The 57,671-nt window shown below is 46.3% G+C and carries 40 protein-coding genes and 1 pseudogene (1 of these 41 running past the window's edge); 21 read left to right on the plus strand and 20 right to left on the minus strand.

The window, feature by feature from the left end; genetic code table 11:
* Nucleotides 1-79 precede the first annotated feature (79 nt).
* Nucleotides 80-579 (minus strand): annotated as a pseudogene (locus QUA50_RS13955) (IS4 family transposase); the annotation flags it as partial.
* Nucleotides 580-663: 84 nt separating this feature from the next.
* On the opposite strand from QUA50_RS13955, the gene QUA50_RS13960 reads away from it, so the two are divergent.
* The gene (locus tag QUA50_RS13960; RefSeq protein ID WP_333298726.1) at nucleotides 664-795 is read left to right on the plus strand and encodes a hypothetical protein; all 132 of its coding nucleotides are present in this window, start codon (nucleotides 664-666) and stop codon (nucleotides 793-795) included.
* Nucleotides 796-872: 77 nt separating this feature from the next.
* Here the strand turns inward: QUA50_RS13960 and QUA50_RS13965 are convergent, their stop codons facing one another.
* From QUA50_RS13965 to QUA50_RS13985, 5 genes are all read right to left on the minus strand, one after another.
* Nucleotides 873-1,334, minus strand: coding sequence for a hypothetical protein (locus QUA50_RS13965; RefSeq protein WP_333265052.1), 462 nt, complete (start codon nucleotides 1,332-1,334; stop codon nucleotides 873-875).
* A 253-nt stretch (nucleotides 1,335-1,587) separates the two neighbouring features.
* Nucleotides 1,588-2,169, minus strand: a complete 582-nt coding sequence (locus QUA50_RS13970; RefSeq protein WP_333265051.1) for a serine acetyltransferase — start codon at nucleotides 2,167-2,169, stop codon at nucleotides 1,588-1,590.
* Nucleotides 2,170-2,364: 195 nt separating this feature from the next.
* Entirely contained in the window at nucleotides 2,365-3,375 is a 1,011-nt protein-coding gene (locus QUA50_RS13975; protein ID WP_333265050.1) for a glycosyltransferase family 2 protein, read from the minus strand.
* Between the two features lie 214 nt (nucleotides 3,376-3,589).
* Entirely contained in the window at nucleotides 3,590-4,870 is a 1,281-nt protein-coding gene (locus tag QUA50_RS13980; RefSeq protein WP_333265049.1) for a glycosyltransferase, read from the minus strand.
* A 319-nt stretch (nucleotides 4,871-5,189) separates the two neighbouring features.
* Entirely contained in the window at nucleotides 5,190-6,107 is a 918-nt protein-coding gene (locus QUA50_RS13985) for a histone deacetylase (protein WP_333265048.1), read from the minus strand.
* 77 nt (nucleotides 6,108-6,184) lie between these two features.
* On the opposite strand from QUA50_RS13985, the gene QUA50_RS13990 reads away from it, so the two are divergent.
* The 5 genes from QUA50_RS13990 to QUA50_RS14010 all read left to right on the plus strand — a co-directional run bounded on the left by QUA50_RS13990 (nucleotide 6,185) and on the right by QUA50_RS14010 (nucleotide 15,296).
* Nucleotides 6,185-6,712, plus strand: a complete 528-nt coding sequence (locus QUA50_RS13990; protein WP_333265047.1) for a hypothetical protein — start codon at nucleotides 6,185-6,187, stop codon at nucleotides 6,710-6,712.
* A 643-nt stretch (nucleotides 6,713-7,355) separates the two neighbouring features.
* Nucleotides 7,356-12,071, plus strand: coding sequence for a PAS domain S-box protein (locus tag QUA50_RS13995; RefSeq protein WP_333265046.1), 4,716 nt, complete (start codon nucleotides 7,356-7,358; stop codon nucleotides 12,069-12,071).
* The gene (locus tag QUA50_RS14000; protein ID WP_333265045.1) at nucleotides 12,037-14,064 is read left to right on the plus strand and encodes an adenylate/guanylate cyclase domain-containing protein; all 2,028 of its coding nucleotides are present in this window, start codon (nucleotides 12,037-12,039) and stop codon (nucleotides 14,062-14,064) included. The genes QUA50_RS13995 and QUA50_RS14000 overlap by 35 nt, the downstream gene beginning before the upstream one ends.
* 3 nt (nucleotides 14,065-14,067) lie before the next feature.
* A complete protein-coding gene (locus QUA50_RS14005) occupies nucleotides 14,068-14,199 on the plus strand; it encodes a hypothetical protein (RefSeq protein ID WP_333298728.1) in 132 nt (43 codons plus the stop codon).
* Nucleotides 14,200-14,405: 206 nt separating this feature from the next.
* Entirely contained in the window at nucleotides 14,406-15,296 is an 891-nt protein-coding gene (locus QUA50_RS14010; protein ID WP_333265044.1) for an alpha/beta fold hydrolase, read from the plus strand.
* A gap of 686 nt (nucleotides 15,297-15,982) precedes the next feature.
* Here QUA50_RS14010 and QUA50_RS14015 read toward each other — a convergent pair.
* Entirely contained in the window at nucleotides 15,983-16,861 is an 879-nt protein-coding gene (locus QUA50_RS14015; RefSeq protein WP_333265043.1) for a Cof-type HAD-IIB family hydrolase, read from the minus strand.
* A 483-nt stretch (nucleotides 16,862-17,344) separates the two neighbouring features.
* Between QUA50_RS14015 and QUA50_RS14020 the strand changes: the two genes are divergently transcribed.
* The 5 genes from QUA50_RS14020 (at nucleotide 17,345) to clpP (ending at nucleotide 27,182) form a co-directional block, all read left to right on the plus strand.
* Entirely contained in the window at nucleotides 17,345-22,873 is a 5,529-nt protein-coding gene (locus QUA50_RS14020; RefSeq protein ID WP_333265042.1) for an ATP-binding sensor histidine kinase, read from the plus strand.
* Between the two features lie 48 nt (nucleotides 22,874-22,921).
* Nucleotides 22,922-24,334, plus strand: coding sequence for an adenylate/guanylate cyclase domain-containing protein (locus tag QUA50_RS14025; protein WP_333265041.1), 1,413 nt, complete (start codon nucleotides 22,922-22,924; stop codon nucleotides 24,332-24,334).
* Between the two features lie 318 nt (nucleotides 24,335-24,652).
* Nucleotides 24,653-25,873, plus strand: a complete 1,221-nt coding sequence (locus QUA50_RS14030; RefSeq protein WP_333265040.1) for a heparan-alpha-glucosaminide N-acetyltransferase domain-containing protein — start codon at nucleotides 24,653-24,655, stop codon at nucleotides 25,871-25,873.
* 201 nt (nucleotides 25,874-26,074) lie between these two features.
* Complete coding sequence (locus QUA50_RS14035) at nucleotides 26,075-26,362, plus strand: DUF433 domain-containing protein (RefSeq protein WP_333265039.1); 288 nt, start codon at nucleotides 26,075-26,077, stop codon at nucleotides 26,360-26,362.
* A gap of 211 nt (nucleotides 26,363-26,573) precedes the next feature.
* Nucleotides 26,574-27,182, plus strand: a complete 609-nt coding sequence (gene clpP / locus QUA50_RS14040; protein WP_006635758.1) for an ATP-dependent Clp endopeptidase proteolytic subunit ClpP — start codon at nucleotides 26,574-26,576, stop codon at nucleotides 27,180-27,182.
* A gap of 296 nt (nucleotides 27,183-27,478) precedes the next feature.
* Here clpP and QUA50_RS14045 read toward each other — a convergent pair whose 3' ends face one another.
* Nucleotides 27,479-28,468 (minus strand): hypothetical protein, encoded by a 990-nt coding sequence (locus tag QUA50_RS14045; RefSeq protein WP_333265038.1) that lies wholly within the window; start codon nucleotides 28,466-28,468, stop codon nucleotides 27,479-27,481.
* Between the two features lie 876 nt (nucleotides 28,469-29,344).
* On the opposite strand from QUA50_RS14045, the gene QUA50_RS14050 reads away from it, so the two are divergent.
* The 4 genes from QUA50_RS14050 to QUA50_RS14065 all read left to right on the plus strand — a co-directional run bounded on the left by QUA50_RS14050 (nucleotide 29,345) and on the right by QUA50_RS14065 (nucleotide 34,270).
* Entirely contained in the window at nucleotides 29,345-31,711 is a 2,367-nt protein-coding gene (locus tag QUA50_RS14050) for a ribonuclease R family protein (RefSeq protein WP_333265037.1), read from the plus strand.
* Between the two features lie 403 nt (nucleotides 31,712-32,114).
* A complete protein-coding gene (locus QUA50_RS14055; protein WP_333265036.1) occupies nucleotides 32,115-32,732 on the plus strand; it encodes a flavin prenyltransferase UbiX in 618 nt (205 codons plus the stop codon).
* A 79-nt stretch (nucleotides 32,733-32,811) separates the two neighbouring features.
* Entirely contained in the window at nucleotides 32,812-33,696 is an 885-nt protein-coding gene (locus QUA50_RS14060) for a LapA family protein (RefSeq protein WP_333265035.1), read from the plus strand.
* Between the two features lie 22 nt (nucleotides 33,697-33,718).
* Nucleotides 33,719-34,270 carry a shikimate kinase gene (locus QUA50_RS14065; protein ID WP_333265034.1) on the plus strand — a complete coding sequence of 184 codons (552 nt, stop codon included), beginning with the start codon at nucleotides 33,719-33,721 and terminating at the stop codon, nucleotides 34,268-34,270.
* A gap of 943 nt (nucleotides 34,271-35,213) precedes the next feature.
* On the opposite strand, the gene QUA50_RS14070 is transcribed toward QUA50_RS14065, so the two are convergent.
* Together QUA50_RS14070 and QUA50_RS14075 are read right to left on the minus strand one after the other, a co-directional pair.
* The gene (locus QUA50_RS14070) at nucleotides 35,214-35,657 is read right to left on the minus strand and encodes a hypothetical protein (protein WP_333265033.1); all 444 of its coding nucleotides are present in this window, start codon (nucleotides 35,655-35,657) and stop codon (nucleotides 35,214-35,216) included.
* Nucleotides 35,658-35,722: 65 nt separating this feature from the next.
* The gene (locus QUA50_RS14075) at nucleotides 35,723-36,127 is read right to left on the minus strand and encodes an NIL domain-containing protein (RefSeq protein ID WP_015177966.1); all 405 of its coding nucleotides are present in this window, start codon (nucleotides 36,125-36,127) and stop codon (nucleotides 35,723-35,725) included.
* A gap of 178 nt (nucleotides 36,128-36,305) precedes the next feature.
* Between QUA50_RS14075 and QUA50_RS14080 the strand changes: the two genes are divergently transcribed.
* From QUA50_RS14080 to QUA50_RS14095, 4 genes are all read left to right on the plus strand, one after another.
* Nucleotides 36,306-36,908: a thioredoxin family protein gene (locus tag QUA50_RS14080; protein WP_333265032.1), complete on the plus strand. Its 603-nt coding sequence runs from the start codon at nucleotides 36,306-36,308 to the stop codon at nucleotides 36,906-36,908.
* Nucleotides 36,909-37,344: 436 nt separating this feature from the next.
* Nucleotides 37,345-40,572: an efflux RND transporter permease subunit gene (locus tag QUA50_RS14085; RefSeq protein WP_333265031.1), complete on the plus strand. Its 3,228-nt coding sequence runs from the start codon at nucleotides 37,345-37,347 to the stop codon at nucleotides 40,570-40,572.
* Between the two features lie 288 nt (nucleotides 40,573-40,860).
* Nucleotides 40,861-41,988, plus strand: coding sequence for a hypothetical protein (locus QUA50_RS14090; RefSeq protein ID WP_333265030.1), 1,128 nt, complete (start codon nucleotides 40,861-40,863; stop codon nucleotides 41,986-41,988).
* A gap of 416 nt (nucleotides 41,989-42,404) precedes the next feature.
* On the plus strand, nucleotides 42,405-43,586 hold the full coding sequence (locus tag QUA50_RS14095) for an RtcB family protein (RefSeq protein ID WP_333265029.1): 1,182 nt from the start codon (nucleotides 42,405-42,407) through the stop codon (nucleotides 43,584-43,586).
* Between the two features lie 101 nt (nucleotides 43,587-43,687).
* On the opposite strand, the gene QUA50_RS14100 is transcribed toward QUA50_RS14095, so the two are convergent.
* The 10 genes from QUA50_RS14100 to purC form a co-directional block, all read right to left on the minus strand.
* A complete protein-coding gene (locus QUA50_RS14100; RefSeq protein ID WP_333265028.1) occupies nucleotides 43,688-44,053 on the minus strand; it encodes a DUF4278 domain-containing protein in 366 nt (121 codons plus the stop codon).
* A 241-nt stretch (nucleotides 44,054-44,294) separates the two neighbouring features.
* A complete protein-coding gene (locus tag QUA50_RS14105) occupies nucleotides 44,295-44,639 on the minus strand; it encodes a BON domain-containing protein (RefSeq protein WP_333265027.1) in 345 nt (114 codons plus the stop codon).
* Between the two features lie 385 nt (nucleotides 44,640-45,024).
* On the minus strand, nucleotides 45,025-46,287 hold the full coding sequence (locus QUA50_RS14110) for a DNA cytosine methyltransferase (protein ID WP_333265026.1): 1,263 nt from the start codon (nucleotides 46,285-46,287) through the stop codon (nucleotides 45,025-45,027).
* Nucleotides 46,288-46,423: 136 nt separating this feature from the next.
* Nucleotides 46,424-47,596 carry a lipid-A-disaccharide synthase gene (gene lpxB / locus QUA50_RS14115; protein WP_333265025.1) on the minus strand — a complete coding sequence of 391 codons (1,173 nt, stop codon included), beginning with the start codon at nucleotides 47,594-47,596 and terminating at the stop codon, nucleotides 46,424-46,426.
* A gap of 34 nt (nucleotides 47,597-47,630) precedes the next feature.
* Nucleotides 47,631-47,789 carry a hypothetical protein gene (locus QUA50_RS14120; RefSeq protein WP_333265024.1) on the minus strand — a complete coding sequence of 53 codons (159 nt, stop codon included), beginning with the start codon at nucleotides 47,787-47,789 and terminating at the stop codon, nucleotides 47,631-47,633.
* On the minus strand, nucleotides 47,786-48,580 hold the full coding sequence (gene lpxA, locus QUA50_RS14125; RefSeq protein WP_333265023.1) for an acyl-ACP--UDP-N-acetylglucosamine O-acyltransferase: 795 nt from the start codon (nucleotides 48,578-48,580) through the stop codon (nucleotides 47,786-47,788). The genes QUA50_RS14120 and lpxA overlap by 4 nt, the downstream gene beginning before the upstream one ends.
* 260 nt (nucleotides 48,581-48,840) lie before the next feature.
* On the minus strand, nucleotides 48,841-49,362 hold the full coding sequence (gene fabZ, locus QUA50_RS14130; protein WP_333265022.1) for a 3-hydroxyacyl-ACP dehydratase FabZ: 522 nt from the start codon (nucleotides 49,360-49,362) through the stop codon (nucleotides 48,841-48,843).
* An 85-nt stretch (nucleotides 49,363-49,447) separates the two neighbouring features.
* Nucleotides 49,448-50,302 carry a UDP-3-O-acyl-N-acetylglucosamine deacetylase gene (gene lpxC, locus QUA50_RS14135; RefSeq protein WP_333265021.1) on the minus strand — a complete coding sequence of 285 codons (855 nt, stop codon included), beginning with the start codon at nucleotides 50,300-50,302 and terminating at the stop codon, nucleotides 49,448-49,450.
* Between the two features lie 275 nt (nucleotides 50,303-50,577).
* Nucleotides 50,578-52,959: a BamA/TamA family outer membrane protein gene (locus QUA50_RS14140; RefSeq protein ID WP_333265020.1), complete on the minus strand. Its 2,382-nt coding sequence runs from the start codon at nucleotides 52,957-52,959 to the stop codon at nucleotides 50,578-50,580.
* Between the two features lie 185 nt (nucleotides 52,960-53,144).
* Entirely contained in the window at nucleotides 53,145-53,873 is a 729-nt protein-coding gene (gene purC / locus QUA50_RS14145; RefSeq protein WP_333265019.1) for a phosphoribosylaminoimidazolesuccinocarboxamide synthase, read from the minus strand.
* A 394-nt stretch (nucleotides 53,874-54,267) separates the two neighbouring features.
* Here purC and QUA50_RS14150 point away from each other — a divergent pair, with 394 nt between their 5' ends.
* Both QUA50_RS14150 and QUA50_RS14155 read left to right on the plus strand, forming a co-directional pair.
* Nucleotides 54,268-54,699 carry a response regulator gene (locus QUA50_RS14150; RefSeq protein ID WP_333236379.1) on the plus strand — a complete coding sequence of 144 codons (432 nt, stop codon included), beginning with the start codon at nucleotides 54,268-54,270 and terminating at the stop codon, nucleotides 54,697-54,699.
* Nucleotides 54,700-54,819: 120 nt separating this feature from the next.
* Nucleotides 54,820-57,671 carry the 5' portion of a response regulator gene (locus tag QUA50_RS14155; protein ID WP_333265018.1) on the plus strand. 565 nt of this gene lie beyond the right edge of the window, so only the first 2,852 of its 3,417 coding nucleotides appear in the window; the start codon lies at nucleotides 54,820-54,822; its stop codon lies beyond the right edge, outside the window.

Here is a 57,671-nt window from a genome sequence, read left to right on the forward strand (position 1 = left end):
GTCACTTTTATCAACGTGGCCTCAGAGCTGCAACCTTGCTCCGGCAAGGTTCCTAGCTATATTTGTCACCCCCCCAGGTCATTAAATCTATGACTGTTGCCATTTTTCCTGCCAACTGCCCTTTGGGTATATCTTCCAGGCTTTTTAGCTTGCCAAACAATGCTTCGAGAGTTGAGCTATCTATTATCCAAATTTTAGAAAATTTAGTCAAGGTAAATTGAATGCTTTCTGGTAGAGGTCTTTGGTTTCTCTGATACCAAGTAGTTCTTAAACTTGGTTATAAATTTTTGAATACTCCCTCAAATAATGTGGCAGGAAAACTTAAAAATCTTTGAGACATTGCTTGTTGAGTGACTGTCGTGGGTTGGCACCACAAAAAACCTGATCTTGCCAACATTCTTGTGAGTTCTGTCACTCCAGCTACGTCTCGCCACAGCAAGGTTAATACTGCTGCTACTATCAACGGTAGGTTAAGAATTCTACCTCGTAAACCGAGTTGGCGGTAGTAATTTTCTTGTGAGGTGATGACTGTGTTAATAATGCCGATAGTTGCGAAGCAATTGCCTCATCTTCCACCATCGGTTTTGTTGTTCTTTTGGCGTGGTCACTGTTGGTTTTTTGACTTTTAGCGATATTTACTGACTTACACAATTGCTCAATTATTTGTCAATTATATCGTTTGATAATACCAATACGGTGCAACTACGATCGCTGGCCCCGACGCTGCCGTGCGCTGGCGGTGCAACTATAATCGATCGCCTGCCCGCAATGCCTGTTGAGCGAACAACTTATTAATAATGATAATCGCTGCCGGTGGGAGAGTCAGCCAACGGCTGACTCTTCCCCCTTACCCCTTGTTTGATTATAATTATTCAATTATATTTATACACAAAGAGGTATTGACAAAATCTACTCCTTTTTAACTTGTTACCAATGAGCTTGACTAGGGAGATTGCTGGAATTGCGCCGCAGTTGGAGTGGATGTGTTGCCGTAGAAGTGCGACACTCGTAACTTTACGCGATCGATCGGGTTCAATTTCGGGGTCGAAGCTGCCCTGGCGACTGTCAATCAAATCGGCCCAGGGCAGGCTTTGAGTTTCGGCTGGCAATTTTTTCACTAAGTCTTCGACGCGGCCGATCGGTCTGGCGGGGACGCCGGCCACTATATCGCCCTGGGCGACATCTTTGGCGACGACGGCACCGGCGGCGACGATCGCATTGGGGCCGATGGTGACGTTGCGAAGGACGATCGCATTGAAGCCGATAAATAGGTTGTCGCGGATATCTATCTTGCCTACGGCCTCTAGTTTAAGGTTGTAAGCCCGATCGAGCATGGCGATCGAGCCGTCGTGGCCGATCGCGGTACAAGAGGAGAAGTGAACATTGTTGCCGATGCGGACGTAGGCGGGATCTCCAAAGACCGTATTGAGCCCGATGCTGCAATTTTCGCCTAGCGCTTACAAGTTGCCGTGGCGGCGGAGAAATTCTGTGTATTCTTTGGAACCAGGGTTACAGAATTGGATGTAAAGGCCGCGGAACTTGCAGTAACGCATCGCAAGATGGCGGATAATTTTTTGCAATATTGATCTAAGCATTTTCCGGGTTTTTGGTAGATTGAAGAATCTTGGCAGGAATACCTACTGCTGTTTTGCCTGCGGGAATATCTGATAAAACTACAGCATTAGCACCGATATTTACGTCGTCTCCCAAGTTTACTTTTCCGAGGATTTTTGCACCAGCGCCGACGTTAACCCGATCGCCCAATTGAGGGGATTCCAGCGGTTTGTCCAAATAGCGGTTTCCCAACGTTACACCTTGGCGGATAATGCAGTCGTCGCCGATCGTACAATATCCGTGAATAATAATAGCGTTTTGATGTTCAATCACCACGCGACGACCGAGCTTCACAGTGTAAGGCAAGTCTATCCCGTAACTATTGCGGACTTTTCGGTAGAGTGCTCGATAAATAATGCTCAAAGGAGCTCGCAGTAATTTCGGTTCTACCTGCATTCTCCAGACGCCAAAACGCTGCACTGCTACGGCGCGAAATCCCGGTTTTGTCCAATCTCGACCATGAGCAATCCAGTCTTCTTTAATTTGCTGCCACAGTCCCAGGCCGGGGTCTTCTACTTGATTTTCACTGGTGATTAAGTTTTGCTCAGTTACCATAAGCTCTAATTCACATTATTTATTGTTTACTCTATTGCTAGATGCCGACGATATTAATGGGTCTATCAGGTTTGTGAGGAAGGAGCAATCCGGTTTTCTCGATCGAGAATACTAATTCCTCGGCTGCATCATAAAATATTTTGCTTGCCTAGGTTAACCTGGTTTAGTTGGCTTTGACCGATTTACCAACTCCCTTTAAAAGTTTTTAGATTTTTCAATCTTACCCCCCTTAAAAAATACACTATTTAATACAAAATCTCTCAGCAATTGTGGTGGATCGCCATCGGGTTTGCCTTGAAGTACGCGACGCACCCTCCAGGCTGCAAAACCCGAAGCCCAGGATACATCAGTTAATGCTGTGTAAACCAAGCCGTAGTTTTTGATAAAGTACCTGCGCCGGGAATCAAACCAATAGGTAGGCAGCCGCTTGGCGGGCTTTTTGGTGTCAGTGATGCCTGAGCTTTGGCCGACTAAGTGCACAACGCGACTTTCAGGTACGTACCAGCAACTCCAGCCAGCTTTGTTCGCTTGCAGACAAAAGTCCATTTCTTCGCAGTACATGAAATAAGCTTCATCCATCAAGCCAATCTTTTCAAATACTTCGCGACGGACGATCATGCTGGCTCCAGCTACCCAATCAGTTTGACAGGTTTCTTGGGAAATCGGAGGCGCTGCGGCCCAGTTGGCTAATAACTTGGATATAAAGCCTGTCCGCCAACCAAAATCGAGTTCTGTCAAGATGTTGTGAAACCGAAAAGCTGACTCCTGGGGGGTGCCGTCGGGGTCTTCCAAGCGGCTCCCGGCGATGCCGGCTTCGGGATGAGTGTCCATGAAATCGACGAGGGCTTTTAAGGCACCGGGGCGAACTATGGTGTCTGGGTTGAGCAGCAGGAAGTAAGGGGGAGGATTGGTGGATTGGAGGGCGGGACGGATCAGGGCGTTGTTGCCGAAGGCAAATCCGCCGTTGCGCTCTAGGGGAACGAAGGATGCCCATTCATTCCAGCCTTCTTTTGCGATCGCGCTGCTAATTTCTTCGACGGAGCGATCGCCTGAAGCATTGTCGCCAACTACAACTCGCATACCGGGCAGCGATTGAACTTCGCTAACTAGAGAGCGCAAGCAGTCAATTGTCAAACTAGAGGTTCGGTAGTTAACAATGACAACCAGCAGTGGATAGGGGTGATTGGACTCGCTGGCTTTCGACATAAGTACCGTTGTTTGTTTAACAACTTTTTAGCTCAAGTTGTACCCATCTGGCAAGCTGGAGCGATCGCCCGGAGTACAGGTATCGCCTAAGTAGATGAGTCGGAAAATACACAAGTAGTCAAAAGCGAGGGTCACTCAGTGAAACGAAGCAATCCCAAAGCTTCTGACAGCTTTACATTCCTTTACACAGCCGGGTTTATTTGCGCCTACCTACTTACTTTTTTGATTGCTCCAACATACTTGACAAAAGCTGCCACCGCTGCCGGTGCATTTCTTCGTGAGTCAGGCTGCGAGCCTGTTTCAGACCTGCCATGCCCATATTTTGAAGTAGGTTCAAGTTTTCTCCCGACTGTTTGAGCAAGTTTGCTAAATCAACTGGGTCATTGCAATTACCGATCGAGCCTGTGATGCCGTTTTCGATGCAGTCGCGGAGTCCGGCTGTGTTGTTTGCCAGTACAGGTACGGCCTGGGAATAAGCATCGTATACTATTCTGGGCTGTTCGTCTGAGGTGCTGGGAACCACAACAGCATGATATTGTTGCAGCCGGCTGAAGAATTCTCTCCCGTAAGGAATAGTTCCCAAAACTTCGATCTGTACCGATTTTTGCATTGCCTTGCTGGCTGCTTGGCAGTTGCTTAACAGTTCGCCTTCACCTAGTATGTCCAGCTTGACGGCAATGTTTTCCTCGTCCAAGATTTTCATTGCTTCTAGGAGAACTAACAGACCTTTCTGTGGATGCAATCTGCCGGCAAATAGAATTTTTAGTTGTTTGGGCGTGGCTGACAGTTTTTCCTGCCATATTTTAGTCGCCTCTGCTTCCGAAATAATATTTTCTTCATCTATCCACGAAGCGTGAATTATGTGACTTTTTTTGTGTCGTTTTTTTAATAAACTTTGCTGATATTCTCCTTGTGTAAAGATTGTCAAATCGGCGCTGTTGATGCACCAGCGATTCAATGTTTCGTATATGTAAGCTTGAATTTTGGCTTTAATGCTGGCAGGGGTTCCCGGCAGCAGCCGCCACGGTGCGGATTCGACTATGAGCAGGTATGGTTTCCGCTGTATCACGACTATTGGCGTCACTAACCATGCCATCGGAATCGGCCAGCCTGCTACGCCGCTGTGTACGATATCGGAAGATGCGATCGCGCCCCAAAGCTGGGCAACCGTTGCCGGCAGCATAAATATTCCTTTGGCCAAGCTATTTGGGGAGGGAAGGTCAATAAATTTAGCATCAGCAAATGATGTTTCCGAATCCACCTCTATGGTATTTTCGGGGGGGGTTTCTTGCACGCACGGAGATGCTAGCGTGAATTTTTTCAAATACTTAAAATGTTGGGTTAGGTCTTTAGCCCACATTAAATCGAGATACCTGCTGCCTTTGGAGTCGCGGAAGGATGCGATGTTGAGGACTAGCAGGTAGCGCTTGTCTATGGGCATCAAAGTCGGTTCTTTGGCCCCATCTTCTGTGATATTTAACGAGTTGGAGTCCATAAAATACACTAGGATTGAATGCGATATATCTATTTTAATGCCACTTTAGCCAGTTTTTAGTATTAATTGACACCCTAAACACGCAATCATATCCCCAAAGAATACTGAAGTCCATATTAAATCTCCCCAATCTGGGTCAATACTCCGCACAGTTTTTGGAACTATACTACAAGCCTTACAGGGCAAGCAGCATAAAACAGTCGAATTAAATGCCGCGTCAGGGGTAGAGATGACATTGATTTAATTATTTACGCTAGCCTCAAAGTCAAGTGAGAATAAGCCATTGGGCAATAGAAAAAGTGTCCGGACTCTTGCTGGATCAAAGTCGATACTGCCTGTAGGCTTGACTGGCAGCTCGGTGCAGCAGCGAATGTCGGTAAACTAACCCCTTAGCGTCATCAGAATAGCCCCCGCCAATCACGCAGGCAACGGGATAGCCGCCAGCCAAACACGCCATCAAAACTTGCATTTCTCGGCGAAATAAGCCCGTATCAGTTAAAGCTAATTTTCCCAGTTTGTCACCGTGATGAGGGTCTACTCCAGCATCGTATAAAACTAAGTCTGGCTTGACATATGAAAGCAAATCTGGTAAGAATTTATCCAATGTTTGTAAATATTGGTCGTCCTCCATACCCACAGGCAAAGGTACATCTAAATCGCTTTTTTGTTTAGTGCCGGGAAAATTGACTTCGCAGTGCATCGAGAAAGTAAAAACACTGCTGTCATCTTGAAATATTACGGCGGTTCCGTCTCCTTGGTGGACATCTAAATCGACAATTAAAACTTTGCGAACTAAACCATTTTTTTGCAAGACGCGAGAGGCGATCGCCAAATCATTAAAAATACAAAAACCAGACCCAAAAGCAGGGAAGGCGTGATGAGTTCCGCCTGCAGTATTGCAAGCCAAACCGTAGTCTAAAGCGAGTTTTGCAGTTAGTACAGTTCCTGCAACCGCAGTGCAAGTGCGGTTAGCCAGGGCCCGACTCCAAGGCAGACCAATTCGCCGAGTCGCTTTGTTATCGAGCGTCCCGTTGCAGTAAGCTTGAACATAGGAGTGGTCGTGGACTAATTCAATCCATTCTTGAGGGGGAAGTTCGGGAGCGTGAAATTGCGATTTATCTGCTACCCCGTCCGCGAGCAGCATCTGGTAAAGCATCCGAAACTTTGCCATCGGGAACCGGTGATCCGGTGGCAGGGGTGCAACGTAATCTTCGTGGTAAATAATTGGTAAGTCCATTAAAATTATTGTATAACGAATGAATCTCCAATTGAGCGCCTGCAATCTCAAATTTAAATTCGCTGGAGAACCTGTATATGCAACAACTAAAAACAGTCTGGCAGTCCGGCAGCACCGACCCCGAAAATGCTGACAATCTCGATAATATCCGTCAGTGGTGGGGAAACCTGAACGGGAAAGAAATTAGCTGGGTAGAGCGACTGATTCCGCAAATCGGCGGTTTGAGCGAAATTCACTGGCACCCCCAGCGTTTTGACGAAACATTTGTGATAGTCAATCCAGAAATTCGGGAGGAAACTCTCTATTGGTACAAACCCAATTCTCCTGTCCAGCGTAACAACACTGTTGACAAATTAGAACTTGACAATTTGCAACAGCAATTGTACATCTATCCTCAGTTGGAATCGGAACTGGTAATTCGGGTAGGAATTCCCGAAGTTAAATATCAAACACTTGAATTAAACAATCCCGAAGTCGCCTTGGCTGAAGATAATCTGCTGGTGCTGTGGGAATCAGATCTAGAACTAGAAATTAAAATTTACTTTAGCAAGGAAAATATTGCTAAACTTAAGGAATTGCTTGCCTATAAAAGTCCGAAAAAATAGTTTATACGGTAGGCTTTGGGTGCGGGGTGGATTGCTATTATATACTCTTAGTTACCTATAAATATCTTAAGAGTCAGGGGTCGGTGGGTCAAAACCGAGGTTTTTTCACAGCCATACTTTGTTGCAGCGACAAGAGTAAAAAAAACGGTTTCTTCACCTCGTGGTATGTCCATGTGTGTATCTGTGCTAAAACCCTTTGAACCTGCGAGCAAAATGTCCAGAAAGTTGTGTTCTCCTCCGGGCCATTTTAATGCTAAAGTCAAGCAAAAAACTGTCCTGGGCGAATCAACCGGGTTGTACGAAAATACTTTGTCGCAGCCATTGAACAAAGTTAAGAGACGCGGTTGCTTTGGTCTGGATTGCCTAAGCGATGATTGTTTTTCAGCAGAGTTAATTTCTACAGCAAATCAGGCGATTTATTTTGACAATAAAATGTAGTTAAGTCCGGTTATTTTGAGTAAAAAATTAAGAGAAGCAACCAATAAATTTAAAAAATAGAAGGTGCGTTAGTTGATGGCTAATATCAATCTAAATTTAATCCTCTATGTGCTGAGTTTGAAAATGTTTAATAAATAATGATGACCGGAAGAAATCGCTAAATTTATTAAATCATCAATCTGCTGCTAGCAATAAAAAAATCACAATGACCAGACAAAAAATGATATTTGACAAAGAAGGTATTCACATTTTAATTATTGACGATCAGCCCCACAACCTGCGGTTTATATCAAATATATTGACGAAAGAAGGGTATAAAGTTCAGCGGGCTATTTCTGGAGAAATGGCGGTTAATGCTAATTTAGCCGTTCTCCCAGACTTGATTTTGCTAGATATTGCTATGCCCAAAATGAACGGATATGAAGTCTGTGCCAGACTGAAATCCAACGAAAAAACTAAGGAAATTCCGGTTATTTTTTTGAGTGTTTTTGAGGAAACTTTTCACAAAGTCAAAGCTTTTGAAGTCGGCGGTGTTGACTACATTACTAAGCCTTTTCAAGTGGAAGAAGTTTTAGTGCGGATCGAAAGTCAATTGACTATACAACAGCTATCAAAACAATTAAAACAGCAGAATGCCCAACTGCAACAAGAGGTAGAATTTCGCAAGCGAACAGAACAATCACTCCGGGAAAGCAAAGCGCGGTTGCAAAAATTGGCGGTCAATATACCGGGAGTTCTTTATCAATTTATACAAAAGCCCGATGGAAGTTTCAAATTTGAATATATTAGTTATGCTTGTCGGGAAATTTACGAATTAGAGTGTGAGGAAATATTAAGAAATCCCTACTTGTGCTTCGATCAAAATCATCCAGACGATCGACAATATCTGGATGAAAAAATTGCGGCGAGCGCTCGAAGTTTAGAACCTTTTGCCTTTGAATGGCGGATTGTTACGCCGTCGGGTAAACTCAAATGGCTGCAATCTAATTCTCGACCAGAAATGCGCGATAATGGCGATATTGTTTGGTATGGCGTACTTTTTGATATCAGCGATCGCAAGCACGCAGAAATAGAAATGGCTGGAGCTAAAGCTGCTTTAGAACGGCAAGTTCAGCGAGAATTGCTGATTGCAAAAATAACTCAAGAACTTCGATCGAGCTTGCAGCCAGAGCAAATATTTCAAATAGCTGCAACTCAAATAGGTCAGGCATTCTGCGCCAATCGCTGTTTGATTCATACTTACGTTACTACCCCCCAAGTCGATATTCCTCTGGCGGCAGAGTATCTCGAAGCCGAGTGCGAATCTATTTGGAACGTACCCATTCCAATTTGGGGCAATCCTCACGTCGTACAAATGATGATACAAGATACGGCGATCGCCTCCAACAATGTTTATTCAGACCCTCTGTTGCAAGCTGTTCAACCGATTTGCCAGAAGGTTGGGTTAAAATCGATGCTGGCAATTCGCACTTCCTACCAAGGCCGGGCCAACGGTGCTATCTGTTTGCACCAGTGCGATCGTTACCGGGAATGGACTTCCGAGGAAATCGACTTATTAGAAGCTGTGGCTGCTCAAGTAGGGCTCGCTATCGCTCAAGCTAAACTGATCGATCGAGAAAAAAACCGACTTGTGCAGCTCGATCGGCAAAATAAACTGCTGCAAGCAGAAATTCGCACCCGCATCTGCGCTGAGCAAGCTCTGCAAGAATCTGAAACAGAATTGCGGGCAATTTTTGCCGCCATGACTGACACAGTTTTAGTGAGAAATGCAGAAGGGCGCTGCATCAAAATTGCCCCGACAGCATCAACGAATTTGGTGAAACCTCCCAGCGAAATGATTAACAAAACCGTCCACGAAGTCTTGCCGAAACCGGTAGCTGATTTAGTATTAAATGCCATCCAACAAGCTCTAAAAACGAAGCAAACCATGAATGTTGAATATAGCTTTCAAATCGGAGAGCGCGAAGTTTGCCTCGACGCTAAAGTTTCTCCGCTTACTCATGATTCAGTGATTATCGTGGCGCGAGATATTAGCGTTCGCAAACAAACAGAATCCGCACTCAGAGAAAGCCAGCACTTCATTCAAGCGATCGCCGATTCCAATCCCAACCTATTGTACGTTTACGATGTAATTGAACAGCGGAATGTTTATGCCAACCGACAAATTTCGACGATGATCGGATATACCGCCCAAGAAATACAAGATATGGGTACAGCAATGATGCCAATTCTGCTCAACTCCGACGATTTGCCAAATTTTTTTGAAAGCATCCAAAAAGTAGATCGAGCCAAAGACGGTGAAGTCATTGAATGTCAATACCGAATGAAACACAAAAACGGTGAATGGCGGTGGATGCACAGTTGGGATACAGTATTTCTCAGAACAGCCGACGGTAAACCAAAACAAATTCTCGGCACTGCTAATGACATCACAGACCGCAAATTAGCCGAAGAAAAACTGCTAGAGTCCCAACAAAGAATCTCATTTTTATTGCAGCAAACGCCGATCGCGGTTATCGAGTTAAACCTCAATTTTGAAATTATTACTTGGAATCCCGCAGCCGTTGCTATTTTTGGCTACAGCGAGCAAGAAGCGATTGGTCGAGTTGCCTCCGATTTAATCGTACCTGAAAGCTATCAACCGCAATTATCTGAGATTTCCCATCACGACTTGAATGCCAAATCCAGCGGCACTACTGAAAATCTGACCAAAGACGGCAGAATTATCATCTGCGAGTGGTACAATACTCAGCTAATTGACGATAACGGTACAGCGATCGGCATTGCTTTAATGGCTCTAGATATTACCGAACGCAAGCAAGCAGAAACCGAACTGCAAGAAAGTGCTTTACGGCAAAGAGCGATCGCCCGCATCATTGAAAGAATGCGGCAGACTTTAGATATCCGAGAAATTTTTCACGCCACAACGCGAGAATTGCGCCAAACCATGAAGTGCGATCGAGTCGCTATTTACCGTTTCAATCCAGACTGGAGTGGCGAATTTGTAGCCGAATCCCTTGACAGCAAGTGGGTTTCTTTCATCCAAGCACAGGAGTTCGATTCTAACCTTACTGAAGGCGCTTTAGACAGCGAACTTTGCCTCGTAAAAAAATTAGATAGTGTCTCACCAGAAGTCCACGATACCTATTTGCAACAAACCCAAGGCGGAGCCTACAGCAGAGGTAAAACTTACCTTTGTGTCCCAGATATTTACAAGCAAGGTTTCGATAATTGTTACATCCAATTGCTTGAAAAATTTCAAGCTAAATCCTACATTATTGTACCAATTTTTTCCGGCAAAAAGCTCTGGGGATTGCTAGCATCCTATCAAAATTCTGCTCCCCGCCAGTGGAGTGAAGCAGAAATCAACGTTGCAGTTGATGTAGGTACTCAGCTAGGAGTAGCATTACAGCAAGCGGAACTGCTCGCCCGCACTCAAAGGCAGTCCATGGAACTGATTAAATCTAAAGAAAACGCCGAAGTTGCCAACCGCGCCAAAAGCCAATTTCTAGCTTCCATGAGCCACGAACTCCGCACGCCTCTCAACGCCATTCTCGGTTTTTCCCAAGTCATGGCCCGCAACAGTTCTATCACGGAAGAACAAAAAGAATACATAGAAATTATTAACCGCAGCGGCGAACATTTGCTGGAACTCATCAATGATGTTTTGTCAATGTCCAAAATAGAAGCAGGTCAAATTACTATCAATCCCAGCCGCTTCAATCTCTACGACTTTCTCAACATTCTCAAAGAAATGCTGCAACTAAAAGCCAACTCAAAAGGTTTGCACCTAATATTTGAAAATGCAGATAATTTGCCGCAGTACATTCAAACAGATGAAGCTAAATTGCGGCAAGTTTTAATTAACTTGGTCGGCAATGCAATTAAATTTACTAAACAGGGAACCGTTACTTTGCGCGTCAGCAGCCACGCTGAAAAAGGCGCCATAGAAGAAAACAAATCCCAATTGAATTTTGAAATTGCAGACACGGGACCCGGCATTTCTCCCTCAGAAATTTTCACATTATTTAAGCCGTTCGTACAAACCGAAACGGGTCGAAAATCCATGCAGGGAACTGGTCTGGGGTTGCCGATCAGCCAACAATTTGTCCGAATTATGGGAGGTGATATTGCGGTTGAAAGTAAACTCGGTCAAGGCACAATTTTTAGATTTAATATCTTGGTTAACTTAGTAACACAAAGTGATGAACAAGAAAAACCGCCGATTAAACAAGTTATTGGTTTAGAAGCAGGACAAGAAAATTATCGAATATTAATAGTTGAAGATGTAGCGGAAAATCGCCAACTGCTGCTTAAGCTGCTAGTACCCCTGGGATTTGAAGTCCGGGAAGCAACTAACGGTCAAGAAGCAATTGCTTTGCATTCAACTTGGAAGCCGCACTTGATATTAATGGATATGCTGATGCCCGTGATGGATGGGTATGAAGCGACAAGAGAAATTAAGAAAACTCTAGAAGGTAGAGAAACAATAATTATTGCCTTGACTGCCAGTGCTTTTGACGAGCAGCGACAAATAATTTTGTCTGCTGGTTGTAATGATTTGATCTGTAAACCGTTTCGGGAAGAGGTACTTTTTGAAAAGATAGCGCATCACCTCAACCTGCGTTATATTTATGAGAAAGAAAACTTATCTACTTCTTTTTCAACACCGACGCTGCTTAAAAGTTTGACCACCGAGGATTTGAGTGTAATGCCCACAGACTGGGTGGTCGAGTTGCACCGAGCAGCACTTTGTGTTGACGACAACCGCATCCTCGATCTGATCGAGCAAATTCCCGAAACTGAGGCAAATCTCGCTAACGCTTTAACAGATTTAGTCGATAATTTTCGGATAGATATCATTATCGATTTAACTCAATTATATTATGATGAACGACCATCCATTATCAGCGACTCGTAAAGACATTCTGATCGTTGACGATATGCCGGATAATTTGCGACTTTTATCCACTATGCTGACATCTTACGGGTATCATGTCAGGAAGGCTATTAACGGACAATTGGCTTTGCAAGGGGCACAAATATCTCCTCCGGATCTAATTTTACTAGATATTAATATGCCGCAAATGAACGGGTATGAAGTTTGCGAGCAGTTAAAGTTAAGCGACAAAACTCAAGATATTCCGGTAATTTTTATTAGTGCGCTAGATGACGTGCTGGAAAAAGTTAAAGCTTTTCAAGTAGGAGGAGTGGATTATATTACTAAACCGTTTCAAGTAGAAGAAGTCTTAGCCCGCGTCCAAAACCAACTTTCTCTTCGTTCTCTGCAATCCAAACTGCAACTGCAAGCTAAGGAACTGCACGATCGCAATTCGAGATTGCAGGAAGAAATCGCAGAACGGCAGCAGGCTGAAGAATCAATCCGGTTTTTGCTGGAAACTACGCGGGCGATCGGCGAAGCTGTAGACTTTCACTCAGCTTTAGAAGTAATTTTGCACCAAGTGGGCGAAACAATCGGATGGGATGTAGGAGAAGCTTGGATTCCCGATGCAGGAGGAACTGTGCTGCAATCTGCCCGGGGCTGGTATGCGAGCAACCCCAGCCTGGAATCGTTCCGTACCCAAAGCGAACAACTGACATTTCCTATGAATATAGGACTACCGGGACGAGTTTGGGCCTCCAAACAACCGGAATGGGTAGAAGATGTTTCCAGGGGCTACCCGCATTTTTTCCGAAGTCAAATAGCACTAGAACTCGGATTCAAAGCTGGTTTTGGGATACCGATTTTGGTAGGCGATGAAGTATTGGCAGTGCTAGTTTTCTTTAAAATTTCATCTGGTCGGAAAGACGCGCAATTTATTGACATTTTTAATGCAGTCGGCACTCAATTAGGTTCTTTAATTCAGCGCAAACAAGCAGAAGAATTACTGCGTGTTGCTGAAGAAAGATATCACAGCATTGTAGAAAATGCGATGGAAGGCATTTTTCAAAGCACGCCTTCAGGAGGCTATCTCAGCGCTAATCCAGCTTTGGCAAAATTGTACGGTTACGACTCGCCAGAAGAACTGATGTCCGAGATTAAAAATATTGCTCAGCAACTGTACGTTGACCCGGAACGCCGCCGCGAATTTGTGGCTGCTATGGATGCTGAAAATGCCGTTTCGGGGTTTGAATCTATGGTATGCCGCAAAGACGGGCGCCGGATTTGGGTGTCAGAAAATGTTCGGGCTGTTCGAGATTCAAAAGGTGAGCTGCTCTACTATGAGGGTACTGTTTCTGACATTACCGAGCGCAAATTAGCGCAAGAAGCGCTAAAAGTTCAACAAGAACAAAGCGAGAAGTTGCTGTTAAATATTTTACCCAAACCAATCGCAGAACGCTTGAAGGCAGAGCAAAGCACGATCGCCGACAGTTTTGCCCAAGTAAGTGTTTTATTCGCTGATATTGTTGGCTTTACTGAGTTGTCTGCTAGAATGTCTCCCACGGAGTTGGTAAAGCGCTTGAACGTAATTTTTTCGCACTTCGACCAGTTAGCTGAAAAGTACGGTGTGGAGAAAATTAAGACTATTGGGGATGCTTACATGGTAGTTGGGGGATTGCCTACGCCGAGACAGGATCACGCCGAGGCGATCGCCCAAATGGCCCTGGGAATGCAGGAAAAAATAGCAAAGTTGTGCGCCGAGACAGGGGAAAAACTGGCAATTCGCGTCGGCATCAATTCCGGGCCGGTGGTTGCGGGAGTGATTGGCGTGAGCAAGTTTACGTATGATTTGTGGGGAGATACGGTGAATGTGGCGGCGAGGATGGAAGCTACGGGTTTTGCAGGCAGCATTCAAGTTACTGATGTTACTTATGAGCTTTTGAAAGATAAGTATATGTTTGAGAGGCGAGGCGTGATTCCGGTAAAAGGTAAGGGGAATATGATGACTTATTGGTTGTTAGGAAAAAAGTAAAAATTGGGAATCTGGAAGGAAGAAGGAAGTTCGGCAACGGATTTTGTAACGGATGTAACGGATGTAAAGGATAGAGGGAAGAAGGAAGAAGGAAGAAGGAGCAAGAAAGAAGGAAGATACTGTAGGTTGGGTTGAGGAAAGAAACCCAACACCGGTGCATCTCACATTTGTAAATGTATACGAGATAATAATGGTTTCAGACGCTGTTATTGGTATTTCTGCAAAACTGAAATGCACCCGCCAAACAGGGCATTGGGAATTGGGAATTGGGCATTGGGCATTAATCTTCCTTCTTCCTTCTGCTATGATGAAAGAAGTTAACGAAACTTTACATAATAGCCGTGACTGCACAACAATTAGTATCTGCAACCAGCTTTGAAAAATTAATTTGGACTTGGAAAGGTCACAAAATCCAATATACCGTCCAAGGAACAGGCCGCCCTCTGATCTTGATTCACGGATTTGGGGCTTCGATCGGACATTGGCGGCAAAATATCCCCGCACTGGCGGCCGGCGGCTATCGCGTGTTTGCGCTGGACTTGCTGGGATTCGGTGCTTCCGCCAAACCAGCCCTAGATTACACTCTGGAATTGTGGGAAGAATTGCTGACTGATTTCTGGGCGGATCTGGTACTAGAACCGGCGGTATTTGTGGGGAATTCGATCGGCGCTTTGCTGAGTTTGATGGTAGTCGCCAACCATCCAGAAATATCAGCCGGCGGTGTCTTAATTAACTGTGCAGGCGGACTCAACCACCGGCCAGACGAGCTAAATTTCCCGCTGCGAGTAGTGATGGGGACTTTTACTAAATTAGTTCGATCGCCCCTGATCGGCCCCTTTATGTTCAACAACATCCGCCAAAAACACCGCATCCGCAACACCCTGCGCCAAGTCTACGGGAACCGCGAAGCCATCACCGATGAACTCGTAGAACTCCTGCACGCCCCCTCCTGCGATCCCGGAGCTCAACAAGTGTTTGCCTCGATTCTCACAGCCCCTCCAGGCCCTCAACCGTCAGAATTGCTCCCAAAGGTCGATCGTCCGTTATTGGTACTTTGGGGCGCCGACGACCCCTGGACGCCCATCGCCGGCAGCCAGATTTATCAACAATTGGCCGCCAACGATAAACCAGTGAAATTTGTTTCAATTCCCAACACAGGCCACTGTCCCCACGACGAGCGGCCGAGTCAAGTCAACGCTCTGATTTTGGACTGGCTGCTGGAAGTGAAGTGAAATTTTTCCGATCGAGGCAATGCTTGGGCGATCGACCAAAACCCTTGCATTGCAAGACTTTTGCCTCGCTCCACCGCACCGTCACGGCGGCACCAGCCGACTCAAAAAACAATTTTTGGAAAAAGTATTGACACAATTTACTGAGTCAGCTATATTGATGGACGTGTGAGGAGCGAACCAGAAGAAGCACCGAGACGAAACACGGCCAGTCGTCGGTGCTTTTTCTGTTGGAACCCATTTTTAAGAGTTTGAAATTATCTATAAATTCACATCCAGAATATCTGTAAGCCCGCCCCGCTTTCTTCCATTTTTCCTTCTCGTTTTTAGCGTCTTCGCGGTTCGTTAAATAAATATTCTGATGTTGCAAAAAAAGTAAGGAATGAGAATTAAATAACTTTCACTCTTGAAAGTGGGATGGGCCTGAAAGCCCGTCCAAAAAAGACGGGCTTTCAGGCCCATCCCACAATAACAATTAAAATTGTAAGTTATTTAATTCGCGATCCTAAGTGACTGCACTTGATCTCGAAAAATCCGAAAGTGTGGATTTCTTATATCATCAAAATTTGATTGCATGAAACTCAAAACTAAAGAGTTATATAATAAATTGTCGCTGGGTCGGGGCGGGTCGATCGAGATTTTTTCCAAATGCCGCTAAACCCGCCCCTGCGGTATTTGTGCTGCAAATATCAGCCGCCCAAAACAAATTGTTCGATCGCAGCCGCCACCCCATCTTCCTCCACATCCGGCGCCACCCAATCAGCAGCAGCCTTCACGCCATCAGGAGCATTGCCCATCGCCACGCCAACACCCGCGTAGGCAATCATTTCCACATCATTAAAATTGTCGCCGATCGCCATCACATTTGCCGCCTGCAAACCCAAAAGTTCCTCCGCTAAATACTGCACCGCATCTCCCTTATTCGCCACAGGATGCGTAGCTTCAAAAAAAGTAGCAACGGATCGAGTCAAATAAAGCTCCGCAGGCGTGTAGCGCTGCCGCATACTGCTGAGCAAGCCGTCGAGTACCCCCGGATTCTCGCACAATGCCAAAACTTTCGTCGGTTCCCCCGGAAGATCTCGCCGCAAATCTTTAATCACCATTGGTTCAATGCCCGATCGTTCGGCATAAATTCGGGTAGCTGCGGTAATTTCCGGCACGTAAAGTTGGTCGTCAATGTAGAAATGGATCGAAAGCAGCGGTCGCAAATGCGGTTCTTCAAAATAATCTAACAGTTGCAGAGCAGTTTGTTTCGACAGCGGCAAGTGCCGCAGCCGTTTTTGAGTAGCGTGATCTTGAATCCACGCGCCCTGGTAGCAAATCAGTGGCAATGTTGAGCCGATGTCCGAGTGAAAACGCAAAGCTGATCGGTACATCCTGCCCGTAGCGACGGCCACTTTCACTCCCCGCGACTCGGCCGCCAAAATTGCCTGCTTGACTGGTTCTCGGATGTCATTTGACATACCTGCGATCGTGCCGTCTATATCCACTACCAGCAATTGAATGTCTGCGGTGCCAAAAGCGCGATCGGTCGCATTAGCTGGATTTGAGGCAGTTATATTCTGCATGATTTTTTTAGATTTTAGCTGTTGATTTGCACGCACCCGTTTATTTTGGCACTGGCGGGATAGCAAAGTGTGACTTCTGATTTTTTGAAGACTAAAATAATATATAGCAATCCTTGCAGGAGTCGTAAATTTTTGACCCCACCCCAACCCTCCCCGATGTCTTGGGGAGGGAGTAAGAAATTTACAAATGATGCGAAAATGGCTATAGATAACTAAATAAGCGACAAAAAAAGTATCGAGGAGGACTCTTTAGGAATGGATTTAGCTAAGCTATATAATAGTAGCCAGTTTACTGCCGTAAAAACCGCCCTCGACCGATGTGTATTTTCACTTACTTAATAATACTTGCGATCGAAAATAATGCAACTATAAGCCGACGCTCCCAACCTTTATATAATCAATGCTTCCCAATCTCAAATCTCAAATCTCAAATCTAAAATCTCAAATTGTATAACCGCATCTTTGAAATTACCCCCAACTATCATGATTTTTCTTCCGGGATACCGCATTGATGGAGAACTTTATACAAACTCTCACACAGTTATTTATCGAGGTCTGCAGCTTGAGGAACAAAAACCCGTTATCCTCAAAACTCTCACCCCGGCATACCCTACCCCATCCCAAATATCCCAACTGCTGCACGAATCCGAAATTCTTAAAAATTTGAATTTGCCCGGAATAGTCAAGCTTTACAAAATAGAAACATACAATCACTTTCCGGTTTTAGTTTTAGAAGATTTTGGTGGGATTTCCCTAAAAGACTTTCTCAGCAACAACCAGCTAGAGTTACAACAATTTCTGCATATGGGCATCAAACTAGCAGAAACTCTTGGGCAACTCCACGAACACCACATTATCCATAAGGATATTAAACCCAGCAATATTATTGTCAATATCGAGACAGGAGATGTCAAGATTGCTGATTTTGCGATCGCCTCCCTGCTACCGGGCGAAAACCCCGCCCCCAGCCATCCCCATTTACTCGAAGGCACTCTCGCCTATATGTCTCCTGAACAAACGGGACGCATGAATCGGGCGATCGACTACCGCACCGATTTTTATTCTTTAGGCGTCACCTTTTATGAGATGCTTTGTGGCGAATTGCCTTTTCAGGCGATCGATCTCATGGAATTAGTACACTGCCATATTGCCAAAACGCCAGTTTCTCCTTGTCAAAACAGAAAGCAAAAAGTAGAAAGCACAAGCATCGAAGGCAGAATCGATCGAATAGGAACCAAGGAGATTCCTCAAGCCGTTTCCGATCTCGTCATGAAACTATTAGCAAAAACAGCCGAAGACAGGTATCAAAGTGCTTTCGGACTTTTGTACGACTTGGAAAATTGTCTCGATCAACTGCAAACTACAGGCGAAATTTCCCACATAACCCTCGGCGAGCAAGATCGGTCAAGTCACCTGCAAATTTCCCAAAAATTTTACGGGCGAGAAGCAGAAGTTAATCTGCTTCTCAGTATCTTCCAGCGTATGAGGCGGGGCAATACAGAAATCGTGCTGATTTCGGGTTCTGCGGGTGTGGGCAAATCCTCGTTAGTATATGAAGTTTACAAGCCGAGTCGGCAGGAAAATGGGTATTTTATTGACAGCAAATTTGAGCAATTTAAACGAGATATTCCTTACGCTTTTTTGCTCCAAGCTTTTCAAGATTTGTTGCGACAAATCTTCACACAAAATGCTGCCGAAATCTATGTTTGGAAAGAAAAAATTTTAAAAGCACTCGGTGGCAACTGCCAAGTAATTATTGAAGCTATTCCCGAAGTAGAACTGATTGTCGGGGCGCAGCCCCCCGTCCCAGATTTAGGAGCAAATGAATCTCAAAATCGCTTTAATTTAGTATTTCAAAACTTCATCCGCGTCTTTGCTCAAAAAGAACACCCCCTAGTAATTTTCCTGGATGACTTGCAGTGGGTCGATTCAGCATCTCTCAAGTTAATAGAACTGCTAGCAACTGACCTGGGCACTCAATATTTATTAATAATTGGAGCTTATAGAGAGCAGGAAGTAGATGCAAATCATCCCCTAATGCTGACCGCCCAAGCAATTAAAAAAGCAGGCGGCACTGTGAGCGCGATCGCCCTTTCGCCTTTAGATATAAGCAGCGTCAACCAATTTGTCGCCGATACTTTGAACTGCGCCCCCGAAAAATCCCTAAGTTTAGCAGAATTGCTTTTTCAAAAAACCGCTGGCAATCCCTTATTTTTAACTCAATTAATAAAATTTATTTACTCAAAAAGTTTGATTCAATTTAAACTTTTACCCTCCAATAATTTTGTCGAGCTAGCTGAACCTAACCTGTCGGGCTTAGCGCCACCAATCTCCGAGCAAATTGTGAAAAATTGCCAGATAACAGGGGAGTGGCAGTGGGATATCGAACAAATACAAGAAATGGGAATAACTGACAATGTTGTAGAATTAATGATAGACAACATTCAGAAACTTTCAGAGAATACCCAGGAACTGCTTAAATTAGCCGCTTGTATCGGGAACAAATTTGATTTGAAAACTCTCTCGACCATCGCCGAAAAACCTCTGGCTTCCGCAGCAACAGACCTCGGTGAGGCACTTCAGTCAGGTCTGATTTTAGTCGTCAATAACGCCTACAAAATTCCGATCGCACTAGCAGCAAGCACAAAAGTAACAGACACAATATCTAGAGACTTTACCGATAAATTTTCCCTACCAGTGGCTGATGTTTCTATCGCCACTTACAAATTTCTGCATGAGCGAGTGCAGCAAGCAACTTATGCTTTAATATCCGATTATCAAAAACAAGAAATTCATCTCAAAATCGGCAACTTTTTACTCCAAAATGCACCGCCAGAGCAATTAGAAGAGCAGATTTTTGATACCGTAAACCAACTCAATTCTGCAAAAAAAATCATCACCACCCAATTAGAACAATTTCAATTATGCCAATTAAATTTAATTGCTGGCCGCAAAGCAAAAGCAAGTGCCGCTTACCAACTTGCCCTAAAATATTTAACCGCAGGTATTGAACTGCTGTCCCCCGAAAGTTGGCAAACTGACTACGACTTGACTCTGGCACTCTACGAGTCAGCAGCAGAAGCTGCTTACCTCAATACCGACTTTGAACCAATGGAAAAATGGGCTAGAATTGTCTTGCAACACGCAAAAAATGAACTAGACAAAATCAAAGTGTTTGAAATCAGAATCATAGCTTGTGCGATGCAAACCCAACTCCAAGAATCGGTAAAAATTGGTCGGGAAGCACTAAAAATGTTAGGAATAAACTTTCCCGAATCGCCGATTCCCCTCCACATTCAGCAAGCACTCGCTCAAACAGCAGCTTATTTAACCGACAAAAAAATAGAAGATTTAATTAACTTGCCGGTGATGACAAATCCGCACAAATTAGCAGCTATGCGCGTGCTTTCCAGTATGTTTTCAGCTACATTTATAGTTGAACCTGTGCTGCTGCCCCTGATTGTGTGCGAGCAAGTTAATTTATCTATTAATTACGGAAACTCAACTTTTTCGGCCTTCGGTTATGCTAATTACGGAGCAATTTTAAAAGGAATAGTTATAGATATTGAATCGGGCGAGCTCTTTGGTCAATTAGCTTTAAAATTGAGCGATAAATTAAATGCTTTAGAATTTAAAAGCAAAACGCTTAATTTAGTAGCATTCATTTTGATGAACGGCAAGCATCACGTTAAAGACTCTTTGCCGCTATTAGAGGACGCCTATCAAAGCGCGCTAGAAAATGGGGATTTAGAATGTGTCGGATATGCAGCAGTAAATATTTGTCAGTCTTTGTATTTCATCGGTCAAGAATTGCCACAACTGGAACGGAGAATAGTAAGTTACAACCATTTGCTGTTTCAACTCAAGCAAGAAACTGTATTGACTTGGAATCAAATATATCTGCAAACTATTTTGCAATTGATGGGAAAATTGGAAAGCCCACACCTGGTATTAGGTGAAGCATACAGCGAAGAAAAATTGTTGTCGCTGCTGTTGAAAGCTAACGATCGGGTGGGATTACAGCATTTTTATTTGCAAAAACTAATACTAGCGTATTTATTTGGAGATACCGCTACAGCGCTAGAAAATGCAGCGCAAGCGGAAGTATATTTAGACGGTGTTGCAGGCTTTATTAATGTTTCTGAATATCAGTTTTACGATTCTCTCGCCCGCCTAGCAGCCTATCCATCTGCCACAAATGAGGAACAAGAAGAGCATATTTTTTACGCTGTCAGTAACCGAAAAAAACTGCAACGAAAAGCGCTTTATGCGCCCATGAATCTTCAACATAAATGCGACTTACTTACGGCAGAAAAAGCGCGGGTATTGGGGAATATTGTGATAGCAATGGAATATTACGATCGCGCAATTGAAGGAGCCCAAGAAAACGGATACATACAAGTACAAGCACTAGCAGCAGAATTGGCAGGAGCATTTTATCTATCCATAGGACGAGAAAAAAATTCTAAAACTTACTTGACAGAAGCGCGTTATTGCTATCAGCGCTGGGGAGCAACAGCCAAAGCAGCGCATTTAGAATCGAAATACTCGCACTTGCTCACTTCAAGCTCGATTTCAACTAATATTGAAACTCACAAATCTACCAGCAGCGCTTCCACTACGAAGGACAGTGCAGGCGTGCTAGACTTGACCACAGCAGTTAAAGCGTCGCAAACCTTAGCCGGGGAAATAGTTCTAGACAAACTGCTGGCAAAAATGATGAAAATTGTCATTGAAAATGCCGGGGGGCAAAGAGGCTTTTTAATACTAGAAAAAGAGGGTCAATGGGTGATTGAAGCATCAGGATGTGTAGATGTCGATCGCGTTGCTGTCATGCAATCAATTCCGATAGATTTTGTAGCCGACGATCGAGAAGTAACTTTGCTGGCAGTTGCAGTTGTCAATTACGTTGCCCGCACCCAGGAAAGTATAGTTTTAAACGATGCCAGCAGCGAAGGACAATTTACTCGCACACCCTATATAATGGCCGTTCAACCTAAATCAATTCTTTGCACTCCGTTAATTAATCAGGGGCAACTCACTGGCATTCTATATTTAGAAAATAATCTGACTGCAGGCGCTTTTACACAAGACAGGTTAGAAATATTAAAACTGCTGTCTTCTCAAATTTCTATATCCATCCAAAATGCCCAACTTTACGCCAACTTGCACCAATTCAATCAGAATCTCGAAAATTTAGTACAGCAGCGTACCTCCGAACTCTCCCAAACTTTAGAAGACTTAAAATCGGCTCAAAATAAACTGGTTGAATCGGAAAAAATGGCTGCCCTCGGAGGGTTGGTTGCAGGTGTTTCCCACGAAATCAATACTCCCATCGGCATCGGCATCACCGCCGCCTCCCTGCTTGCTGAAAAAGCCACAAAGTTTTTTGAGGTTTACAGTAACGGCAAAATAAAACGTTCCGAGTTAGAAAAGTTTCTGGATACCGCCATCCAAAGCAGTAATATGATCTTATCTAACCTCACGCGGGCTGCAGACTTGATTCACAGTTTTAAAGAAGTAGCTGTGGATCAGTCGAGCGAGTTAAAACGCACGTTTAATGTTAAAAACTATCTAGAGGAAATTTTGACATCCTTAAGTGCCAAACTCAAAAGAACTAAGCACAAAATAGAGATTAAGTGTGATGAAAATATTGTAGTGGACAGTTACCCCGGCGTAGTGTGTCAAATTGTGACAAATCTGGTGTTGAATTCCCTAATTCACGCCTACGATGGAGAAGACGCAGGAATTCTGGCTTTTGACTTCAAACTAGAGGGCGATCGGCTAATATTTGAATATGCCGATAACGGCAAAGGAATTGACCCAGAAAATCTCAGTAAAATTTTTGAACCGTTTTTTACCACCAAAAGAGGTCAGGGAGGCACGGGATTGGGACTGCACATTATTTATAACCTTGTTACTCAAAAATTAAAAGGCACAATTAGCTGTAAAAGTCAAGTAAATAAAGGCACAAGATTTATGATTGAATTTCCCGCGAAAATGAGCAGTTAGTTATTATACGGCCAACATGGATAGAAGTTTTATATAGGAGAACGATATATGTCAGAAGCTAGTAAAAACCTGTTGGCTGCAGGCGATGACGAATTAATCGCGACGGGCGACGATGAATTAATATTTTCCGAGGAAGACGAGGCGGAAGAAAAACCGCTAGAAGCAAGTTGGAAAATATTAATTGTAGATGATGAAATAGAAATTCATAATATTACTAAACTATCGTTAAATAATTTTATTTTTGAAGGTAAAAGCATAACATTTATCAGCGCTTACTCAGGAAAAGAAGCTAAAGAAATCATCCAAAAGAACTACGATATAGCATTGATTTTACTCGATGTAGTGATGGAAACAGAAGAAGCAGGATTAGAAGTAGTTAAGTACATCCGCGATATTTTAAATAATCAAGTAGTGCGAATTATTTTACGCACTGGACAGCCCGGGCAAGTACCAGAAGATGTAGTAATTGTCAGCTACGATATCAATGATTACAAAACCAAAACAGAACTTACTAACAAAAAATTATTTACCACAGTAGTCACCGCACTGAGAGCATTTAGATCGCTCAATCAAATCGAGTCCAGCAAAAGCGAACTCGAAAAAATTGCAGCCGCATCAGCCCGTTTTGTTCCCCGTGAATTCTTGAAATTTCTCAAAAGAGAAAGCATCGTTGATGCCAGACTAGGAGACTCTGTACAAGCAGAAATGACGATTATGTTTGCCGACATTCGCTCATTTACAAGTCTGTCAGAAAGTATGTCTCCCAGAGAAAACTTTGAATTTCTTAACTCTTACTTAAGCCGAGTTGGCCCCGTTATCCGCGAGTATAACGGTTTTATAGATAAATACATTGGTGACGGGATTATGGCTTTGTTTCCTAACAGGCCTGAAGATGCTGTGCAAGCAGCAATTGAGATGCAGCATCAAGTGAAGATTTATAACAGACACAGGCAAAACAGTGGCTATCAACCTATTTCGATAGGGATTGGCTTGCATACGGGGACTTTAATGTTAGGTACGATTGGCGAAGCGGAACGAATGGAAAGTACGGTGATTTCTGATGCTGTTAATTTAGCTTCCCGCGTGGAAGGATTGACAAAGCTTTATGGAGTTGCTATTGTAGCTAGCGTCCAAACCCTTTGTCGGATAGACGATCCTCAACATTACAAGTGCCGGTTTCTCGATCGCGTTCAAGTCAAAGGAAAACAAACACCTGTTGCGGTATTTGAAATTTACGATGGCGACTCGGCGACAATGATCGAACTAAAAGCACAAACTCAAACTTATTTTGAACAGGGAATTTTTTTTCACTACCAGCAGCAATTCGCGCAAGCAAGGCAAATGTTTCTGCGCGTCTTGCAAGTCAACAAGTATGATAAGGCAGCAGCTTTTTATGCAGAAAGGTGCGATATGTTGATGAAAAATGCAGTCATTATGACTCTGGAAGGAATAGAGATATAGGTAGTGGGGAATTGGGCATGGGGCATGGGGTATAGGGGCAGGGAGAATTGGGAATTTGGCTAAAAAGAATTAGGAAATGGGCATCAGCTAAGATACTGAACAGTGAACAGTGAACAGTGAACAGTGAACAGTGAACAGTGAACAGTGAACAAATAACTTAGGAATGAGAATTAAATAATTTCCACTCTTGAAAGTGGGATGGGCGTCGGGCCCGTTCTTTTTGGATGGGCGTCGGGCCCGTTCTTTTTGGACGGGCCCGACGCCCATCCCACAATAACAATTAAAATTGTAAGTTATTGAATTCGCGAGCCTTAATTTATGCGCTTCAAATCCCTTGATGTTTTTCGCGGAATTGCGATCGCCTCCATGATTCTAGTCAACAACCCCGGTAGTTGGGAACAGGTGTATCCACCGCTAAAACACGCAGAATGGCACGGCTGCACGCCGACAGATTTAGTATTTCCGTTTTTCTTGTTCATCGTTGGCTGCGCGATGTCTTTCTCGCTGTCTAAATATATTCAAAATTATCCAAAAACCGGAATAGAAACCTCAAAAGTTACACAAACAAAGGAAAAATCAGAATCCGCCAAAAACCCTCTTCCTTCTTCCTTATTCCTTATTCCTGCTTCAAATATTTACTGGCGAATTGCGCGCCGCGCCGCGATTCTATTTCTATTAGGATTGCTGCTAAATACATCTTCGATCGCCCTTGACGTACTTCTCAACAGCGCCCCGGTCGAAAACTTCGGTAAAATCCGCATCATGGGGGTATTGCAGCGCATCGGCTTAGCTTATTTCATCAGTGCGATCGCCATTCTCAACCTTTCCCCCCGCAATCAAAAACTGCTCGCTGTTGCCGTGCTTTTGGGCTATTGGGGCGCATTAACCGTATTTGCTGTAGGGGGGTACACTGCCGGCGAACTCACGCCAGAAGGAAATTTAGGAGGATATGTCGATCGGCTAATTCTCGGCAGCCAGCACCTGTACAAAGGCGGCCCCTTCGACCCCGAAGGATTGTTGAGTACCTTACCCGCAGTAGTCACAGTCCTGATCGGCTACTTTACAGGAGAGTGGCTGCGCGTGCAGCCAATCAAAACCCGCACCAGTATCAACTTAGCAATCTGCGGCCTCAGTTGCGCGGTAATCGGCCACTTGTGGGGATTTTTATTTCCGATCAACAAACAACTTTGGACAAGTTCCTATGTAGTTTTTACCGCTGGTTGGGCCTTGCTATTGCTAGCAGCTTGCTACGAAACAATTGAAGTGCGGGATTGGAAATGGGGGAGGCCGTTTGAAATCATGGGAGTGAATGCAATTTTCTTGTTTGTCGCTTCCGGTATAGTTGCCAGAATTCTCTTAAAAACTCATATCGGTACTGGTGCAAATGCTCCAACAACTTACACTTGGATTTATGAAAACTGGTTTTTGCCGTGGGCGGGGCCGCTGAATGGTTCTCTAGCATTTGCCGTGACTGCGGTATTATTTTGGTGGTTAATTTTGTATGGAATGTATCGCCGTGGTTGGGCGATTAAAATTTGAGAAGCAGGACTGAGGCACGGGGGCCAGAAACCGGGTTTTTTACGAGAAGACGGGTTACAGCCCACAAATTCGGTAAAAAACCCGGTTTCTTTAGTCGGAGTACGTCAGTCCTGAATACGGCCATACCTGATAATTCACCGATTAAAGTTTCAGCTTTGATAGAAAAGATTCATGCGGTGGAATTCCAGTGGGGATTTAGCGATGGAAACTAACAGATCGTTCGAGCAAAGTGATACCTGGAGTGAAGAAGATTGTCTTGATGTCACAACCTTTTCTTTGCAATACGCAGCTACTATCTTTCATAGCGACCCCGATATTTTGGGGGGAACTCCAGTCTTTATCGGTACTCGCGTCCCGATCGAGACTCTACTTGATTGTCTCGAAGCTGGTGATTCGGTCGAGGAATTTTTAGACCATTTTCCTAGTGTCAGCCGCGATCGAGCGATGGAAGTTCTGGCAATGATACGATCGCCACATAACAACATTTAACGTTTATTGATGTCCGCTGCCTCCACATCGATCGCCTGCAGGATCGGATTTCCGATCGCACCTCGGCCACAACTTCGACAAATTAACGCCCCAACCCCGCCCAGTTCAAGGATTTTGCCGATTTCTCGATCGCGCGCCACCCCTCCCTAACTATAAATGAACCCTAGTCGCTAAAATTAAAAAAAGATACGTAATAGGCAGGCAGGCGTCAATGATCCCAACAGTTATAGAACAATCCGGTCGCGGCGAACGCGCCTTTGACATTTACTCGCGACTCCTGCGCGATCGCATCGTCTTCTTGGGCCAACAGGTTGACTCAGACTTGGCTAACCTGATCGTTGCCCAATTGCTATTTTTAGACGCCGAAGACCCGGAGAAAGATATTTACCTCTATATCAACTCCCCTGGGGGTTCGGTAACAGCAGGTATGGGCATTTTTGACACGATGAACCACATCCGCCCCGACATTTGCACTATTTGTCTCGGTTTGGCAGCCAGTATGGGCGCTTTTCTGTTGAGTGCCGGCGCTAAAGGCAAGCGGATGAGTTTGCCTCACTCCCGGATTATGATCCACCAACCTCTAGGCGGAGCTCAAGGACAAGCAACCGATATTGAAATTCAGGCGAAAGAGATTTTGTACCACAAACGCCGCCTGAACGAACATCTTGCCAACCATACCGGTCAGCCGCTTTCCCGAATTGAAGAAGATACCGAACGGGATTTCTTCATGTCGGCTGAAGAAGCAAAGGACTACGGATTAGTCGATCAAGTGATCGATCGCCGTCCTTCCGCCAGCCGCCCGATCGCCGCTGTCGTCTAAATAAAAAGTTAAAAATCAAAAATGAGGAAATATTCTTCATTTTTGATTTTTAATTTTTAACGTTCAAAAGTAGCTCTTTAATGGATCAACGGGTGGCGAGAAACCGGGTTTTTTATCCTAATCTTGGGTTCTCAACCTTAATCTCTGTAAAAAACCCGGTTTCTTTAATCCGGGAGCAACGGGGGGCGAGAAACCGGGTTTTTTACCCTAATCTTGGGTTCTCAACCTTAATCTCTGTAAAAAACCCGTTTTCTTTAATCTAATAGCCTCCAGCGCCTTGTTTAGTTGCCGAATTCCTAGGGCAAAGATTCGAGATATTGCAGGAAGTCGAGCAATTCTACTTGATTTAAGAAATGGCGCGCTTCTTTGCCATAACCTTGTTTGAGATAATCTTTTCCTTGGTTGGCAGTCCAGCCCAGCCGCTGGATTTCCTCAGTGGTTCTGCTGTAGATTTCTAGATATTCTAGGAAATCTACTAACTCTTCACTAGAAAGCTCTCTCTGCGACGACTTGCCGTAATTGTGTTCCAGACACTGGGTTTCCTGTGGTTTTTTCCATCGCAGGCGTTTGAGGATGGCGTCTATTTGGGCGATCGTATCAGAATTATCCTCGATCGCATCGCTGGGAATTCCCACTGCGATCGGTTGCAATTCCCTGACTTCAGCCGCACCCTGCAGCAGTTCACTTTGGCTAGAACTCGGCATCTCCAGTTCCGCGATCGGTTCGCCGTAGCTAGAAGAAAGCCAAGCGTCTGAGTCTAACTGCTTTGGTACAAATCCAGTAGCCTCGACGCGATCGACCGTTGGCGGCAGCGGTTCCGGTACAGGTGCGATCGGCTCTTCATTTAATTTCGTTTCAGTCTTGACAAAATTGCTTTTATGTGATTCAGGCAATTTGTCAGCAACAGGCATTTCTAGAACCGGAAGAGGAACACTTGTCGGCCCAACCGGAACCGGAACAGCAGGAGGAGGGGGAGGGGGAACAGCAGCAACCGGAGCAACAGCAGCAGGAGGTGGAACAGCAGCAACCGGAGCAACCGGAGCAACCGGAGCCGGATCGACACTCGCGATCGCACGATCGGGCGCAGCCGATCCAAGAACCGCGATCGCTCGCAACCGGGCGCGGTCTTCAGCATCCTCAACAGACTCAGCAGCAGACATAGCCGTAGCCAGAGTTTGGCCGTCAACCTGAACCAGACAGCGAACAACAAACTTACCGTGATGAACAGTCAGCAACTCACAGATTAACTGTCCAGCGGGATAAAGGGCGCGAAATTCAGCAAACATAATTTTTTGACCCCGAAACCAGAAGGGGCTTATGACTTAAGTGTAGTACAGCGAGAGAGAAAACAATTTTATGAAAGCACCTATTCAACATACAATAAATTAAAGGTGAGTCATCCGCGCAACCTTACACGCCACTAAACCCCATCCCACATCCAGCGGTTTAAGCTAACAAGCACCGGGCGTCATTTCTACCTATAAGAGATGACACAGCAACTAAGCAAAAGTAGTAAAAGTATCCGGTTTGCCTACCTGCACTTTCTACCGCACAGATTGCTCCCGACCCGCTCGTTGCACCTCTGTCCGCAAGGGCCGATCGCGTGCAAAAAACAGGGGCATCGCAGCGGCGAGCTACTAGCAATTTTGCCTCGATCCGGTAAGTTCTTTGCTAAAGCAAGAAGCAAGAGGCACTTCAAAAGGAAGAAGGAACAACGCAGAAGGAAACAAGGCAGAAGGCAGAAATGCACATTTTCTCCCTCTCCATCCCTCCATCGGCTCATCCTCGACTCAAGCCGTTGCTTTCAGTATCGAGCCATCTTTTAAGAACCGACAGGGGCTTTCTAATTCGCGAAGTGCTCGGCGCTGCTGACCTAAAAGCAAACAAACCAACGCTAAAAAATTGTATTGGGGAATAGCGTGCGGGACTGTTTTCTGCACCGTCAGCAGTCAGTTCAAGACAGACAGCAGACAGTTAGCACCAAGCCGGTGTCGGGAGAGAATCTCAAAAAAACCTCGCGATGAAACAAGGTGGCTGTGCTCGCGTCTCCACCTATCAACCCGCGCATTTGTTGGGAAGCAGGCACTGCGAGGGCCCGAGGGGGTGCGGCTGATTTCGCCAAAATTAGACTAATTGCTGGAAACAAGAGGATCGATCGCTACATGGAATTTTCTATCGCTGCACTGCTGGCAAATTTTACAGAAGACAAATTAGTGGCCCCAAAAGCATTGGAGAAAAAACTCGACTGCAACGACGCCACCAGTCAACTCAAACTTCAAATCGCATTAGAAGCTCTAGAGAAAATTGGCATATTAGTCAAAGACAAAGGCCGCTATCGCCGAGTAGCTGAAGACGACGTAGTAGAAGCAAAACTGCGCTGTTCGAGCAAAGGATTTTGCTTTGCAATTCAAGACGCCGAAGGCTCAGAAGACGTTTACGTGCGGGAAAGTCACCTCTCGACAGCTTGGAACGGCGATCGAGTCTTAGTCAAAATCATCAAAGAAGGCAGCCGCCGCCGCTCGCCCGAAGGCGAAGTCATGCTCATCCTCGAACGCGCCAACCCCTCGGTACTAGCGCGAGTCAAGCAAACCGCCAGCCCCACCGGCCGCGTCAGCTACAGAGCCATCCCCCTGGACGATCGCCTCTTGTTTGAACTAGACTTGCTCGCAAACGGCACAAATCTCCAAGAGGCGATCGACCACCTAGTACACGTCGAAGTCAAACGCTACCCCCTCGGCACCCACCGCCCAGTCGGCAAAGTAGTACAGGTACTCGGTTCCGACGCCGAAGCCGCTGACGACCTCGACATCGTATGCTGCAAACACGACTTACCGCGATCGTTCCCCGCCGCCGTCATCAAAGCAGCCGAAAACTTGCCCAGCAAAGTCAAAAAAACCGACATCAAAAAACGCCTAGATTTGCGTAACATTCTGACGGTTAGCTTCAGCAAAAACGAACCGGGAACAACCAACAGCGAAAACGATGCCCCTCAAGCCCCGGAGGAAAATCTCTCCGAAGGAGGAGGCGAAAACGAGTTCGATCCGACATCATTTTTGTCCGATCCGCCAGTAGAACGCGCATTGTCGATCGAAACCCTGAAGCCCGGCCGCTGGCAAATAGGAATCCACATCAGCGACGCCGCCGAGTACGTGCAGCCAGAAACCCCCCTAGACCGCGAAGCCCGCAAGCGAGGCACCGCCGCCCATCTGGGAGAAAAAATCATCGCCGTACTGCCAGAAACCCTCAACGAGCGCTGCTCCCTGCTGCCAGACAGCGAACGGCTGGCCTTCAGCATACTGCTCACCCTAGACGAATCAGGAGAACTCCTAGAATACGAGATTCAAGCCAGCGTCATTCAAATTGACTACCACCTCACCTACGAGCAAGCTCAAGCAATTCTCGAACCAGGCGATGCCGAAGAGCACCCTTTATCCTCCGCCCTCCGTCCTTTCCTAGATCAAATCGGGGCCGCCTCACAGGCTGCCAGACAGACAAGGCTCAAGCGAGGAGCTTTTGAACTAAATTTGCCCGATGCTAACTCTCATTTCGACGACGAAGGCGAATTAGGAGCTTTTGCAACGGCTCCCCCCGCCCAGTCGGCTGTCTCCGAGTTGGTGGTACTCGCCAACCAAGCCGTCGCCGCCCACCTGCAAGCCTTGGGAGTCCCAGCAATCTACCGCGTCCAGCCGATGCCAGATCCGGCAGACATTCAAGAGTTCATCAAACTCTCCAACAACCTCGGAGGCGAACTGTATCTCGAAACCGAAGAAGAAGTTTTGCCCTTGGACTTTCAGCGATTTACCCAGCAGTTTGCCGGCCTGAAGTCTGAAAGAGTTCTCACCTACCTGCTAGAAGACACCATGAAGCCCGCTGTTTACAGCACCACTCCCAAGCCGCACTTCGGTTTGGGGCTGTCAGAGGGTTACACGCGCTGCACTTCGCCGCTTTCCCGCTACGCCGATTTGCTGGTGCTGCGGGTGTTGCAGGCTGTGTTCGAGCAAGGCCGCAGCAGCCGAACAACACGGGCTAAGGAAAAAGTTGACTTGCACCATTCCTCCTGTCACGGTCAAATTACTTGGAACGTTCTCCCCCCAGATTTGCACCACGAATTTGAGACAGAGTTCGCATCGGTAGTAGTACACCTAACGGAACGCGAAAGAGTTGCTGAGGATGCCGAAAGCGATTTGCAGGGATTGAAGAAAACCGGATTGATGAAAGAACGCACCGGCCAAACTTTCCAAGGTTTGATTACAGGCGTGCAGTCTTACGGTTTCTTTGTGGAAATTGAGGTGCGGCCGCCGGATAGCGACATTTTGCGAGTTGAGGGACTGGTACACGTTTCTTCGCTCAAGGATGACTGGTACGAATATCGATCGCGCCAGCAAACTCTGGTGGGCCGCAAAAACCGCAATCAGTACCGTTTGGGCGATCGGGTAGAAGTTCAAGTCAAGAGTGTGGATTACTACCGCCAGCAAATTGATTTAGTTGCAGTTGGCGGCGGCAGTCAAGCTTTTGATGATGATGAATAATCTGTTGACCGTTGACAGTTGACAGTTAACTTTTATCAATACTTAGTTGTCATTGTCTGGCAACTAAGTATTGAGAAGGCGGCGACCAACTATACTCAGCAATCATCAAAAAATAATTAACGACTAATATCAAATCCGATAGCATCGTCGGGCGTCAAATCCCGTCAAAAGTAAACAATCACGGACGGTGCAACCGAAATTAATCGAATTTATCTGCGTTAATCTGTGTTAATCTGCCCTCATCTGCGGTAAAAAAAAGAGAATGTATTAACCGCCCCGGACAAGGGATGGACGCTGATTCACGCAGATGAATAGAATTGAGATAGGAAGAATTCTGATGCTATAAAAATTGATCTCACAACTAATTACTAACAACAGTCAACCGTAAACTAACAAATAACTAATGACGAATAACTACCCCCTAATTGTAGGAGTGACTGGAGCATCGGGACTGATTTATGCGGTGCGAACTCTGAAGTTTCTCTTGGAAGCCGATCGCGCGATCGAACTGGTAGCCTCGAAATCTACTTACATGGTTTGGCAAAGCGAACAGAACACCCGAATGCCCGCAGAACCGACGCTACAAGAGGAATTCTGGCGGGAACAAGCAGGAGTAGCCACAATGGGTAAACTTCGGTGTCATCCTTGGCAAGATGTCGGTGCTAATATTGCTAGTGGCTCTTTTCGTACCCAAGGGATGATGATTATTCCCTGTAGCATGAGTACGCTGGGGAAATTGGCGGCTGGGTTGAGTTCGGATTTGCTCGAAAGAGCGGCCGACGTTCAGCTCAAGGAAGGGCGAAAATTGGTACTCGTGCCTCGCGAAACGCCTTTTAGCTTGATTCACCTGCGGAATTTGACTACCTTGGCAGAAGCTGGAGCTAGAATTGTACCAGCGATTCCTGCTTGGTATCACAATCCGCAAACTATTGAAGATTTGGTAGACTTTGTGGTGGCTCGCGCTTTAGACCAGTTGGGGATTGATTGCGTTCCTCTCAAACGCTGGAAGGAAGAGGAGTAATAATTAGTCATTAGTCATTAGTCATTGGTCATTAGTTATTAGTTATTAGTGATTTACAAATTACAAATTAAATTTTGATATGCGACCTGTTTTTTTGCTAGTAATTGTGGTGGGGCTAACTATTTTTGCCCTGCAAAATGTGGAGCCGGCTTTATCGCTGGTGTTTTTGGGAGTTCGATCGCCTGCTGTGCCCTTATCTATCTGGATTTTGCTGAGCATGGCGGTGGGAGCTCTCACATCTTTATTGATTTCTGGTTTGCTGGCTTTTTCAAATTACCTATCTCCAACGGGAGACCGCACCGGCAGATCCAGTCGCAGCGGTCCCGATACTTTCCCAGAGGACAGGAGAACACCTTACACGCCACCTCCCCCTCCTAGAAAACAGGGAATTGACCCGGATCAGAATAGGGAAAATAGCCAAACTCAGGCTGCTGGTTCCTATCGAACTGAGTACGGCACGTCGGCGGGTTACAGTGCCCGGACTTTCCAGCAAGAAACTCCGAACCCCGATAGGGCGAAGGATTACGCTCAACCGGGGACTTATGCAGCGGAAGACGATGAGGACGATTGGGTCTCAGATGGCTCAAAATCGCGTTCTCAAGGGGGTGATGACGATTGGGGGGACGATCGCGATTTTCCCGATCGACCGCAGGTAAATGATGTTCCACCGGCAAATCCGAGGGCTTACGAAGCTCAGCAGGAACCGAAAAGCAAGTCTTGGGCTGGCTCAGTATATTCTTACGGCTATCGAGATCCGAGCCAGTCTGGGGTGGGGCAAACTGAGGCTGTATACGATGCGGAGTATCGAGTGCTGATTCCTCTGGAAGGGCAGATTCCTAAACCCGCTGATGAAACACCAATAAATCCTCTTGCAGAAGCAGATGAGGATTGGGGATTGGATGAGGGTGATGAGTTTGATGACGATGATGGCCTCAGTGGCAGATCGATTAACCTGAAAAAATAGAAAAATATCGGAGGATTTGGCAGTGGATGGGTTGAGGGGAGTAAATATCTATCTTGTCGGGATGATGGGTGCGGGGAAAACAACGGTGGGGCGGATTTTGGCAAAAAAATTAAAATACCGTTTTTTTGATACTGATGAACTAATTGTTCGAGTTGCTAATCAGTCAATTGCTGAGATTTTCGATCGAGAAGGGGAAGAGGCTTTTCGGGAACTAGAAAGTAAAGTGCTTGGGGAGTTGTCTGCGTATCAAAATTCGGTCGTGGCTACGGGCGGCGGCATTGTGGCGCGATCGATGAATTGGGGTTATTTGCACTACGGTATAGTGGTTTGGCTGGATGTGCCTGTAGATCAATTGTACGATCGACTGCGTTCGGACACCGCTCGACCCCTACTGCAGGAGGGGGAGATCAAATCTAAACTGCAAAGCCTTTTGAACCAGCGAGAGCGTTTCTACACTCAAGCAGATGTCCGAGTCTGTGCTGGTGTGGGCGAAAGGCCTGAAGCAGTGGCGACTAGGGCGATCGAGGAAATCCAAAAGGTTATCAAACCAGAAACCGAGCCCGATCTCAATTGATACATTCACAAACCGAGTTTCTAAGAAAATAACAGGTTTCTGAGGACTTTTGATACCAGTTCAAAAAAATAATGCAACCCTACGCAAGCTCCAAACCACCACATTTATCAGTCATTCCCCAAATCTAAAATCTAAAATCTAAAATGGTATGACTTGGGTGAAAATACTGGTTTTTGTCTGAGTGTGTCCGTTTAACCACCCCATATTTTGCAATCCACCGGGTTTGAGTGGATGTGATGCGTAACTTTTATAAGTAGGAGGATGTGGTGAGGCGGAGATTTTATACAATAACTAATGGCAGACTCATCTGATTCGTTAAAGTCGGCTATTGAGTTTTCCCTAAAAATAAAATGGCCCCACCGCTGAAGGGCTGTAGGGCGCAAGGACAGTTAAACGCTAACTTGATTGTCGGGAAATTTAGCATCAATGATACTCTGCTATGTGACGATTTTACGATCGTCCATTCACTCATCAACTCTCCCGTATCAAAAAATGTAACCCAGCACCGATCGAATTTAACCTGCTCTATTCTAAAAACAATACCTCATGCATTCTGACTAGCAGCTCCCAAAAGCTGCTTTTTTATTGGGATAAGTTTTTGGCTGCGGGACTTGCGGCCTCTTGGCAATAACATTTTGAGCAACAGTCGCTACAGTTCAATACTGCCCTAGGGGTTTTCATTTCCACCCTAGGTTCGCGGGTAATTGGTAATTGGTAATTAGTAATTGGGAATTAGTGACGCGCAACGGGGAATCGGCAATTGAGATGCTTTAGCTCACCAAGCGGGAAAACTGCTATGATTACATCGCGGAACGGGGAATTAATCCGGGGGTGGGGGATTGAAAAAAAATAAGCTGTATTTATTGATGAGCCATCTGATAGTTTTTGGCTAAATATCCGTTGCGAGTTATAGAATTTGGTTGGATGAATTTCCCCTTCCTCATTAAGAGAATACGAGCCGGCCTGTTTTTAACCAAAACTCGATCGCTCCGCCCAACCCCACACCTGTTAAAGAAATGGTAGCTAATACCGCAAAAGCCCGCCAATTTTTCCAACCAGATATTTGAATATCGAGTCTTGCCAAAGCTCCGGCTGAAATCAAGAGTAAACAAGTAGCAAAAAGGTGCATCCAAGCAATAACGACTACTGCTACAAAAGCTCCTAAAATTATAGAAATAAAAGCACCCATATCACTCGAAAACCACCGCAGGATTAATGCTTTTATGTCTTTCAACGGGAACGAGAAGGCGGCAGCCAACACTAGAATTGAAGCTATGGCTAGAAACCAAGTCAGGTGCGGGGGAACATCAAACTCAGATAATTTCCAGCCAAAAGTGAAATAAGTAACAAAAAGTAGAGTTAGGGAAACCCAAGAGTTTTTTTTCATCCAATGGCACAATTAGGAGAACCAGGCAAAAAAAAGATGATGCTCCCGATGAGTTTGTACAGGGCCTAGAGGTTAGTAGAAATAGCTTGCACCGGACAAGTAGGGATGCACTGCTCGCAAACGATACAGCGCGATCGAGCAAAACTTAGTTTAAAGCTTTCTCGGTCAAGGGTCAAGGCTTCTGTCGGGCAAACCCCCGTACACAAACCGCAGTCAACGCAGATATCTTCGTCTATGAGTATTTCCCGACTGGCTAGGGAAACGCCGATGTTTTGCGATCGCATCCAGTCGATCGCGGCTTCTAGTTGGTCGATGTCCCCTGATAACTCTAGCACCAGTTTGCCCACTTGATTCGGAGCCACCTGAGCGCGGATAATGTTGGCTGCCACATTAAAATCCTTTGCCAGTCGATAGGTGACAGGCATTTGGATCGATCGTTGGGGAAACGTCAGTGTTACCCGTTTTTTCACCCTGCAAGTCCTCGGTAATTTACAAACAATCTTTGTTATCTTATGTTTTAGCGCACTTAATCTAATTACTGCCTTTATCACAAATTTTTATGAAATGGGTCTGATTATCTCAAAATGTGGTATAATCTGAATCTATTATTTAAAATAAAAACATAGAAATCAAAGCGCAATTTATTTTATGACCCAGAATTCCCCCAAGTCAACTGTCGTCCCCGCAGCCAAAAATCCAGAAACAAAAGTCGCCACGCGCCTCAGAAACTTATTGATCGTGTTAACAGCGATCGCCCTTTCAATATCCATCTTCTTCGGGCTGCAAACCCAAACGCCGTCAAGCAGTCTCACCGACATGGCAAAAGCTTCAACGCCATTAGAAACTGCTTTGATAAATGGCAAACCGACACTCATGGAATTTTATGCTAATTGGTGCGGTAGCTGTCAGGCAATGGCTAAGGATCTGAGCGAAATCAAACAGAAATACGCCGAACCGATGAATTTTGTGATGCTGAATGTAGACAATGACAAATGGCTGCCAGAAATCACAAAATATCGAGTAGATGGCATTCCGCACTTTGTCTATTTGAACGATAAAGGCAGCGCGGTTGCTGAAACGATGGGCGAAATGCCGCGCAGTATTATGGAAGCTAACTTAGAAGCTTTAATTGCAGGAAAACCTCTGCCACACGCCCAAGCAGGCGGTCAAGTTTCTAATTTTACTCCCCCCACAGGGCCTGTGAAAACAAGTAGCTCCGACCCCCGCGCCCACGGCTCTCAAGTACAGTAAAAGAAGGAAGTTCGGCAACGGATTCTGTAACGGATGTAACGGATGTCAGGAAGAAGGAAGAAGGAAGAAGGAATAAAGAAGAGGGAAAAGGGAAGAAGACTTTAGGAACAGGCTTTCCGGCCTGTTCCACAACAAATAAACTTTCTTGTGGAACAGGCCGGAAAGCCTGTTCCTGATGGCGATAACTTACAGAGATTCAAAAGCCGATCGCAATTTCTGCCAATCTGCATTGTGGGCGATAGAATACCTCTAAAGAAATATTCACAAAAACTTTTGGGAATATTTATTAAGATTTATTATACTCCTCGTAAGGTGCGTCAGTAGATATTCTCTCACCGCCTAGAAAAATTCAAGACTGACGCACCCTACTAGAATTAGTCTGAATGACGGGGCCGACTCTTCAATCTAAAATCTAAAATCTAAAATCTAAAATCGAATGACTCCTGACAAAACCGGATTCAGTATTAGCGCGACCGCGATTCGTCGCCACATCGGCACCCTCATGCTGACACTTGCTATCATAATCGTGGGCCTTTTCTACATCACCCAACTGCCCGTTGACTTGCTACCCTCCATCACCTATCCCCGCATCGGCGTGCGCTTAAACGCCCCAGGCGTATCCCCAGAAGTAGCAATAGACGAAGTTACCCGCCCCCTCGAACAAGGGCTGTCCGCCACTGAAGGCGTCATGCAAGTTTTCTCCCGCACTCGCGAAGGACAAGTCAGCGTCGATTTATTCTTCAGACCGGGGGGAAACATCGACCAGGCCCTCAACGACGCCACCGCCGCTGTCAACCGCATCCGCAACCGACTTCCCGATACAGTTGAATCGCCCACTCTGTTCAAAGTTGACCCTTCCCAGCAGCCCATTTACGAATTTGCCCTCACTTCCGACTCCTTGCAAGGAGTTGATTTGCGCGTATTTGCCGACGAAGAATTATCCAGAGAACTAAACGTAATTCCTGGAATCGCAGCAATTGACGTTGCCGGGGGCGTGCAAGAAGAAATTCAAGTAAATATTGACTTAAATCGCTTGCAATCTTTAGGCGTCAGTATTTCCGACGTTTTATCAGCGCTTGAATCCCGGAACCTCGACACTTCCGGCGGGCGACTGCGGCAAGAAGGAGGGGAACCTTTAACCCGTACCGTCGGGCGATTTCAGAACGCGAAAGAAATTCAGGCAATTTCTTTTCAAGCATCGGGTTCCAATCCGCCAAAACGAGTTTTTTTGCGCGATTTTGCTCAGGTAATTGACGGTACAGAAGAAGAGCGAGTTAAAGTATTTCTCAATCAGAAATCTGCCGTAAAAATTAGCATTCAAAAGCAGCCAGACGCGAATACAATTTCAGTTGTAGATGGCATCAAAAAGCGGCTAGAAGAATTAAAAGAGTCCGGGGTTATTCCCGAAGGCACGACTATCGTCAATACCTTCGACGAGTCTAAGTTCATCCGCGATTCTATTAGTAACGTCGTATTTTCGGGTTTAACAGGGGCTGTTTTAGCGGGGGCATCTGTATTGTTGTTCCTCGCTTCTCTTCGCCAAACTTTGATTATTGTCATAGCCATTCCCCTCGCAACTTTAATGGCGATTATCCTGATGGGAGTTTTTGGCCTATCTCTGAACGTTTTCAGTTTGGGTGGTTTGGCGCTGGGTGTGGGAATTGTGGTCGATAACTCGATCGTCATGCTGGAGAATATTGTCGAAGGAACCAGCAATAAAAACAGTGCCAACGGCAAGCAGCCCTTAAGTAACAAGCAGTTGATGCAGCAAGCAGAAAAAAGCAGCCAAGAATTAGAATCAGCTTTATTTGCTTCCACCATCACTAACTTAGTTGCCGTACTGCCATTTTTGCTCATCGGCGGCTTAGTTTCCTTACTTTTCAACGAATTAATTCTCACCATCACCTTTTCTGTCGCCGCCTCTCTGATTGTCGGATTGACAGTTGTACCGATGATGGCTTCTCGACTGCTAGCGCTGCGGGTATCCAGCGGTTTGAGCAACTTTTGGCCGCTGCGGGCATTCGATCGAGCTTTTACCAATGCTACCGCCGGCTACGGGAAATTTTTATCGGGAGTAGTGCGGTGGCGGTTGATTATCATTGCAGTAGCGATTATTGGATTGGGTGGCGGCAGTTGGCTGATGGCAGGTCAAATTCCCCAGGAAATATTGCCCAGAATTAATACCGGTCAAGCGAGATTGTTTGCTTTGTTTCCTGCCGGCACAAATTTGGCAACCAACCAAAGAATCATGGCAGAAGCTGATAAAATTATCCTCAGCCAACCAGAAACTCAATACACTTTGACGACGGTGGGCGGGCTGTTGTTCGGCAACAATACGGTGGAGAATTTGCTGCGCGGCGGCTGCAACATTACGCTGAAACCGGGCACCAATACATTGGATTTTGTGCAGCGAGTTACGAAAGAATTGAATACAAAAATAGATTTGCCCAAAAATACTCGTTTGCGCCTGAATCCAGAAAATGTGCGGGGTTTGGTTTTAACTAATTCGCCAGTGCGGGGCGCTGAAGTTGATGTCCTGCTTCAGGGCGAAAACGAACAAATATTGCAGCAAACTGGCCGCGAGATATTGGCAACTTTGGATCAGAAGGTAAATTTAGCTACTTTTCGCCCGGATGGAGACCCGCAGCAAACGGAAGTGCAGATTCGCCCCAACTGGGAACAAGCGGAAGTCTACGGCTTGAATGCGAGACAAATTGGAGAGGCGATTCAGACAGCAATTCAAGGTTCTGTTCCCACGCAATTGCAGCGGGGAAACCGTTTGGTTGATGTGCGGGTACAGTTCGATCGCGATTCTGTCCAATCGGTTTCGGAACTAAAATTTATTCCTTTAACTGCTAGGGATAACAGCATTATCCGCTTGAGCGATGTGGCGAATATTGAACTGGGAAAAGCGCCGGGGGAAATTCAAAGGCTGAACCAGCGCCAAGTTTTCTTGATTGCTGGGAATGTTAATAAGGGCGCGAGTTTGGGCGGTGCTTTGAAACAAGTGGATGCAGTTTTGTCGGAAATCAAATTGCCACCGGGAGTGCGAGTTATACCGAGTTCGGCGGCGGAAACCAACCGGGAATTGCAAAGTTCGCTGATTGTTTTGGGATCTTTGGCGGCGTTTTTAGTATTTGTGGTGATGGCGGTGCAGTACAATTCGCTTGTCGATCCGCTGGTGATTATGTTAACGGTGCCGCTGGCTTTGGCTGGGGGGATTTTTGGGCTGTATGCGACTAAAACTGCGATCGGCGCAACGGTGATTGTGGGGGCGATTTTGCTGGTGGGAATTGTGGTAAATAATGCGATTATTATGGTGGAGTTGGCGAACCAAATTCTGGAAGATGAAAAGGTCGATCGCGCCACAGCAATTCTCAGGGCGGCACCTCAGCGCTTGCGTCCGATTTTGATGACAACTATTACCACAGTTTTGGGTTTATTTCCCCTAGCTTTGGGCATTGGAGACGGTTCGGAATTCTTGCAACCGCTGGGTGTGGTGGTGTTTTCCGGTTTGTCGCTGGCGACGCTGCTGACGCTGTTTATTATTCCCTGTTTCTATATTTTGCTGCACGATTTCTTCGGGATGTTTGCAGCGAAGAAGAAACCGCAGGCGGTGGCTATTCCCCTGCAGAAGGCGGGGAGAAAGACTCCGAATTTGTAATAATTTAGTGCCAGCAAATACCATAGAACCCCATTCTTACACATACTGTAGGGGCGGGTTCACCCAGAGTTTTAAAGGATACCAAAAGACTCAAAAACCCGCCCCCACCCCGCGCGAAACTCCTGAAGATTGATATTGGTGCAAGATTTGAGTGGGTGGGGGCGGGTTTATTTAACCTGTTTGCAGCCCGCTCGGCTATTGGTGAACCCGCCCCTACAGGTTAATAGAAAATGGTGCAAAATTTTAGTTAAAATAGAGTCTATCAACGCAGTAAACTTAAATATCTTTATGCTAATTTTACCAAAATATGAAAGACAAATTGACTGGAGTATCTTAGGCATAAATCAACGCACTGATTCCGAGTGGACGATTGCGACAACTTGCGATCGCAAAAAAGTCACTTTAGTCGATCGCAACTTTTCGCCAAAATACGAATACCAGCTTCCCGACGAAATTAGCTGTTTAGCCATCTGTCCCAAAGGCGATTTGCTGGCAGCAATTATGGCAAATGGCAATCATTTAGCCATTTTGACAGCAGAAAACCAGCTAGTGTACGAACAAAAGCTACCTAACCCTCCTGCTAAGTATTTATTGCATAATGAGAATGGATTTCAGGATTGCTGGTTTGATGCAGATGGCTTGCGTTTTTGGTGCATGAAAGTAATTGAAGGCGAGGAAGTCGAGATTCAAATTCGTGATATTAATTCGTGGCAAATCCAGCGACAACTTTTGCTCGAAGACCCTTTTGGTGACAGTTCTTTCTCGTTTCACCCGCACCCGGAAAATCAAATTTTAGCTATGTGGGTTGCTGCAGGTCAGGACGGACAGCAAGTCTACTGGCTTTATGATGATGGTATCAAAATTCATGCCGTAGAGGTTGCGTGTTTGGCGGACACAACTCCTCCAGTATTTCATCCTGCTGGTCGCGAATTTTTGGTACTCGATCATTCTAATAGAGAACTCAGTCGGTTCAGTTTTCCTGACTGCAATCTCCTCGGTCAATGCGAATGGCCTTGGCCTGATTCGGATGATGGTTTTGATTGCTCTATGTGCTACTTATCGGACGATCGCGTTCTAATTAACACTGGTAATGGGAGAATGTACCTCATCGATATTGACAAAATGGAGATATCAGATGAACTTATTTTAATTGGTCACGAACCGCGTCCGTGTAAAGAACTTTATCCTACTCTTAAGGATCTTAAAGAACAGCTTTGCAGCGATTTGAACTGTTTTTATCGATTTGATTCAGATAGGATTCTTTCCGTTCACTCACAACTGCCGAGTCAAAAACCTGACTCTAAACAGAAGACATTAGTTATCTTCGGGGGAAAAGAGTTGTTTGGTTCGCTGGCGAAGGTACAAGAATCCGCACCCTACAGTAAATTATTCATTCAATCTTTAGGAATCTCTTAAAGATTTTCAATATATGATGCTCCCGGCGCGGAGTTAGCAAATACGCACTTTACCGCAGTCCGGCAGGGGTTTAAACCCCTGCCTCATAGCGAAAGTCGGTTAAAACCGACTGTAGATTTTGGCGGGAAGTGCGATCGATTTCAGTCCTCTTTCAGAGGACTTTAGCTATGAGACAGGGAATTCATTCCCTGTCGGACTGTCGGATTTACCAACAATACCGCTACTGCATTCGCTCTTAAGTTAACGCGCCGAGAATTAGTGGGTAAGGTGCGTCAGTAAACATTCTACGACTCCCAAAACAAATTCCCGACTGACGCACCCTACGAGAATTAGTCTGTCAGATGCGTTTGACATCATCATTCATTTGTGTTACATTGTATACTACATAAAAACTAGCAACACAAACTTAAACAAAAATGCCCTACGAAAAATTAGAAATATCAACCCCAAAACCCGTGCTATCTTGGGCAAATCACGCGCTAGGCGCTAAAGAAACCAAGATGACCGCAAACGTAGCATCTTTGCCCTTTGTATTCAAACACGTCGCACTAATGCCCGACGTACATTTAGGAAAAGGCGCTTTAGTCGGTTCAGTAATTGCCACAAAAGAAGCGATTATTCCGGCTGCTGTGGGCGTGGATATTGGTTGCGGGATGGCTGCGATTAAAATGCCCTTCAAAGCTCATAAATTAGAAGGCAAACTCAAACAAATTCGCCTCGATATCGAAGCCGCAATCCCTGTGGGATTTGCGGAAAACAAGGAAGTAGAAAAAACTGTCACCAACTGGCAAGGATGGGGTGAATTTAAGCAACTTCATCAAGGTGTGCAGCATCAAAACAATAAAGCCTTAAAACAAATGGGTTCCCTCGGCGGCGGCAATCATTTTATTGAGGTGTGCGTTGATAGTGAAAACTTTGTTTGGCTGATGCTGCATTCCGGTTCTCGCGGCATTGGAAATATGCTCGCACAGCAGCATATCGAGACTGCTAAAGATTTAGCTAAACTGGCAGAAATTAATCTAGCTGACAAAGATTTGGCTTATTTTGTAGGGGGTACGCGGGAGTTTGCTGCTTATTGGCATGATTTGCAATGGGCGCAAGATTATGCTCGTTTTAATCGCGATGTGATGATGAATCGGTTTAAGCGAATTGTGGAAAAGCACCTTGCGGGCGGCAAATCTGTTAAGCCGTTATTAGAGGTGAATTGCCACCACAATTACGCGGAAAAAGAGGTGCATTTTGGCGAAGATGTGTATGTGACTCGCAAGGGTGCTGTACGGGCGGATGTTGAGGATTACGGGATTATTCCGGGTTCGATGGGGGCGAAGTCTTTTATTGTTAAAGGGAAGGGTAATGCTGAAAGTTACTGTAGTTGCAGTCACGGTGCTGGCCGATTGATGTCTCGCAATCAAGCTAAAAATGTATTCACTCTCGATGATTTTGTGCGGCAGACTGAGGGGGTAGAGTGCCGGAAAGATGAGCAATTTTTAGATGAAATTCCGGGGGCTTATAAGCCGATTGACGAAGTGATGAGTCAGCAGTCGGATTTGGTGGAAGTTGTGGCGACTTTGAAGCAGGTTGTTTGTGTCAAGGGGTGACAGAAACTGGTTTATTCTTTTATATGTTGCACCATTCTCAATTAGCCTTTTATGAACAGGCAAGATGCCTGTTCCACGCTTTGTTTTCTGAAGCTTTTTCTCTAACACACCATGTGTCTCGACTCAATTTCTAGCAAGCGCAGCAGTGTTTCGTCGCCCTTGGCTTTGGCTGCTTGCTTTCTACGATCGAGAATATTGCAAATATTCGCCTGGTGGACTTGCGCCAATTCCACAACTGTTGGGTAATAATCCACCGTCGCTGAGGCGCGAGCTGCTGCGACATCGCCAGCTTGACCATCACGCTTTTTGGTATTGTTTGTGCCGCCGTATTTTTTGGGGTTGGGAATGTGTCTCGGATACCGATAGTTCCAGTTTTGGCCCCGGTATTTGCCCGCCACTTCGCCTTCGACCATATCGACTGTCGGAATGTCGTACTCGTAGTTTGAACCGCGATAAGTGAGTTTCATATTTTTTGATCCTTATATTTATGGAGATAAAAAGGGCAATCAGGTCAGGTTTGGTTTTTTTCGCTAAAACTTTTTTAGTTTCTGTATTCAATTATACTGTTTTTTTAGAAAAATCGCTTTTTTTTACAAAAATTAATATTTTGAGGGGAGACGGCAAGAAAAAACCCGCCGCAGCGGGTTTAATCGAGTTTTTGACTGCTTCGAGCAGCGCCCGGAGCGAAACAGGTTCGGTTCCGAATAACTAGCCGACTGTCACCTGATCGGTTTGCACGCCTGTGGCACCTTCTTCAGCAGAGGCGATCGCCACCAACTTGTCGAGAATTTCCTGACTGGGAACTTGACCTTTGAGAACAACCGTGCCGCTGAGCTGAGCCACATAAACAGTCTCGATATCAGCAACTTCTGCATCGCCGTCAAAAGCTAAAGCAACCCGCTTTGCTAAGCCACTTTCGTCAAAATTTCCGTCTGGGCCGACTTTAGCAGGAGCGATGGATTGCGCTTGTGCTGCTTGCTGTACTACTTGTGCCATCGGTTCAGCCGGGGCTTCAGGCTTTTCGAGTCCGAACAGTCTTTTAAACCAACCCATATTAGTTGAGTCTCCTGAAAATACACTTTTTACACGATAGCTCTAGAATTCCAAAAGACTCGTAATTGTTGCAAAACTCAGCGAAATTTATCAAAATGTTTTATCGGGAGACTTTGACAATCTAAAATCTTAAATAGTATTTAGATGTTGATGTTGCTATTTGATGTATAGGACGATCGCTACGCCACCGATAGCAGACCAGTAGTCGAAATAGTTGCCCCACTGTCACCTGAAAAAAACTGCACAATCCGCCGGAATACATTCCCGGTTTGTTGAATTACCGGGGACATCTCGTGCGGGTCATCGAACTGTGTCTACTGATACAAGGGACGGTAGCCCGCGCTTAATTGAGAGTAGTCTTGCATATACGCTGTAAATCTAATTGTTAACTTTTTAGATAATATTGTTCTGCTTCCGACCAATTCAGTTTAAGCAACGAATCGTCTCCCCATGTCAGCTTGAGATTCGGCTTAATTGCTGTCACCCCCAAAGCGCTAATAATCTGCGCTGCTACAGCTTTCGCCAATAGCGGCGGTACAGAATTTCCGACTTGGCGAAAACCGTGCCATTTGGTGACGTGAAATCTAAACCAGTCAGGATAGGAATGCAGCCGCGCAGCTTCTCTGACTGTAATGCACCGAGGGGCGATCGGGTGAATCGGTCTCGGCGAAGTATAAGCCCCCCTCGCCCTGTCGGTTCCCGCCCTGAGAGTGTTGCAAACTCCGTCGGGGTGAAGCTTGTAAAAACGGCTGATCGGCTCTTTTTCGCCGTGTTTTGCCGCGTGAAACCTTTCCATACATTCCAGAGAATGTTTAGTTCGCAAACTACAAGATAGGATTTGTCGATCGTACTCGCGATCGTAGGAATAATCATCATCCAAACAATCAATTCCGCGCATTATACTCGCATAAGTGCTGCACTTTCCGTACTCCGCCATTACCCAATCTCGGTGCAGCAACTCGCTGTAGTTGTCCACTTCCGGCAAATCTCCAATCGCATCCCAAACTGTCGGGACAGCAGGTAAATTAATTTTTTTATAGCGTTTAGGAATTTTAATTTTCGGCAGTATAGTAGTTTGCTGAGGGTATTTTGGCAGCTCGTAACCTGCTTTGCACCCCATCAGAAACAATCGTTTGCGAGCTTGCGGTACTCCGTAGTTAACGGCGTTTAGAACTTGATAATTTTCTTCTACTTGATAGCCTGCTTCCATAAAAGACCTAATTAAAAGCTTCAGGAGTTCTTTGTGTTCTCCTGATGCAATTCCCGGCACATTTTCCATTACAAAAAACTTGGGTTTTAGCTCCAAAACTAAGCGCTGAAAGTGAAAAATTAGAGAATTGCGCGGGTCGTCCACATCCCGCTTGCCCATCATGGAGAATCCTTGACAGGGCGAACCGCTGATTACTACGTCTATCTCGCGCGGCCCGATCGCCGATTTTTGCCGAATTTCTGAGCCCGTAAGCGCTGTGACATCTTTGCACAGAATAGAACACAGCGGGAAATTAAACTCGTGTGTGGCGCAGTGAATAGGGTCAATTTCGACTGATGCAAGTACGTCAAAACCTGCTTGTTCAAAGCCCAGGGTCATGCCGCCCGCGCCTGCAAATAAATCAACAGCGATCGGTCGCTTTTTCCGATTGCTTGGCATAACATTTCAATAAAAAAGTTGCTTTAATAGAAATTAAGGAAGTCAACGGCGTTTCTGGTAATAAATCGTGGATTTTTCCACGCGCCCGCCACAAAGAAACCGGGTTTATACATAACTTTTAAATACAAAAAATGCTTTAAGAAGCTGTATTTAATTTGACATTTTTCATTATTTCCGCAGCCGCCCGATCGCACACACCCACATCTCCGAGACTTTCGCGCATTTCCCGATAACCGGCCAAAGTTTGCTGGCGTCGATCGGCATTTTGCAGCAATTCCAGTGCGTGGTTCACTATATTTTCCGCAGTCGCCTCGTCTTGCAGCAACTCCGGGACGATCGGCTTCATTTGCACCAAATTGGGCGGAGACATAAAAGGAATCGAAAATTTCAGCACGTGGCGAGCAATAATCGCCGTAATCGGACTGACGCGGTAGGCGACAACTTGCGGAACGTCGAGCAAAGCTAGCTCCAGATTAACAGTACCAGATTTAGCGATCGCCAGATCGGCAGCCGCCAAGATTTCCAGAGTTTGATTTTCTAACAGAGTAGCCCGCAAACCGTAATTCTCGATCGCCTGTGCGATTTTGCTGCGAAAAGCGTTGTTAGCAAGCGGAATCAAAAAATGAACTTCCGGCAATTTAGCTTGAATAATTTGAGCTGCTTCAAATATAACCGGCATCAGGTACTTGAGTTCTTGGTGTCTAGAAGCGGGAATTAGGGCGATCGACACCTGTTCCGGCCCAATTCCCAAAGTTTTGCGGGCAACTTCCCGGCTGGGCGCAGATTGCATTCTATCCACCAAAGGATGACCAACCCAACTCACTTCGGCTCCTTTTTCTCGATAATAACAAGCTTCCTCTGGGAAAATTGCCAAAAGTTGGTCGCAAATATTGACAATCAGATCGGTATTGCGAGGAGAAATCGACCAAACCCATTCTTGAGGTGCGATGTACCAAACCACCGGCAAATCCGGCAAACAGCGGCGGATGTAACTGCCAATACCGAGATTTGGAGTCAAATAATCAATCAATACAACAGCATCAGGGCGAAAGTTTTTGAGATATTGTTTAGCTTTTTGTTGAACTTTGATCGTTGGCCAAATATAGGGTACAGATTCTACCAAACCCATAGAACCAATGCCCACAGTATCGCCTAAAATAGTAGCCCCAGCTTCCGCCATACGAGGGCCGCCCAATCCGGTTATTTCTAACTCCAAACCAGCGGCGACAGCGTGACGTTTTAAGGCTGCAACTAACAAAGCTCCTTGCAAATCCCCAGAAACCTCACCAGTGCTGATAAAAATTTTCATAAACTCCTCAATATCCTGGGTAAGGTGCGTCAGACTAAAAACTCTTTGAGTTACCTCTAGGTGGTGACTGACGCACCCTACAGCTTCCTTCTTCTTTCAATTCTTCTACTTCTTCCTTCGTTTCCTTCGCGTCTTCCCGGTTCAATAATACTAATTCTTCTGGCGCGAAAGAATTAATATAAGCCTCATTCACTTTTTGCCAGGAATCAAACCGCGCCGCCCTTTGGTTACAGACTGCTGCACAAATCTCTGCAGGTGCTGCAAGTGGGGGTTTTCTGGCAACAAATCCAACTGTTCCAAAGCTCGATCGAGAGTGTAGCCAGAACGGTATAGAATACGAAAAGTTTTCTTCAAAACGAGCAAATCTTCTGCTGTAAAACCGGCGCGTTCGAGGCCTATTTTGTTGATTGCTCGCACTCTCGAAGGATTTCCCTCGACTAGCATATAAGGAGGCACATCTCGATCGATCCTGCTCAAGCCGCCCACCATAGACAAACGGCCGATTTGGACAAACTGGTGAACCCCCAAAACACCGCTCAATCGGGCTTGAGACTCGATTTTAACGTGTCCGGCTAAGGCTACAGCATTGGCGATAATTACTCGATCGGCGATCGCGCAATTGTGTCCCACATGAACATAAGCCATCAATAGATTGTGATTGCCAATAGTCGTGCTTTCCCCCGCTCCAGTAGCGCGGTTGATTGTCACGTATTCCCGAATCAGATTGTTGTCGCCAATTTTCACCCTAGTCGCAGAACCCTCGTATTTCAAATCTTGAGGTTCCAAACCAATCGCCGCACCGGGGAAAATTTGATTGCGAGCGCCTATTTCTGTTAGCCCGTCGATAATTGCATGAGCGCCAATCTTCGTCTCCGGCCCGATTTTCACTCTTTCTCCAATTACAGCATAAGCTCCCACTTCTACAGTCGGGTGAAGTTCGGCGCGGGGATGAATCACAGCAGTTGGGTGAATCAAAGTAAGCATTTTTTATTAGTCAGTTTTCAGTTTTCAGTTTTCATACAAAATCAAGCTTAAATACCCCGTTTATTTCTTAGTCCGCAGCGGACTTCGTTTGTGTAGTAGCGATTTCAATCGCCGAATCATCAAGGAGTAACAAACCAGGATTTAGTATCAGTAGTCAATTGTCAATTGTCAATTGTCAGTGGTTATCAGGAATATAGAGAAATCCCCAAATAACACATAACCAATCACCAATCACCAATCACCAATCACCAATCACCAACTTAATCTACCATCGAAAACATCAATTCTCCTTCACAAACTTTTTGTCCGTCTACTTCAGCCAGAGCCTGCATTTTTGCGAAGCGACGGCGTTTTACCCACAGCAATTCTACAGTCATCAGCAACCGATCGCCCGGTACAACCTGACGGCGGAACTTGACTTTATCGATTCCGGTAAACATCCACAATCCTTGCTCGATGTCGGGCAACTGAGCCAGAACAATACCGCCAACTTGAGCCATCGCTTCGACAATTAATACCCCAGGCATAATCGGCCGTCCGGGAAAATGACCTTGAAAATGCGGTTCGTTGAAAGTCACATTTTTAATTCCTACAGCCTTCTCGGAGGGCACGTAATCAACAATCTTGTCAACCAGTGCAAAAGGATAGCGATGAGGCAATAATTTCTGAACTTCTTCGAGAGTAAAAGTAGATTTAACCGCTGGAGAATCCTCGCCGTTGTTGGTGGGGACGGATTCAGAATTAGCAGTATTGAGGGTGTTAACTTCAGTCAGCGTAGACATTTCTTGAAGACTTTTGAGTGTGGTATGGCAGAAGGCAGAAGGCAGAAGGCAGATGCAATCTTAACAGAAGATCGCCTGTTTTTTCCTAACTTTTATCTAGCGTAGCTAGAGCTTCCGATTTCAGGACTTGGGCAAGTTGGACGTGCAAGTTGTGACTGGCTTTGTAAGCCAAGTAGTGAGCTTTTGGCCACGTTCCCAGCAGACTGAGGTCGCCTGCTAAGTCTAAGATTTTATGGCGCACCGGTTCGTTCGCAAATCTCAAGGGCGGGTTGAGCCAGCCGGATCGATCGCAAACTAGGGCGTTTTCTAGGGTACCACCTTTGATCAAACCAGCTTGTCGCAATTGGTCAACTTGGCGGGCAAGTCCAAAAGTGCGGGCTGGGGCGATCGCCGTCGCAAAACTTTCTGCCTCTGGCGACCAACTGTACCATTGATTGCCGATCGCCTGTTCCTCAAAATCAATTCCGTAACTAAACCGAGTTTCGGCTGACGGTAAAGCCGCTGCAAAAGCATCCCCGCGGCGCACCCAAATTGGCTCACTAACGACGAAGGAGGGAGTGGGGTCTTGCTTCGATTCTTGAGGAACTAAGCCGGTACGGGCGATCGCCTCTACCCAAACCTGAGCCGAACCGTCCAGCAGCGGCACTTCCGGCCCATCAACCTCAATTCGAGCATTATCCGCTCCCATCCCCGCCAAAGCGGCTAATAGATGCTCTACAGTGCGAATTTGAGCATCCATACCTGCCAGTTCCGTTGAAAGTGCAGTCTGGCAAACCGCCTCAATTTTTGCAGGAATTATCGGAGCACCGGGCAAGTCTATTCTGACAAAATAGCGACCTTCCCCAACCTCTGCAGGCAAAACTCGGACGCGAGTTTGTTCGCCGCTGTGCAAACCGATTCCCGACAGTTCAAATTCAGATTTTAAGGTACGTTGAGTCATTAGTCAGTTGTTATGGGGCAAACAGGGCATCGGGCATCGGCCAAACAGGGCATCGGGCAAACAGGGCATCGGGCAAAGAGGTCATTTAACTGGTTCCCAGGCTCTGCCTGGAAACCGATGTCACTCTTGCTCTGCCTCGCGTGGCGAAGGGAAAATGGAGGCTCTTCCTCCGGATCTGCGTTACCAGGCAGAGCCTGGTAACGAGTAGAATGCCTTTGGGCCCAATTCCCAATTCCCAATTCCCCATGCCCCATGCCTTTGGGCCCAATTCCCAATTAGAATCGCTCACCAATTCCAAAGTGAATTTGATTGTCGCCAGTGTCGTTGATACCGTAATCGATCCGGATCGGCCCTAAAGGAGATTGAACCCGCACGCCGATGCCGTAACCGTAACCGCTACCGGGCTTTTCGCGGATACCGGCCGGGTCGCCCGGGACATCTTTGCCAGTGCCCAAGTCAGTGCCAGCATCCAAAAATAGCGCTCCGCCGATAAACGAAATAATCGGGAAACGGTACTCAACGCTGGCCTCTAGGAAACTGCGGCCGGCTCCCAGGTCGCCTTCGGCGTATCCGCGCACCGAGTTGGCGCCGCCCAAGGCAAAGGCTTCGTAGGGAGGCAAATCTCCGAATACGGTGCCGCCCCTAAAACTGAATGCCAGGGTTTGAGGGCCGGGGGTAAAGTTAGTGTACTTGACTGGTAGGTACAAGCTGTAGCTGGCCCGCAGGCGGTTTAAGAGGATGCTGCCGGAACCTACAGGAATCGATTGTTCCATCCCAAATCTGAGCAGGGAACCGCTAGTGGGGCGGAGGGGGTCGTTGCGCCGATCGCGTACAACACCTGCTTGCAAAGTTGTCAAGTCATCCGAACCCGAATCGCTAAAACTCAACTGGTTGCCGAGTTCGTCCTCGGATTCGCGCCGGCCTTTGCGATCGGTAATTGAGACTCGCTGGTACTGCAAGCCGACTGAAGCTGTCCACTCAGAATCGGCAAAAGGATTCCGATCCAGGGGACGGGTGAAATTGATGCCGGCACCGGTGCGGACGACGCGGGGTCGATCGTCGTTGGGCAATCTGACTTCCCGTTCGCCACCGTCAAAAATCACGCTGATCGATCGTCTTCTAAACGCATTAATCGTATAAGAAGTCCGGTAAGGATCGCCGGCAATCCAAGGGTCGGTAAAACTCAGGTCAAACAGCGTTTGGCGTTCCCCGATTTGTACTTCAGCCCCCAATTTCTGGTTCCTACCTCTCAAGTTTTGCTGCTGGTAACTCAGCGTACCGAACAAACCCGTCGCGGAACTCAAACCCGCACCCGCCGCCAGAGAACCGGTATTTTTCTCAATGACGTTGACAATTACTCTTGCCTTGCGGGGGTCAGTCGTTCCCGGTTCCAAGGCAAGCCGCACGTCTTCAAAAATTCCCAAACCAAACACCCGTCTCAAATCCCTTTCCGCCTTGGTGCGGTTAAAGATGTCTCCGGGCTTGAGTTCTACTTCGCGGGTGATGACAAAGCGACGGGTGTTGCCTCCGATCGGCTGACCCGTGGCATCTGTTGCCTCTCCCTCCTTGTTCAGGAAGCGGACATCAACCGATTCGATCTGGCCTTCTGCCACTACCAGGGTGACAGTGCCGTCGTCTCCTACTTGCGGGGCATCAGTGATTTGGCCCAAAACATAGCCGTTCTCTTGATACCACGCATTAATTTTTTTCACTCCCTCTTCAAAGCGGCGGAGGTTGAGAATTTTGCCGTATTGATCGCGGAAGCTTTCGTCAATTACGCTTTGGGGCAGCACTTGCTGACCGGTGATTGTCACTCCCTGCAGCACTGGATTTGGCTGCACAATAAAAGTCACCCGGACGCCCAACGGGGTGTCTTCGGGTACGGCCCGCACGTTTCTGAAAAAACCCGTGGCAAAAATGGCGTTGATGTCTTGTTGCAGTTGGCTGCGGTTGGTCGTGCGTCCCGGTTGGGTGCTGATGACTCGGTAAATTTCGGTTTCCAAGTCTTCCGTCGCCCCGGTGACGGTAACTTCTGCAACTAGCACTTGCGGTTCGGCGGGCCCGGCGGGTGCGGGGGTTTGTCTCGGCTGCGGTGTCCTGCCAGGGGGCAATGGAGGAACGGTGTTAGCCGGCGGTCTCGTCGGGGCCGGTATTGTCGGAACTTGGGCGTTTTGAGCGATCGCCCCTGATTCCTCTGGTTTCCCTAGCTCTGCTGCGATCCAGGCGGGCGTTACCGCCGATTCCGATGGGGGGATAGCGCTGCTCAGTTGCGTGTCTGGCAGGGCGTTTTGGCTGCTAGAGGCGGGGGAGGGGTTGGATGCTAGCTCGGGTTTGAGTTCAAGGATCGGAGGTGAAACCGGGTAGGGCGGGTCTGTGACTTGGTTTGGGGGTTCGCGGTCGTTCCCTCCTCTGGCAGGGGCCTCCGCTATTTTTAGGGCTTCCCCTTTGCCTGTTTTAGCAGCTTTGCGGTTTTGAGGAGGGTTTTGGGTTAATTCGGGAATGGGGCGATCGGGTAATTCGATCGACGGGGCGGGCCCGGCGGCAGCCAAAGCTTCCTCTGCTGATTCAGAGTAGGATGTTTGGCCGCTGGCCGAATTTGATAACCCGAATGTTGCTGAGGCAGTAAAAACTGCCACCAATACAGCAGATAAACGCATTTTTGTTCACTTTTTTGGGCAATCCACACACCACATTAGTCATTATTCATTAGTCATTAGTCATTAGTTATATAAGTCGGTGGAATTTCGCGCTGACCGCTAATTGATGACTGTTGACCGCTGATTGCTGACATCGAAAACAGAAGGATGACAAACTGTGCAATTCTAGCGCATTACCAAGGCCTCTAGACTTTCTGGGCGAGAACCCGTTGGAGAACTTGCTGGTAAGCGGTTTCTACCGATCCTAAGTCGCGGCGGAATCGGTCTTTGTCCATAACACGGGCGTCGGGGTCGGCTTCTGCGTTGTCCCAGAGGCGGCAGGTGTCGGGACTGATTTCGTCGGCGAGGATCAGATTTTGATGTTGGTCGATACCGAATTCTAGTTTGAAGTCTACCAGGGTGATGCCGCACTGGCTGAAAAATTCTTTGAGTATTTCGTTAATTTTGCGGGCGGCGATTTCTAGTTGGTCTACTTGTTCGGGGGTGGCTAGCTGCATTAGCTGCAGCCTGTCGCGGGTCAGCAGCGGGTCTCCCAAATCGTCGTTTTTGTAATAAAACTCGACCAGCGGCGGATTGATAATTGTGCCGAGGGCGAGTCCGGTTTGCTTGCAAAGACTGCCGGCGGCAATGTTTCTGACTACGACTTCCAAGGGCAAGATGTGGACGCGGCAGACTCGCATTTGGTTGGGGGCCGGCGTGTCGATGAAGTGGGTGGGAATGCCTTTGGCTTCTAGCATCCGAAACAGGTGGGCGGATACGGCGCAGTTGATTTCGCCTTTGCCGGCGATGCTGCCGCGTTTCTGGGCGTTAAAGGCTGTGGCGTCGTCTTTGAAGTGGGTCAGCAAAATTTCGCTGTCTTCGGTGGAGTAGAGGATTTTGGCTTTGCCTTCGTAGAGTTTGCGATCGGCTGACATGGCGATTAATAATAATGTAGATGAGTTTTAGATTTTACCGTAGCTCGATCGGGTGTTATTGAAGAGTTTTTGGATCTCCGCTGCACCGCTCATGCTCTGACCAAGAATTTTTTGAGGGTACAAGCCCCCAGATTTCTCCGTCGAATCAATCCAAAATCTAAAATCCTTGCGTCCCCCGCATTGATCCGTGGGGTCGCCTCCAAAATCTCAAATCTCAAATCTCAAATCGAATGACGGGCAAGTACGCCTGCAGGTAGATACTGTCATCGACCCCGGCATAAATGATTCTTGACAAAGGACAATAGATATTAAAGCTGCTGGGTTCGCGATCCGTGCTGACAAAACCTCGCAAACGAGACGGAAGCTTAAAAAACATCTATAAAATGGCTGATTTATGCAAGACAAAAAAATTCATATTCTCTTGGTAGAAGATGATGAGGTTGATGTGATGAACGTCCGGCGAGCTTTCAAAAAAAATAACATCGTCAACCCCCTCTACATTGCTGCCAATGGATTAGAAGCTCTGGCTATATTGCGTGGAGAAGGAAAAATAGATCCTCCCATGCCTCAAGCGCGCAGGTTGATTTTGCTGGACTTGAATATGCCGAGAATGAGCGGGATCGAGTTTTTGCAAGAATTGCGACTGGATGAATGTTTGAGGTCGATTCCGGTGATCGTCCTCACAACTTCTAATGAAGATAGAGATAAAGTAAAAGCTTATAATTTGAATGTAGCGGGCTATATTCTTAAACCTGTTACTTTTTCTAACTTTGTGGAAGTGATGGCTACCCTAAACAAATACTGGATGCTGAGCGAAATTCCCTAAAATAGGGAAATTTGAATACAAAATTTTTCAAGGGGGCTTTATGATTTTTCAGCGATGCAGTTGTTTTAAGTCCTTTTTCTTGACAGCAGCTTTTTAGGAGTAATCCACAATTCGGTTTTTATGGACAAAATTCTCACAATTCTGATAGTTGATGACGATGCAGTCGATCGAATGGCGATCAAACGTTCGCTCAAGTCCGCTGGTGTTTCCGCAGGAGTTACTGAAGCAGAAGACTGCGCGGATGCGCTCGCCAAACTCTCGGTGAGCAAAAATTCTACGCAGGCTACCGAGAAACTCTCCAAACAAAATAAATCTCAACCTGTAAGCGAGGTTGAGGAGACAGAAAATGGGCTGCTATTAAATCAAATATTTGAGTGCAAATTTGACTGTGTATTCCTAGACTACGGATTGCCGGACGGAGACGGACTGAGTTTGGTAAAACATCTGCGAGAAGCTGGACTGAAAGTTCCCTTAATTGTGCTAACAGGTCAAGGCGACGAACAAATTGCTGTGGAATTGATGAAGGCAGGAGCTTCTGATTATATCGCTAAAAATAAGCTCTCTCCCGAAAGTTTGTCTCGCAGTTTGTCCAATGCGATGCGCGTTTACCGCGCCGAATTTCAGGCGTTTCATGCCAGTCAAAAACTCAAGGAAAGTGAAGAAAGATACAGGTTAGTTCTAGAGGGAGTGAACGACGGAATTTGGGATTGGGATTTAAGTAAAAATGAGGTTTATTGGAACGATCGCCTTTTGGAAATTATCGGTTTGTCGCGCCAGCAATTTGGCAGGACGATGGACGCTCTATACAATCGCCTGCACCCCGATGACAAGGAGAGAATCGTGGGAGCGATCGCTGCTCACTTGGAACAAGAAATAGATTATAATGTAGAATTCCGGCTGCTACACTCCAACGGTGTTTACCGCTACTGCACTTCTCAGGGAAAAGCTCAGCGGACCTCCCAAGGAAAGCCGCTGCGAATGGCCGGCATGATTAGCGACATTACTGAGCGGAAACAGGCGGAAGATGCTCTGGAAAGGGAACGGCAGCAACTGAGACAAATTATTACTTGCGTGCCTGTAGCAATGGCGATGTTCGATACACAAATGCGCTATATGGCTAATTCTAAAAAATGGGTTAGTCAATTTAATTTAAACTTGCCGTCTCTGAATAATTTTAGCCATTACGAATTGTTTCCAGATACGCCGAATCGCTGGAAAGTAATGTACCAACAAGCGCTCAAAGGTCAGGTAGTTTCTGTGAGCGAAGATGCCTGGGAACGAGCCGACGGCTCTGTTCTGTACCTGCGGTGGGCTGCTCACCCTTGGTACGATCCAGACGAGAAAGTCGGGGGAATTGTGATGGTGGCCGACAAGATTAATGAGTTGGTGGAAGCGCGGGAAACTGCCTTAGAAGCTAGCCGGGTGAAGTCGCAATTCTTGGCGAACATGAGTCACGAAATTCGCACTCCAATGAATGGGGTTTTAGCAATGGCTCAATTGCTGCTGCGCGCTCCTCTGGAACAGAAACAGCGGGACTATGCTCAGACGATTTACCGCAGTGCTGAACATTTGCTGAATGTTATTAATGATATTCTCGATTTCTCTAAGATTGAAGCTGGAGAAATGCGGCTGGAGAAGGCTAATTTTGATTTAGATAGTTGCGTTGAGTCGGTGATAGAAATTATAGCGCATTTAGCAGAAGAAAAAGGTATTGAATTGAATATTTTAGTGGACAGCTCAGTGCCGAGAAAGTTGGTGGGCGACTCTGGCAGATTGAAGCAAGTTTTGCTGAATTTGACGGGTAATGCCATAAAATTTACCGATCGCGGTCAAGTTCTAGTTCACGTAACTGTGAAACAGGGCAAGCGACTGGCAGACGGTAGACAAGGGGCAAGATTGCTATTTTCGGTGCGGGATACTGGCATTGGAATTTCGGCCGAAGGGCAAACAAAGCTGTTCCAATCTTTTTCTCAGGTAGATGATTCTCCTACTAGGCCTTACGGCGGGACGGGCTTGGGTTTGGCTATTTGCAAGCAGTTAGTGGAGATGATGGGAGGGGAAATAGGAGTTCGCAGTTTGCTAGGCAGCGGTTCAACTTTTTGGTTTACTGTACCTTTGGAAAAACAGTTGCCAGTTGAGCCTCACGATCCCGAACTTGCGGGCAAGAAGCTGTTAGTAATCTCTGGAAGCGCTTTGAGGAGGGCAGCGGTGCGATCGCTCGTTCAAAGTTGGGGTGCCGGCTGCGATGAGGCAGAAACTGCTGCTGAGGCTTTGAGTTGGTTGAACAATGCCCGGGGCGGGACTTCTCAGGATTTGGGGGAGGGGGGAAAAAGCTGGGATGTGGTGCTTGTGGACTTGCAAATGCCGGAGTTGGATGCGGAGGAATTTGCGAGGAAAGTGCGATCGACCTCGACAGTTGGAGCGTTAATCGCCATGACTGCTTTGCGAGAACAGCCGAAAGCTGAATCGCTTTGCTGTCGGGGTTTTAACGGATATTTGATCGAGCCGGTGCGGCCTAGCCGCCTGCTTGAGGCAATGCTTGCACCGCTGAAGGGAAGCGGAGATTTTGGGAGAGTGGAGGCTGCTAATACTTGCAAGTTGCCAGCAGTTAATTCTCAATATGTTACTCCCAATTCGCCGTCATCACTGAGAATTTTGGTGGCGGAAGACCACCCGATCAATCAACAAGTTCTTGTCGAACAGTTGGCAGTTTTAGGCTATCAGGCTGACTGCGCGGTCAACGGTCAACAAGCGCTGGATTTGCTGGCGCAAAAAAGCTACGATTTAGTGCTGATGGACTGTCAAATGCCGGTACTTGACGGTTACAAAACGGCGCAAAAGTTGAGGGAAATCGAAGGAAGCGATCGCCATACTTTTGTGATGGCTTTAACTGCTCACGCTATGCCAGGGGAACGAGAAAAGTGTCTGGCGGCGGGGATGGACGATTATCTCAGCAAACCTGTAGATTTAGA

The sequence above is a fragment of the Microcoleus sp. M2_D5 genome, assembly GCF_036701935.1.
In the GTDB taxonomy this organism is placed as follows: Bacteria; Cyanobacteriota; Cyanobacteriia; order Cyanobacteriales; family Microcoleaceae; genus Microcoleus.

What these genes read in the sequence shown, in the direction of transcription:
- lpxC (WP_333265021.1), bottom strand. Translation starts at nt 50,302, where the DNA reads ATGACTCAACGTACCTTAAAATCTGAATTTGAACTGTCGGGAATCGGT.
- QUA50_RS14020 (WP_333265042.1), top strand. Translation starts at nt 17,345, where the DNA reads ATGATTTTTCTTCCGGGATACCGCATTGATGGAGAACTTTATACAAAC.
- QUA50_RS14150 (WP_333236379.1), top strand. Translation starts at nt 54,268, where the DNA reads ATGCAAGACAAAAAAATTCATATTCTCTTGGTAGAAGATGATGAGGTT.
- QUA50_RS13965 (WP_333265052.1), bottom strand. Translation starts at nt 1,334, where the DNA reads ATGCTCGATCGGGCTTACAACCTTAAACTAGAGGCCGTAGGCAAGATA.
- QUA50_RS14080 (WP_333265032.1), top strand. Translation starts at nt 36,306, where the DNA reads ATGACCCAGAATTCCCCCAAGTCAACTGTCGTCCCCGCAGCCAAAAAT.
- QUA50_RS14015 (WP_333265043.1), bottom strand. Translation starts at nt 16,861, where the DNA reads ATGCAGAATATAACTGCCTCAAATCCAGCTAATGCGACCGATCGCGCT.
- QUA50_RS13975 (WP_333265050.1), bottom strand. Translation starts at nt 3,375, where the DNA reads ATGTCGAAAGCCAGCGAGTCCAATCACCCCTATCCACTGCTGGTTGTC.
- QUA50_RS13985 (WP_333265048.1), bottom strand. Translation starts at nt 6,107, where the DNA reads ATGGACTTACCAATTATTTACCACGAAGATTACGTTGCACCCCTGCCA.
- purC (WP_333265019.1), bottom strand. Translation starts at nt 53,873, where the DNA reads ATGTCAGCCGATCGCAAACTCTACGAAGGCAAAGCCAAAATCCTCTAC.
- QUA50_RS14000 (WP_333265045.1), top strand. Translation starts at nt 12,037, where the DNA reads ATGATGAACGACCATCCATTATCAGCGACTCGTAAAGACATTCTGATC.
- QUA50_RS14025 (WP_333265041.1), top strand. Translation starts at nt 22,922, where the DNA reads ATGTCAGAAGCTAGTAAAAACCTGTTGGCTGCAGGCGATGACGAATTA.
- QUA50_RS14095 (WP_333265029.1), top strand. Translation starts at nt 42,405, where the DNA reads ATGCCCTACGAAAAATTAGAAATATCAACCCCAAAACCCGTGCTATCT.
- QUA50_RS14045 (WP_333265038.1), bottom strand. Translation starts at nt 28,468, where the DNA reads ATGTTTGCTGAATTTCGCGCCCTTTATCCCGCTGGACAGTTAATCTGT.
- QUA50_RS14070 (WP_333265033.1), bottom strand. Translation starts at nt 35,657, where the DNA reads ATGAAAAAAAACTCTTGGGTTTCCCTAACTCTACTTTTTGTTACTTAT.
- QUA50_RS14035 (WP_333265039.1), top strand. Translation starts at nt 26,075, where the DNA reads ATGGAAACTAACAGATCGTTCGAGCAAAGTGATACCTGGAGTGAAGAA.
- QUA50_RS14055 (WP_333265036.1), top strand. Translation starts at nt 32,115, where the DNA reads ATGACGAATAACTACCCCCTAATTGTAGGAGTGACTGGAGCATCGGGA.
- QUA50_RS14105 (WP_333265027.1), bottom strand. Translation starts at nt 44,639, where the DNA reads ATGGGTTGGTTTAAAAGACTGTTCGGACTCGAAAAGCCTGAAGCCCCG.
- QUA50_RS14085 (WP_333265031.1), top strand. Translation starts at nt 37,345, where the DNA reads ATGACTCCTGACAAAACCGGATTCAGTATTAGCGCGACCGCGATTCGT.
- QUA50_RS14140 (WP_333265020.1), bottom strand. Translation starts at nt 52,959, where the DNA reads ATGCGTTTATCTGCTGTATTGGTGGCAGTTTTTACTGCCTCAGCAACA.
- clpP (WP_006635758.1), top strand. Translation starts at nt 26,574, where the DNA reads ATGATCCCAACAGTTATAGAACAATCCGGTCGCGGCGAACGCGCCTTT.
- lpxA (WP_333265023.1), bottom strand. Translation starts at nt 48,580, where the DNA reads ATGCTTACTTTGATTCACCCAACTGCTGTGATTCATCCCCGCGCCGAA.
- QUA50_RS14060 (WP_333265035.1), top strand. Translation starts at nt 32,812, where the DNA reads ATGCGACCTGTTTTTTTGCTAGTAATTGTGGTGGGGCTAACTATTTTT.
- QUA50_RS13995 (WP_333265046.1), top strand. Translation starts at nt 7,356, where the DNA reads ATGACCAGACAAAAAATGATATTTGACAAAGAAGGTATTCACATTTTA.
- QUA50_RS13970 (WP_333265051.1), bottom strand. Translation starts at nt 2,169, where the DNA reads ATGGTAACTGAGCAAAACTTAATCACCAGTGAAAATCAAGTAGAAGAC.
- QUA50_RS14030 (WP_333265040.1), top strand. Translation starts at nt 24,653, where the DNA reads ATGCGCTTCAAATCCCTTGATGTTTTTCGCGGAATTGCGATCGCCTCC.
- fabZ (WP_333265022.1), bottom strand. Translation starts at nt 49,362, where the DNA reads ATGTCTACGCTGACTGAAGTTAACACCCTCAATACTGCTAATTCTGAA.
- QUA50_RS14050 (WP_333265037.1), top strand. Translation starts at nt 29,345, where the DNA reads ATGGAATTTTCTATCGCTGCACTGCTGGCAAATTTTACAGAAGACAAA.
- QUA50_RS14090 (WP_333265030.1), top strand. Translation starts at nt 40,861, where the DNA reads ATGCTAATTTTACCAAAATATGAAAGACAAATTGACTGGAGTATCTTA.
- QUA50_RS14100 (WP_333265028.1), bottom strand. Translation starts at nt 44,053, where the DNA reads ATGAAACTCACTTATCGCGGTTCAAACTACGAGTACGACATTCCGACA.
- lpxB (WP_333265025.1), bottom strand. Translation starts at nt 47,596, where the DNA reads ATGAAAATTTTTATCAGCACTGGTGAGGTTTCTGGGGATTTGCAAGGA.
- QUA50_RS14110 (WP_333265026.1), bottom strand. Translation starts at nt 46,287, where the DNA reads ATGCCAAGCAATCGGAAAAAGCGACCGATCGCTGTTGATTTATTTGCA.
- QUA50_RS13990 (WP_333265047.1), top strand. Translation starts at nt 6,185, where the DNA reads ATGCAACAACTAAAAACAGTCTGGCAGTCCGGCAGCACCGACCCCGAA.
- QUA50_RS13980 (WP_333265049.1), bottom strand. Translation starts at nt 4,870, where the DNA reads ATGGACTCCAACTCGTTAAATATCACAGAAGATGGGGCCAAAGAACCG.